48 protein-coding genes and 4 pseudogenes (2 of these 52 cut by a window edge) are annotated in these 57671 nt (G+C 74.1%); 28 read left to right on the top strand and 24 right to left on the bottom strand.

Annotated elements, in window-relative coordinates; all coding sequences use genetic code 11:
* The 3 genes in view from AB0O91_RS08015 to AB0O91_RS08005 are tightly spaced (at most 45 nt apart) and all read left to right on the top strand, a layout consistent with a single transcriptional unit that may run on beyond the window.
* Positions 1-1822: the end of an SDR family NAD(P)-dependent oxidoreductase gene (locus AB0O91_RS08015; protein ID WP_363429103.1), read on the top strand. 7112 nt of this gene lie to the left of the window's left edge; 1822 of the gene's 8934 nt are visible here — the last part of the coding sequence; the start codon falls outside the window, past its left edge; the stop codon is at positions 1820-1822.
* Positions 1812-5846 carry a beta-ketoacyl synthase N-terminal-like domain-containing protein gene (locus tag AB0O91_RS08010; RefSeq protein ID WP_363429101.1) on the top strand — a complete coding sequence of 1345 codons (4035 nt, stop codon included), beginning with the start codon at positions 1812-1814 and terminating at the stop codon, positions 5844-5846. Before AB0O91_RS08015 ends, AB0O91_RS08010 begins: the two co-directional genes overlap by 11 nt.
* Before the next feature lie 45 nt (positions 5847-5891).
* The gene (locus AB0O91_RS08005; protein WP_363429099.1) at positions 5892-6776 is read left to right on the top strand and encodes a TIGR03621 family F420-dependent LLM class oxidoreductase; all 885 of its coding nucleotides are present in this window, start codon (positions 5892-5894) and stop codon (positions 6774-6776) included.
* A gap of 65 nt (positions 6777-6841) precedes the next feature.
* Here AB0O91_RS08005 and AB0O91_RS08000 read toward each other — a convergent pair whose 3' ends face one another.
* Positions 6842-7780 carry a TetR family transcriptional regulator gene (locus AB0O91_RS08000; protein ID WP_363429097.1) on the bottom strand — a complete coding sequence of 313 codons (939 nt, stop codon included), beginning with the start codon at positions 7778-7780 and terminating at the stop codon, positions 6842-6844.
* A 147-nt stretch (positions 7781-7927) separates the two neighbouring features.
* Between AB0O91_RS08000 and AB0O91_RS07995 the strand changes: the two genes are divergently transcribed.
* Entirely contained in the window at positions 7928-9370 is a 1443-nt protein-coding gene (locus AB0O91_RS07995; protein WP_363429095.1) for an MFS transporter, read from the top strand.
* A 60-nt stretch (positions 9371-9430) separates the two neighbouring features.
* A complete protein-coding gene (locus AB0O91_RS07990; protein WP_363429093.1) occupies positions 9431-10561 on the top strand; it encodes an LLM class flavin-dependent oxidoreductase in 1131 nt (376 codons plus the stop codon).
* On the opposite strand, the gene AB0O91_RS07985 is transcribed toward AB0O91_RS07990, so the two are convergent.
* The 5 genes from AB0O91_RS07985 to AB0O91_RS07965 all read right to left on the bottom strand — a co-directional run bounded on the left by AB0O91_RS07985 (position 10510) and on the right by AB0O91_RS07965 (position 18789).
* Positions 10510-13362: an AAA family ATPase gene (locus AB0O91_RS07985; RefSeq protein WP_363429091.1), complete on the bottom strand. Its 2853-nt coding sequence runs from the start codon at positions 13360-13362 to the stop codon at positions 10510-10512. The two genes, AB0O91_RS07990 and AB0O91_RS07985, sit on opposite strands and share 52 nt — an antisense overlap.
* Before the next feature lie 130 nt (positions 13363-13492).
* Entirely contained in the window at positions 13493-15313 is a 1821-nt protein-coding gene (locus AB0O91_RS07980; protein WP_363429089.1) for an ABC transporter ATP-binding protein, read from the bottom strand.
* Entirely contained in the window at positions 15310-16155 is an 846-nt protein-coding gene (locus AB0O91_RS07975) for an ABC transporter permease (protein WP_363429087.1), read from the bottom strand. Before AB0O91_RS07975 ends, AB0O91_RS07980 begins: the two co-directional genes overlap by 4 nt.
* 4 nt (positions 16156-16159) lie before the next feature.
* A complete protein-coding gene (locus tag AB0O91_RS07970; RefSeq protein ID WP_363429085.1) occupies positions 16160-17143 on the bottom strand; it encodes an ABC transporter permease in 984 nt (327 codons plus the stop codon).
* The gene (locus tag AB0O91_RS07965; RefSeq protein ID WP_363429083.1) at positions 17140-18789 is read right to left on the bottom strand and encodes an ABC transporter substrate-binding protein; all 1650 of its coding nucleotides are present in this window, start codon (positions 18787-18789) and stop codon (positions 17140-17142) included. Before AB0O91_RS07965 ends, AB0O91_RS07970 begins: the two co-directional genes overlap by 4 nt.
* A 159-nt stretch (positions 18790-18948) precedes the next feature.
* Here AB0O91_RS07965 and AB0O91_RS07960 point away from each other — a divergent pair, with 159 nt between their 5' ends.
* Positions 18949-19797, top strand: a complete 849-nt coding sequence (locus AB0O91_RS07960; RefSeq protein WP_363429081.1) for a LysR family transcriptional regulator — start codon at positions 18949-18951, stop codon at positions 19795-19797.
* 62 nt (positions 19798-19859) lie between these two features.
* On the opposite strand, the gene AB0O91_RS07955 is transcribed toward AB0O91_RS07960, so the two are convergent.
* Entirely contained in the window at positions 19860-21062 is a 1203-nt protein-coding gene (locus AB0O91_RS07955; protein ID WP_363429079.1) for an acyl-CoA dehydrogenase family protein, read from the bottom strand.
* Positions 21063-21372: 310 nt separating this feature from the next.
* The gene (locus AB0O91_RS07950; RefSeq protein ID WP_363429077.1) at positions 21373-21519 is read right to left on the bottom strand and encodes a hypothetical protein; all 147 of its coding nucleotides are present in this window, start codon (positions 21517-21519) and stop codon (positions 21373-21375) included.
* Between the two features lie 281 nt (positions 21520-21800).
* Between AB0O91_RS07950 and AB0O91_RS07945 the strand changes: the two genes are divergently transcribed.
* Positions 21801-24368 (top strand): collagenase, encoded by a 2568-nt coding sequence (locus AB0O91_RS07945; RefSeq protein ID WP_363429075.1) that lies wholly within the window; start codon positions 21801-21803, stop codon positions 24366-24368.
* Positions 24369-24423: 55 nt separating this feature from the next.
* Here AB0O91_RS07945 and AB0O91_RS07940 read toward each other — a convergent pair whose 3' ends face one another.
* Entirely contained in the window at positions 24424-26403 is a 1980-nt protein-coding gene (locus AB0O91_RS07940) for a BTAD domain-containing putative transcriptional regulator (RefSeq protein WP_363429073.1), read from the bottom strand.
* A gap of 116 nt (positions 26404-26519) precedes the next feature.
* Here AB0O91_RS07940 and AB0O91_RS07935 point away from each other — a divergent pair, with 116 nt between their 5' ends.
* A complete protein-coding gene (locus AB0O91_RS07935; protein ID WP_363429071.1) occupies positions 26520-27401 on the top strand; it encodes an alpha/beta fold hydrolase in 882 nt (293 codons plus the stop codon).
* Between the two features lie 43 nt (positions 27402-27444).
* Here AB0O91_RS07935 and AB0O91_RS07930 read toward each other — a convergent pair whose 3' ends face one another.
* Complete coding sequence (locus tag AB0O91_RS07930; RefSeq protein ID WP_363429069.1) at positions 27445-28611, bottom strand: FAD-dependent monooxygenase; 1167 nt, start codon at positions 28609-28611, stop codon at positions 27445-27447.
* A 95-nt stretch (positions 28612-28706) separates the two neighbouring features.
* Between AB0O91_RS07930 and AB0O91_RS07925 the strand changes: the two genes are divergently transcribed.
* Positions 28707-29444, top strand: coding sequence for a TetR/AcrR family transcriptional regulator (locus AB0O91_RS07925; RefSeq protein WP_363429067.1), 738 nt, complete (start codon positions 28707-28709; stop codon positions 29442-29444).
* A gap of 78 nt (positions 29445-29522) precedes the next feature.
* On the opposite strand, the gene AB0O91_RS07920 is transcribed toward AB0O91_RS07925, so the two are convergent.
* Positions 29523-30218 carry a polysaccharide deacetylase family protein gene (locus tag AB0O91_RS07920; RefSeq protein WP_363429157.1) on the bottom strand — a complete coding sequence of 232 codons (696 nt, stop codon included), beginning with the start codon at positions 30216-30218 and terminating at the stop codon, positions 29523-29525.
* Positions 30219-30517: 299 nt separating this feature from the next.
* Between AB0O91_RS07920 and AB0O91_RS07915 the strand changes: the two genes are divergently transcribed.
* From AB0O91_RS07915 to AB0O91_RS07900, 4 genes are all read left to right on the top strand, one after another.
* Positions 30518-31198, top strand: a complete 681-nt coding sequence (locus AB0O91_RS07915) for a response regulator transcription factor (RefSeq protein ID WP_363429065.1) — start codon at positions 30518-30520, stop codon at positions 31196-31198.
* Positions 31195-32688: a HAMP domain-containing sensor histidine kinase gene (locus tag AB0O91_RS07910; RefSeq protein WP_363429063.1), complete on the top strand. Its 1494-nt coding sequence runs from the start codon at positions 31195-31197 to the stop codon at positions 32686-32688. Before AB0O91_RS07915 ends, AB0O91_RS07910 begins: the two co-directional genes overlap by 4 nt.
* Complete coding sequence (locus AB0O91_RS07905; RefSeq protein WP_363429061.1) at positions 32685-33161, top strand: GerMN domain-containing protein; 477 nt, start codon at positions 32685-32687, stop codon at positions 33159-33161. Before AB0O91_RS07910 ends, AB0O91_RS07905 begins: the two co-directional genes overlap by 4 nt.
* A 158-nt stretch (positions 33162-33319) precedes the next feature.
* Positions 33320-34327, top strand: a complete 1008-nt coding sequence (locus AB0O91_RS07900) for an NADP-dependent oxidoreductase (protein ID WP_363429059.1) — start codon at positions 33320-33322, stop codon at positions 34325-34327.
* Between the two features lie 75 nt (positions 34328-34402).
* Here the strand turns inward: AB0O91_RS07900 and AB0O91_RS07895 are convergent, their stop codons facing one another.
* Entirely contained in the window at positions 34403-35293 is an 891-nt protein-coding gene (locus tag AB0O91_RS07895; RefSeq protein ID WP_363429057.1) for a siderophore-interacting protein, read from the bottom strand.
* A gap of 80 nt (positions 35294-35373) precedes the next feature.
* Positions 35374-36423, bottom strand: a complete 1050-nt coding sequence (locus AB0O91_RS07890) for an ABC transporter substrate-binding protein (protein ID WP_363429055.1) — start codon at positions 36421-36423, stop codon at positions 35374-35376.
* A gap of 287 nt (positions 36424-36710) precedes the next feature.
* On the opposite strand from AB0O91_RS07890, the gene AB0O91_RS07885 reads away from it, so the two are divergent.
* Together AB0O91_RS07885 and AB0O91_RS07880 are read left to right on the top strand one after the other, a co-directional pair.
* A complete protein-coding gene (locus tag AB0O91_RS07885; RefSeq protein WP_363429155.1) occupies positions 36711-37688 on the top strand; it encodes an iron chelate uptake ABC transporter family permease subunit in 978 nt (325 codons plus the stop codon).
* Positions 37685-38728: an iron chelate uptake ABC transporter family permease subunit gene (locus AB0O91_RS07880; protein WP_363429053.1), complete on the top strand. Its 1044-nt coding sequence runs from the start codon at positions 37685-37687 to the stop codon at positions 38726-38728. Before AB0O91_RS07885 ends, AB0O91_RS07880 begins: the two co-directional genes overlap by 4 nt.
* A gap of 56 nt (positions 38729-38784) precedes the next feature.
* Here AB0O91_RS07880 and AB0O91_RS07875 read toward each other — a convergent pair whose 3' ends face one another.
* Positions 38785-39729, bottom strand: a complete 945-nt coding sequence (locus AB0O91_RS07875) for a DUF5996 family protein (RefSeq protein WP_363429051.1) — start codon at positions 39727-39729, stop codon at positions 38785-38787.
* A gap of 124 nt (positions 39730-39853) precedes the next feature.
* Positions 39854-40753, bottom strand: coding sequence for a LysR substrate-binding domain-containing protein (locus AB0O91_RS07870; RefSeq protein WP_363429049.1), 900 nt, complete (start codon positions 40751-40753; stop codon positions 39854-39856).
* Positions 40754-40877: 124 nt separating this feature from the next.
* Here AB0O91_RS07870 and AB0O91_RS07865 point away from each other — a divergent pair, with 124 nt between their 5' ends.
* Positions 40878-41966: a bile acid:sodium symporter family protein gene (locus tag AB0O91_RS07865; protein WP_363429047.1), complete on the top strand. Its 1089-nt coding sequence runs from the start codon at positions 40878-40880 to the stop codon at positions 41964-41966.
* An 83-nt stretch (positions 41967-42049) separates the two neighbouring features.
* On the opposite strand, the gene AB0O91_RS07860 is transcribed toward AB0O91_RS07865, so the two are convergent.
* Together AB0O91_RS07860 and AB0O91_RS07855 are read right to left on the bottom strand one after the other, a co-directional pair.
* Positions 42050-42676 carry a hypothetical protein gene (locus AB0O91_RS07860; RefSeq protein WP_363429045.1) on the bottom strand — a complete coding sequence of 209 codons (627 nt, stop codon included), beginning with the start codon at positions 42674-42676 and terminating at the stop codon, positions 42050-42052.
* A 466-nt stretch (positions 42677-43142) separates the two neighbouring features.
* Positions 43143-43472: a hypothetical protein gene (locus AB0O91_RS07855; RefSeq protein ID WP_363429043.1), complete on the bottom strand. Its 330-nt coding sequence runs from the start codon at positions 43470-43472 to the stop codon at positions 43143-43145.
* A 215-nt stretch (positions 43473-43687) separates the two neighbouring features.
* Between AB0O91_RS07855 and AB0O91_RS07850 the strand changes: the two genes are divergently transcribed.
* Positions 43688-44416, top strand: coding sequence for a hypothetical protein (locus tag AB0O91_RS07850; protein WP_363429041.1), 729 nt, complete (start codon positions 43688-43690; stop codon positions 44414-44416).
* A 30-nt stretch (positions 44417-44446) separates the two neighbouring features.
* On the opposite strand, the gene AB0O91_RS07845 is transcribed toward AB0O91_RS07850, so the two are convergent.
* The 3 genes and pseudogenes from AB0O91_RS07845 to AB0O91_RS07835 form a co-directional block, all read right to left on the bottom strand.
* A complete protein-coding gene (locus AB0O91_RS07845) occupies positions 44447-45274 on the bottom strand; it encodes a hypothetical protein (protein ID WP_363429039.1) in 828 nt (275 codons plus the stop codon).
* A gap of 141 nt (positions 45275-45415) precedes the next feature.
* Positions 45416-46174 carry a hypothetical protein gene (locus AB0O91_RS07840; RefSeq protein WP_363429162.1) on the bottom strand — a complete coding sequence of 253 codons (759 nt, stop codon included), beginning with the start codon at positions 46172-46174 and terminating at the stop codon, positions 45416-45418.
* Positions 46175-46393: 219 nt separating this feature from the next.
* Positions 46394-46630: pseudogene (locus tag AB0O91_RS07835) on the bottom strand (helix-turn-helix transcriptional regulator); the annotation flags it as partial.
* Positions 46631-46920: 290 nt separating this feature from the next.
* On the opposite strand from AB0O91_RS07835, the gene AB0O91_RS07830 reads away from it, so the two are divergent.
* From AB0O91_RS07830 to AB0O91_RS07805, 6 genes and pseudogenes are all read left to right on the top strand, one after another.
* The gene (locus tag AB0O91_RS07830) at positions 46921-48177 is read left to right on the top strand and encodes an Ig-like domain-containing protein (protein ID WP_363429037.1); all 1257 of its coding nucleotides are present in this window, start codon (positions 46921-46923) and stop codon (positions 48175-48177) included.
* Positions 48178-48697: 520 nt separating this feature from the next.
* Positions 48698-49084 carry a hypothetical protein gene (locus AB0O91_RS07825; protein ID WP_363429035.1) on the top strand — a complete coding sequence of 129 codons (387 nt, stop codon included), beginning with the start codon at positions 48698-48700 and terminating at the stop codon, positions 49082-49084.
* Complete coding sequence (locus tag AB0O91_RS07820; RefSeq protein ID WP_363429033.1) at positions 49084-50115, top strand: hypothetical protein; 1032 nt, start codon at positions 49084-49086, stop codon at positions 50113-50115. The genes AB0O91_RS07825 and AB0O91_RS07820 overlap by 1 nt, the downstream gene beginning before the upstream one ends.
* Positions 50116-50133: 18 nt before the next feature.
* Positions 50134-50817, top strand: a pseudogene (locus tag AB0O91_RS07815) (alpha/beta hydrolase); the annotation flags it as partial.
* A gap of 128 nt (positions 50818-50945) precedes the next feature.
* Positions 50946-51428 carry a hypothetical protein gene (locus AB0O91_RS07810; RefSeq protein WP_363429030.1) on the top strand — a complete coding sequence of 161 codons (483 nt, stop codon included), beginning with the start codon at positions 50946-50948 and terminating at the stop codon, positions 51426-51428.
* A 171-nt stretch (positions 51429-51599) separates the two neighbouring features.
* Positions 51600-52031: a hypothetical protein gene (locus tag AB0O91_RS07805; RefSeq protein ID WP_363429028.1), complete on the top strand. Its 432-nt coding sequence runs from the start codon at positions 51600-51602 to the stop codon at positions 52029-52031.
* A 330-nt stretch (positions 52032-52361) separates the two neighbouring features.
* On the opposite strand, the pseudogene AB0O91_RS07800 reads toward AB0O91_RS07805, so the two are convergent.
* A pseudogene (locus AB0O91_RS07800) lies at positions 52362-53165 on the bottom strand (amidase family protein); the annotation flags it as partial.
* A 117-nt stretch (positions 53166-53282) separates the two neighbouring features.
* Here AB0O91_RS07800 and AB0O91_RS07795 point away from each other — a divergent pair.
* The gene (locus tag AB0O91_RS07795) at positions 53283-54365 is read left to right on the top strand and encodes a site-specific integrase (RefSeq protein WP_363429026.1); all 1083 of its coding nucleotides are present in this window, start codon (positions 53283-53285) and stop codon (positions 54363-54365) included.
* Between the two features lie 20 nt (positions 54366-54385).
* Here the strand turns inward: AB0O91_RS07795 and AB0O91_RS07790 are convergent, their stop codons facing one another.
* Positions 54386-54985: a hypothetical protein gene (locus tag AB0O91_RS07790; protein WP_363429024.1), complete on the bottom strand. Its 600-nt coding sequence runs from the start codon at positions 54983-54985 to the stop codon at positions 54386-54388.
* Positions 54986-55102: 117 nt separating this feature from the next.
* Between AB0O91_RS07790 and AB0O91_RS07785 the strand changes: the two genes are divergently transcribed.
* The 4 genes and pseudogenes from AB0O91_RS07785 to AB0O91_RS07770 all read left to right on the top strand — a co-directional run.
* The gene (locus AB0O91_RS07785) at positions 55103-55372 is read left to right on the top strand and encodes a hypothetical protein (RefSeq protein WP_363429022.1); all 270 of its coding nucleotides are present in this window, start codon (positions 55103-55105) and stop codon (positions 55370-55372) included.
* Positions 55369-55959, top strand: coding sequence for a DUF4240 domain-containing protein (locus tag AB0O91_RS07780; protein ID WP_363429020.1), 591 nt, complete (start codon positions 55369-55371; stop codon positions 55957-55959). Before AB0O91_RS07785 ends, AB0O91_RS07780 begins: the two co-directional genes overlap by 4 nt.
* A 100-nt stretch (positions 55960-56059) precedes the next feature.
* Positions 56060-56620 carry a hypothetical protein gene (locus AB0O91_RS07775; protein ID WP_363429018.1) on the top strand — a complete coding sequence of 187 codons (561 nt, stop codon included), beginning with the start codon at positions 56060-56062 and terminating at the stop codon, positions 56618-56620.
* Positions 56621-56631: 11 nt separating this feature from the next.
* A pseudogene (locus AB0O91_RS07770) lies at positions 56632-56877 on the top strand (ATP-binding protein); the annotation flags it as partial.
* Positions 56878-56968: 91 nt separating this feature from the next.
* Here AB0O91_RS07770 and AB0O91_RS07765 read toward each other — a convergent pair.
* Both AB0O91_RS07765 and AB0O91_RS07760 read right to left on the bottom strand, forming a co-directional pair.
* Positions 56969-57547, bottom strand: a complete 579-nt coding sequence (locus AB0O91_RS07765) for a hypothetical protein (protein WP_363429016.1) — start codon at positions 57545-57547, stop codon at positions 56969-56971.
* Between the two features lie 85 nt (positions 57548-57632).
* Positions 57633-57671, bottom strand: partial view of a hypothetical protein gene (locus AB0O91_RS07760; RefSeq protein ID WP_363429014.1) — the 3' end only. It continues 321 nt past the right edge of the window; the window shows 39 of its 360 coding nt (coding positions 322-360); the start codon falls outside the window, past its right edge; it ends in the stop codon at positions 57633-57635.

Raw genomic sequence — 57671 nt, 5'->3', positions numbered from 1 at the left:
TGCCCTGCGCGCCCTGGCGGCCGGCGAGACCGCCGCCGAGCTGGTCCGGGGCCGGGCCGACGGCCCGCCCCGGACGGTGTTCGTGTTCCCCGGCCACGGCTCCCAGTGGGCCGGCATGGCCCGCGAACTGCTGGACACCGCACCGGTGTTCGCCGAGCGGATCGCGGAGTGCGGGCGCGCCCTCGCGCCGCACGTCGACTTCGACCTGACCGACGTGCTCCGCGAACGCCCCGGCGCGGCCCCGCTGGAGCGGGTCGAGGTCGCCCAACCCGCCCTGTGGGCCGTCCTGGTGGCGCTCGCCGCGCTCTGGGAGTCGTACGGGGTGCGGCCGGACGCGGTGGTCGGGCACAGTCAGGGCGAGGTCGCCGCGGCCACCGTCGCCGGGGCGCTCGGCCTGGACGACGCGGCGCTGATCGTCGCCACCCGCAGCCGGATCCTGGCCGGCCTGGTCGGCCAGGGCTCGATGGCCTCCGTCGCGCTGCCGGTCGCCGAGGCCGAACGGCGGCTCGCCGCCTGGCCGGACCGGCTCGCGGTGGCCACCGTCAACGGCCCGAACGCGGTGGTGGTGGCCGGCGAGGAGGACGCCCTGGACGAGCTGGTCGCCGCCTGCACCGCCGAGGGCGTCCGGGCCAAGCGGCTGCGGGCCGCCACCCTGGCCGGGCACTCCCCGGTGATCGACCAGGTGCGCGGCGAACTGCTGGCCGCCCTGGACCCGGTCCGGCCGGGGACCGCGCGGCTGCCGATCTGGTCCACCGTCACCGCCGGACCCGTCACCGGCACCGAGCTGGACGCCGGGTACTGGTACCGCAACCTGCGGCAGACCGTCCGCTTCGCCCCCGTCGTCCAGCAGCTCGCCGAGCCGGGCCGCACCCTGTTCATCGAGGTCAGCCCGCACCCCGTGCTCACCGGCGCCATCCAGGACACCCTGGACGCCACCGGGCTGGCCGGCACCGCCGTCGAGACGCTGCGCCGCGACCACGGCGGCCCGGACCGCTTCCTGCTCTCCGCGGGCGCCGCGCTCGCCCAGGGCGCGCCGGTCGACTTCACCGGGCTGCTGACCGGCGCCCGGTCGGTGCCCACCGCCCTGCCCACCTACCCCTTCCAACGCCGCCGCTACTGGCTGGACGTCGAACTCGGGCCGCTCACCTCGGCGGTGGCCGCCGGCCCGGACGAGGACGGCCCGACGGCGGACGACGACGACCCCGCCCGCCGGCTGGCCGCCCGACTGGCCGGGCTGGCCCCCGAGCAGCGGCAGGCCGAACTGCTCGACCTGGTCCGCCGCCAGGCGGCCGCCGCCCTGGGCCACGCCGACACCGAGGAGGTGCTTCCCGACCGGGCCTTCCGCGACCTCGGCTTCGAGTCGCTGACCGCCGTCGACCTGCGCACCCGGCTGGTCACGGCCACCGGGCTCGCTCTGCCCGTCACCCTGGTCTTCGACCGGCCCACCCCCGCCGCGATCGCGGCCCACCTGGCCGAGCGGCTCGCCGCGGCCGCCGCCGACGGGCCGGAACTCCCCCGCCTGCTCGCGCTGTTGGAGCACGCCCTGCCCGACGCCGGGCTCCCCGGTTCGGAGCTCGCCGGTTCGGAGCTGCCCGGCACCGAGGCCGACCGCCGCGAACTGGCCGCCCGGCTGGCCGCCCTGGCCGCCCGACTCGACCCGGATCCCCGGCCCGACGCGGCCGACGGTCAGCCCGCTCCCGTCCTCGACCGGGAGCTGGACCTGGCCGGTGCCAGCGACGAGGAACTGTTCGCCGAACTCGACCGGGCCCACCCCCGCGCGGGAACCGCCCCCACCGGAAGGAGCGGCCACGATGGCCGATGAGGAGAGGCTGCGGCAGTACCTGCGCCGCGCGCTCGCCGACGTGCGCGAGGCCCAACGGCGGCTGGACCAGGTCGAGTACGAGCGTGCCGAACCCGTCGCCGTGATCGGGATGGCCTGCCGCCTGCCGGGCGGCGCCGACTCCCCCGACCGGCTGTGGGAGCTGGTCACCGCCGGGCGCGACGCCGTCGGCGAGTGGCCCGGGAACCGCGGCTGGGACACCGACGCCCTCTACCACCCCGACCCCGCCGTCCCCGGCACCAGCTACGCCCGGCACGGCGGATTCCTCGCCGACGCCGCCGACTTCGACGCCGCCTTCTTCGGCGTCTCGCCGCGCGAGGCGCTGGCCACCGACCCCCAGCAGCGGGTACTGCTGGAGACCGCCTGGCACGCCCTGGAACACGCCCGGCTCGACCCGGACGACCTGCGCGGCAGCCGGACCGCCGTGTTCGCCGGGCTCACCGCGCAGGAGTACCACACCCGCCCCGGGGCGGCCCCGGCCGAGCTCGAAGGCCACCTGGGCATCGGCAACCTGGCCAGTGTCGCCTCCGGCCGGATCGCCTACACCTTCGGTTTCGAGGGCCCGGCCGTCACCGTCGACACCGCCTGCTCCTCCTCGCTGGTCGCCCTCCACCTGGCCGTGCGCTCGCTGCGGTCCGGCGAGAGCGACCTCGCGCTGGCGGGCGGCGCCACCGTGCTCTCCTCCCCCAGCGGGTTCGTCGAGTTCTCCCGTCAACGCGGCCTCTCCCCGGACGGCCGCTGCCGTTCCTACGCGGCGGCCGCCGACGGCACCGGCTGGGCCGAGGGGTCGGGCCTGCTGGTGCTGGAGCGGCTCTCGGACGCCCGCCGCCACCAACACCGGGTGCTGGCCGTGGTCCGCGGCACCGCCGTCAACCAGGACGGCGCCTCCAACGGGCTCACCGCCCCCAGCGGCCCGGCCCAGCAGCGGGTGATCCGCCAGGCCCTTGCGGACGCCCGGCTCACCCCCGACCTGGTCGACGCGGTCGAGGGGCACGGCACCGGCACCACCCTCGGCGACCCGATCGAGGCCCAGGCCCTCCAGGCCGTGTACGGCACCGGGCGCGATCCCGAACGGCCGCTCTGGCTCGGCTCCTTGAAGTCCAACCTCGGCCACACCGCGGCCGCGGCCGGCGTCGCGGGCGTGATCAAGATGGTGCAGGCGATCCGCCACCGCACCCTCCCGCGCACCCTGCACGTGGACCGGCCGACCCCTCATGTCGACTGGACCGACGGCGGCGTGCGACTGCTCACCGAGCCGCGCGACTGGCCGGACACCGGCCGACCGCGCACCGCCGGAATCTCCGCGTTCGGGGTGAGCGGGACGAACGCCCACGTGATCCTCGCGGAGGCCGAGGCCGAGGCCGGGGAAGCCGAGGCCGAGATCGGGAAGGCCGAGGCCGAGGAAGCCGTTCCCGGAGCCGGGTCCGCCGAGGCACCCCCGCTGCCCTGGGTGCTGAGCGCCCGGAGCGACCCGGCCCTGCGGGCCCGGGCCCGGCAGCTCGCCGCGGTACTGCGCGGGGCGGACGCACCCCCGGCCGCCGACGTCGCGTGGTCGCTGGCCGCCCTCCCCCGGCACCCGCTGCGCGCCGCCCTGGTCGCCCGCGACCGCGCGGAGGCCGCCGCCCGGCTGGAGGCACTCGCGAACGCCCCCGGCCCGGCCACCCCCGCCGACTCCGGCCGGACGGCCTTCCTCTTCACCGGCCAGGGCTCCCAACGCCCGGGCATGGGAGCCGGGTTGTACCGCCGCTACCCGGAGTTCGCCCGGGCCTTCGACGCCGTCACCGCCGAACTCGATCGGCACCTCCCGTTCTCCGTCGCCGACGCCGTCCTGCGCACCGACGACGCCGACCGGCTGCACCGCACCGAGTACGCCCAGCCCGCACTGTTCGCCCTCCAGACGGCGCTGCTGCGACTGCTGGACTCCTGGGGCGTACGCCCGGACCTGGTGGCCGGGCACTCGGTCGGCGCGCTCGCCGCCGCCCACGCCGCCGGGCTGCTCGAACTCCCGGACGCCGCCGCCCTGGTGGCCGCGCGCGGACGACTGATGCAGCAACTGCCGCCCGGCGGCGCGATGGCCGCCGTGGAGGCGACCGAGCAGGAGGCGGCCGCCGAACTCGCCCGGCACGGCGCCGCGGTGGGCCTGGCCGCGGTCAACGGACCGCGCGCCGTGGTGGTCTCCGGTGACGAGTCACCGGTGGCGGCCGTCGCCGAGGCCTTCCGGGCGCGCGGGCGCCGGGTCTCCCGGCTGTGGGTCAGCCACGCCTTCCACTCGCACCGGATGGACCCGGTCCTGGACGAGTTCCGCACCGTGGTCAAGGGGCTGGCGTTCCGGCAGCCGCGCACCGCCTTCGTCTCCGACCTCACCGGCCGGCTCGCCCCGGCCGCCGCACTCGCCGACCCGGACTACTGGGCCGAGCACGCCCGGCAGCCGGTGCGCTTCCTGGACACCGTCCGGACGCTGCGCGCCGAGGGCGCCACCCGCTTCCTGGAGCTCGGCCCCGACGGCGTCCTCACCGCCCTCACCAGCGACGCCCTCACCAGCGACGCCCTCGCCGACGAGGCGCTCACCGGCGACGCCCGCGCCGATGAGCAGCCGCGGCCGCGCCCGCGCCCGGCCACCCTGGCCGCCGCCCTGCGCCGGGACCACCCGGAACCGGAGACCCTGCTGACGGCCGTCGGCCGCCTGCACTCCGCCGGCGCGCCCGTCGACTGGTCCGGCCCGTTCGGCCGACGGCCCGGCCGGCGGGTCGATCTGCCCGGCTACCCCTTCCAGCGCACCCGCTTCTGGCTCGACGGCGCCGCGGCGGCCCCCCTCCCCGACCGCAGCGCCCCGGCCCCCCGTCCCGCCGCCCCGGCCGACTGGGTCGGGCGCCACGCCGCCCTCCCCGCCCCCGAGCAGCTCGACGCCCTGCTCGTCCTCGTCCGCGCCGAGGCGGCCGCCGTGCTCGGGCACGCCGACCCGGACGCGCTGGCCGCCGAGACGGCCTTCGTCGAGCACGGCTTCGACTCGCTCACCTCGGTGGAGCTCGGCGCCCGCCTCTCCGCCGCGACCGGGCTGCGGCTCTCCGGCGCGCTCACCATCCACCACCCCGACCCGCTCGCCCTCGCCGAGCACCTGCACCGGGAACTCCGGCAGCGCCGCGCCCCCGCCGGCACCGGCCCGGCCGAGCCCCTGGCCGCCGTCTACCTGGACCTGTGCCGGGCCGGACGGATCCCGGCCGCCACCCAGGTGCTGGTCTCCGCGTCCGAACTCCGCACCCCGTTCACCGCCGACGACCGCTCCGGGCACGCCGTCCCCCCGGTCGCGCTGGCCGCGGGCCCGGCACCGCTCGCCCTGGTCTGCTTCCCGGCCCTGACCGCGCTGTCCGGGCCGCACGAGTACGCCCGGTTCGGGCAGGCCCTGGACGGACGGCGGACGGCGCACGCCGTCCCGGCCCCCGGGTACCGACCCGGCAGCGCGCTGCCCGACTCGGTGCGGGCCTTCGTCCGGCTCCAGGCCGATGCCGTCCAGGAGCTCTACGGGGAGCGGGAGTTCGCCGTCCTGGGGCGTTCGCTCGGCGGGTGCGTGGCGCACGCCGTGACCGCCGAGCTGGAGCGGCGCGGGGTGCGACCGGCCGGGCTGGTCCTGGTGGACGCCTACCCGATGGACACCGCCGCGCTGCCGGGCATGGAGTGGTGGATGCCCGCGATGGTGAACGGGATGCTGGAGCGGCTCGGCACCCAGGACCTCGCCCTGACCGACACCGGGCTCACCGCGATGGGCGCCTACCTGCGCGCCTTCGGCCCCTGGCAGCCCGAACCGATCGCCGCCCGCACCCTGCTGCTGCGCGCCGGGCAGCCGCTGCCCGGCACCGGGCGCCGGCCCGGCGGCCCCGACTGGCGCGCCTTCTGGCGACTGCCGCACGAGAGCGCCGACATCCCCGGCGACCACTTCTCGGTGCTCGAGGACCACTCCGCCGGCACCGCGGACGCCGTCCACCACTGGCTCACCGAGCTGGACCGCTGACCGCCGACCAACTGCCCCACCGACAGACCCACGAGGAGAACCCCGATGATCCGACCGTTCCGCTTCGGCCTCGGCAAGCTCGCCGTCCCCGACGACGCCGAACAGTGGCAGGCCCTGTCCAAGGAGGTCGAGTCGCAGGGCTACGACGTCCTGCTGGTGCCCGACCACCTCGGCCGGACCGCGCCGTTCCCCCCGCTGGTGGCCACCGCGGCGGCGACCGGCCTGCGGGTCGGCACCCTGGTCCTCAACTCCGGCTTCTACCACCCGCCGCTGCTGGCCCGGGAGATCGCCACGGTCGACCGGCTGACCGGCGGCCGGGTCGAGGTCGGCCTGGGCACCGGCTACGTGCACGCCGAGTTCCAGGCGCTCGGCCTCGACCCGGGCACCCCCAAGGACCGGGTGGACGCCCTGGAGCGCACCGTGCTGGAGCTGCGCCGGCTGCTCGGGGACCCGGAGCACGTCCCCGCCGCCGTGCAGGCCCCGGTGCCGCTGCTGATCGCGGGCAACGGCAACCGGGTGCTGCGGCTGGCCGCCGAGCACGGCGACATCGTGGGCTTCATCGGGATGCGCTACGACCCCACCGCGTTCGGGGGGCTGCGGCTCATCCCGCGCGCCGAACTCGCCGACCGGGTCGCCTACTTCGACCGGGTGGTGGGCGAGCGGGCGGCGCAGGTGGAGAAGAACCTGCTGCTCCAGGCGGTGATCGTGACGGAGGACCGGGACGCCGCGATCCGGCACGTGGCCGCCACCCAGCTGCCGGTGCCGCTGACCGAACTGGAGCAGACGCCGCTGCTGCTGATCGGCACCGTGCCGCAGATCATCGACCAGGTGAAGGAGCTGCGGGACGCCTTCGGCTTCTCGTACTTCACGGTCATGGACGTCCACCAGGAGGCCTTCGCCCCGGTGGTCGAGGCGCTGGCCGGCACCTGATGACCAGAGCGACAACCTGGGTTGTCATCCAGGCGGGAGGACGGCCACCCGGCGAGAGTGACAATCTAGGTTGTCGCCAGCCCGTCGACGGGGACGTCCTCGGTGCGCGGCCAGCGCTTCCGGGCGGCCTGCCGGCTGATCCCCAGCAGCTGGCCGACCTCACCGAAGGACGCCCCGGCCGCCAACGCCTCCCGGGCCAGCCGGTCCACCTCCTCGACCGCCGCCAGCCGGGCCGACTCTGCGGCGGCCAGCCCGGCCAGCGCGGAGGCCGGACCACCGCCGGCCGCCTCCGCGACGCCCGCCCCGGCGGACCCGGCCACGCCGGGCAACCCGGCCGCCCCGGCCGCCCCGCCGTCCAGCAGCGGCCGCAGACACGGCCCGAGCAGCTCGACCAGCCGCTCGGCCGGGGCCCGGTCGACCTCGGGAACGCGCAACAGGTAGCGGGTGACCAGCAGGCCGAGCACCATCGAGCCCACCAGGGTCGCCCGCAGCTCCACGTCGTCGCCGGTCAGCGCGTCCGCCACCGGGCTGTTGCCCGGGTCGGCGACTGCGCAGCGCACCGCCTCGGCGGCCTGCGGGTGGGTGAGCATCGAGCGCAGCACCGGCATGCTGCGGTCCGGCCGGCCGTCGATGTCGGCCAGCACGTGCGTCAGCAGCCGCTCGCCGAGCCGGTCGGCGGGGCCGCCGAGCGCGCCGCCGAAGCTGAGGCCGATCTCCGAGACCGCCTCGAACAGCTGCTCCTTGGAGCCGAAGTGCTTCATCACCAGCGCCGGGTCCACCCCGGCCCGGTGGGCCACCGCACGCACCGTGGTCTGCTCGTAGCCGAGCTCGGAGAACAGCTCGCGGGCGGCCGCCAGGATCGCCTGCCGACTGCGGGTGCGCCGCTCGCCGCGCGGCCCGGTCCGGCCCTCCGGAGCGTCCGGAGCGTCCGGACCGTCCGCGCCGTCCAGGCCGTCCGTCGGAGCGGCCTCCGACCCGGTGCCACCGCTGCGGGACTCTGCCATGCCGCCTCCTCGCTCCGTTACGCCGCGACACATTCGTTCAACATTTGTTGACCCATTCGAGGCGCCTCCCTACCATGAAGCAGTCTACAAGCGTCGACCGCGGCCGTTCCCTCGACGCTGCCCTGCCCTACGCTCAAGGAGCCGGCCATGACGACCCACGACCAGCCATCCGTGGCCGGGCCACCCGCCCCGGACGACCCGCAGCAGGCTCCCGGCCGGGCCGGCGCCCTGGCCCTCGCGGTGATCGTCACCTGCCAGCTGATGGTGGCCGTCGACGGCAACATCGTGAACATCGCACTGCCCCGCATCCAGTCCGGGCTGGACTTCTCCCCGGACGGCCTGGCCTGGGTGTTCAGCGCCTACTCGCTGGCCTTCGGCGGGCTGCTGCTGCTCGGCGGACGGGCCAGCGACATCCTCGGCCGGCGGCGGATGTTCGTCTGGGGCCTGCTGGTGGTGGTCGCCGCCTCCCTGCTCGGCGGGCTCGCCCCGAACGCCGCGCTGCTGATCGCCGCCCGCGCCGCCCAGGGCGTCGGCTTCGCCTTCGCCGCGCCCGCCGCGCTCTCGCTGATCGCCGTCACCTTCCAGGAGGGACCGGAACGCAGCCGGGCACTCGGGGTCTTCTCCACCGTCGCCGGGCTCGGCATCACCATCGGGCTGATCCTCGGCGGGCTGCTCACCACGCTCTCCTGGCGGCTGGTGTTCTTCGTCAACGTGCCGATCGGCCTGGCCGCCGTCCTGCTGGCCACCCGTCACCTCACCGAGACCGAGCGGCACCCCGCCCGCCCCGACGTGGTCGGCGCCCTCACCTCCACGGCCGGCATGACCGCCCTGGTCTACGGCCTGATCAACGCCTCCTCGGCGGGCTGGAGTTCGGCCACCACGGTGACCTCCCTGGTGGTCGGGGTACTGCTGCTCGGCGCCTTCGTGGTCACCGAGACCAAGGTCGGCCAGCCGCTGATCTCACTGCGTCTGCTCGCCCAGCGCGCCCGCTCCGGCGCCTACGGGATCTTCCTGCTGCTGTTCGCGGCGATGGGCGGCACGTACTTCCTGCTCTCGCTCTACGTCCAGGACGGCCTGGGCCTGGCCCCGCTGACCGCCGGGCTGGCCTTCCTGCCGATGGCCGTGGCCCAGTTCGCCACCGCCCGCAGCGCCGCCAAGCTGATCCCGAAGTACGGCGCCAGGACGCTGATCGTCACCGGCGCGGCCCTGATGCTCGCCGACAGCCTGTGGCTCGCCGCCACCGGGCCGCACAGCGACTACCTGACCGGCCTGTTCGGCCCGCTGGTGCTGCTCGGCGCCGGTCTCGGCCTCGGCTTCGTCCCGCTCAACATGACCATCCTGGCCGGCCTCGCGCCCAAGGAGACCGGCGCGGCCTCCGGCCTGCTCCAGGCCGTCCAGCAGATCGGCCTCTCGCTCGGCGTGGCGGTGCTCGCCACCCTCTACGGCAGCTCGCTGCACGGCACCCGGCACCCCGACCGGGCCCAGCTCGCCGACGGCCTGTCCACCGCCGTGGTCGCCGCGGCCGCCTTCAGCGGCGTCGCCGTGCTGATCGGCCTCCTCGTCATCACCCGCCCCAGGGCCAAGGCCTGACGGGCCACCGTCTCCCACAGCCCCGCACCCAGCACCCAGCACCCCGGAAGGCACGCACCCGTGAGCACACCGCAGCACCTGCACCTCGCCGCCGCCCTGGACGGCGCCGGCTGGCACCCGGCCGCCCGCCACCAGCCGGAGGCCGACCCGAGGCCGTTCACCCTCGACCACTGGGCCGCCCAGGCCCGGCAGGCCGAGGCCGGGCTGCTCGACTTCATCACCGTCGAGGACCCGCTGTCCCGCGCCCCCGGCCCGGGCGAGGAACTGGACCGCCGGCTCGGCCACACCCTGCACCGCCTGGACGCCATCGCGCTGGCCGGCGCCCTCGCCGCCCGCACCCGCCACCTCGGCATCATCCCCACCGTCGTGGTCAACTCCGCCCAGCCCGCCCCGGTCGCCAAGGCGGTGGCCACCCTGGACCACCTCAGCGCGGGCCGCGCCGGGCTGCGCACCCAGCTCAGCCCCGCCAAGCCGATCCCGCTGGAAACGCTGTTCCTGCCCGAGGTGCAGGCGCAGATCCAGCAGAGCTTCGACCGGGCGGCCGAGCTGGTCCGGGTGGTCCGCGCGCTCTGGGACGGCGGCACCGACGAGCAGGCCCTGCGCGACCTCGCCCCCGGCCGTTTCGCCACCGCGGACGGCACCGACGGCGAGTGGCCGCTCCTCCCCGACCCGTCCACCGCCCCGCGCCCGCCGCAGGGCCACCCCGTGGTGTTCACGCTGGCCCACATCAGCGTCCCGTGGCGCTACGGCGCCCAGGTCACCGACGTGGTCTCGATCACCCCGCACGGCGTCGAGGACGTCCGCACCGCCGTCGCCGAGATCCGCGCCGAGCAGCAGGCGGTCGGCCGGGCCGGGCGGACCGTGCACGTCTTCGCCGACGTCCTGGTGCACCTGGACGCCGAACCGGGCGCCGCCAAGGCCCGGCGGGACCGCCTGGACGCCACCCTGGGCACCGAGCACACCTCGGACGCCCTGGTGTTCGCCGGCACACCCGCCGAACTCGCCGACCTGCTCCAGGAATGGCAGCAGGCCGGGCTCACCGGCTACCGGCTCCGCCCGGCCACCACCGCGCACGACCTCCCGGCGATCGGCACCGGTCTGGTGCCCGAGCTCCAGCGGCGCGGCGCCTACCGCACCGACTACGCCGAGGAGACGCTGCGCGCCCGGCTGGGTCTGGGCACCGCGCTCTGAGCGCCCGTCGGACGGGTCGCGGCACGCCACCCCGTGCCGTGCCGGTCCGCGGGGGCCCGCTCCGATCCCGGACGCTCCGGACCCGACCGCTCCGAGGCCGATCGCTCCGCCCCGGACCGCTCCACCCCCGACCGCTCCGGCCCCTGCCCCAGTGAACGCGCCAACTCGGAGCGCCCCTTGACCCGCAGCTTGCGGTAGGTGTGGGTCAGGTGCTGCTCGACCGTACTGACCGTGATGAACAACTGCTCGGCGATCTCCCGGTTGGAGTGGCCGGCCGCCGCCAACTGCGCCACCCGGCGCTCCGAGGCGCTCAGTCCCGGGTCGTCCTCCTCCTCGGCCAGCCCCCGCACCCGGGCCAGCAGCGGCTCGAGCCCCAGCTCCTCGGCACCCTCCCGGGCCCGCCGCAGCGCCTCCCGACCGGCCGGCCGCCGGCCCGCCACCAGCTGGGCCTCGGCCAACTCCGCGAGCGCCCAGGACAGTTCCAACCGGTCCCCGGCCTCCGCCAGCAACTCCACGGCCTGCTGGAGCAGTTCGACCCGGCGCGCCGGGTCGCACGCGGCCAGCGCCCGCAACGACAGCCCCCTGGTCCTCGGCCGGGCCGCCGCCGGGTGCGCCACCTGGGCCAGCGCCAGCCGATGGGCCTGCTCCGGGCGGCGCAGCGCCAGCAGCGCCCGGGCCGCGTCGGCGCGCCAGGGCACGAAGGAGGGCGCGTCCAGCCCCCACCCCTCCAGCAGCCGCCCGCAGCGGGTGAAGTCCTCCAGCGCCGCGTCCGGCGCGCCCGCCGCCAGCCGGTGGCGGCCGCGGGCGTGCAGGAACTGCGCCCCGTAGCGGGTCCGGGTCAGCCGCTCCGGCAGGGTGGGCAGCCCGGCCTCCGCCTCGGGCGCCGCGCCGAGCGCGGCCGAGGACAGCAGCAGTGCCGAGAGCGGCGAGCCCAGCCAGACGCCCCAGCCGCCCGAGGGCAGCAGCGCCAGCGCCCGCCGGGCGTACCGGGCCGCCTCCGCCGCCTCGCCCAGCCGCAGCTTGATCTCCGCCATGGTGGCGGTCAGCAGGGCCTGCCAGACCGGGATCCGGCGTCCGGCGGTCTCCCGCAGCAGGCCCGCGCACCACGGCGCCGCCAGGTCCGCCCGGTCCGCGTAGAGCAGCACGTAGAGCGCGGACTGCAGTGCCCCGTACCCGGCGTCCTCCAACGGCGTGGTGCGCAGCACCAGTTCGGCGGTCCGAAGGTCCTCCGGCGTGCCGCCGGTGCGCAGTACCCGGGGCAGGGCGAGCAGCGAGCGCTGCTGGGGCTCCCCGGCGGGCAGGCCGGGCGGCGGTTCGGGGTGGCCGGGTGGCACCAGGTGCGGGGCGATCGAGCGGACCTGTTCCAGGGCCCGGGTCAGTTCGTCGCGCAGCGGGCCGGCGGCCGGTTCCGGGCCGGTGAGGGTGCGGGTGATCTCGGCCTCGGTGCCGTGCCAGTTCAGCATCCGCAGCAGGCCGATCCGCTCGCCGGCGGCCAGTTCGTCCAGGCGGTCGGCGAGCGGGCGGACCAGCCGGTACGCGGCCTGCGGGTCGGAGCGGAAGCGCACGAGCCCGCGCAGCAGCGCGACCTCGGCGTCGCCGGCCCGGCCGGCCAGCGCCAGGCAGCGCTCGGCGAAGGCGTCGTCGTCGCGGCGCAGCGCCGCCCGGGCGGCGTCCAGCAGCACCGGGCGGGCCCACGGCTCGCTGCCGTCGCGGGCCGCCAGCAGGTGCGCGGCGACCGACTCCGGGGTGCCGCCCGACTCGTAGACCAGCCGGGCGGCGCGCAGTTGGCGGGCGGCGCGGTCGGGTTCGGGCAGGCCGTCGAGGACGGCCCGGGCGACGGCGGCGCCGCGCAGTCGGTCGTCCACCACCAGGCCGCCCGCGGTCAGGGCGGTCAGCACCTCGCGGGCCGGTCCGCCGAGCAGGTGCGGCAGCAGGTCGGTGGAGCCGGACTCGGCCAGGACGGCGAGGGCCCAGGCCGGTTCGGCCGCCGCGGTCCCGGCCCGGTGCAGGCAGGCCCGGACGGCCAGCGCGAACGCCGGTCCGGGCACCGGCTCGACCGCCGGGCCGGTGGCGGCGCAGTCCTCGGCGAGGGCGCGCAGCAGCAGCGGGTTGCCGCCGGTCAGCCGGTACCAGACGGGGAGTCGGGCCGGGGGCGCGCCGAGCAGGGCGGTGAGCAGCCGTCCGGTGCCGTGCTCGCTGAGCCGGTCGACCCGCAGCCGGGTGAGGTGCGGCAGGCGCAGCAGGGCGGTCGACCAGTCGCGGTCGGTGCCGGAGCCGGTCGGCGGGTCGGGCTCGGTGACGACCAGCAGCACGGGGGCGGTCGGGGTCCGGGCCGCCAGGTGGATCAGGGTCTGCCGGGAGGCCGGGTCGGCGTGCTGGAGGTCGTCCACGGCGAGCAGCAGCGGGGTCCGGGTGGCCAGGGTGTGCAGCAGCAGCCACAGTTCCTGGTCGATCCGGGAGGGCACCTGCCCGGTGCCCGGTGGGTCCTCCCGGCAGGGCTCGGCGGTGTCGGGGCCGCCGAGCAGGGCCTGTGCCGCCGTCCGGACCGCGGCGGGCAGGCCGGGGTGGCGCAGCAGCTGGTGCAGCACGCCGAAGTGCACGGTGCGCTCCGAGCAGCGGGCGGTCGCGGTGAGCACCACCGCGCCGCGGGCGCCGGCCGCCGCTTCGAAGGCGCGGAGCAGTTCGGTCCGGCCGCAGGCGGCGGGGCCGGAGACGGCGAGCGTGCCGCCGCTGCCGTCGAGGCATGCGTCCAGCAGGTGGGCGAAGCGGTCCAGTTGGGTGTCGCGTTCGACAGGATTCACGTCTGCTCCCCGTTGTGCCCGGCCGGGGCGGGTCGGGTTCCCCCGCCCGCCCCGGTGGTGTTCCGTTCCGTTCCGCACTGTTCCGCCCGGTTCCGTCCTGTCCGTCCTGTCCGTCGCTGCCGCGTTCCCCTCAGCCCACCCGGCTCCCGCCCGAAGCGGCCGCCAGCAGGCTTCTGGTGTAGGGGTGTTCGGGGCGGTCGAAGACCTCGTCCACGGTGCCGGTCTCGACCAGCTCGCCGTCCTTCAGCACGATCAGCCGGTCGCTCAGGTGGTGCACCACGCCCAGGTCGTGGGAGACGAACAGCAGCGCCAGGCCCAGGTCCCGCCGGAGCGAGGCCAGCAGGTCCAGCACCTGGGCCTGGACCGAGACGTCCAGGGCCGACACCGGCTCGTCGCAGACCAGCAGCCGGGGCCGGGTGGCCAGCGCCCGGGCGATCGCCACCCGCTGGCGCTGTCCGCCGGACAGCTGGGCCGGGCGGCTGCGCAGGGTGGCGGCGGGCAGGCCGACCTGGTCGAGCAGTTCGACCGCCCGGGTGTCCCGGGCCGCGCCGCGCGGCACTCCTCCGGCGGCCAGCGCCTCGCCGACGATCCGGCGCACGTCGTGCCGGGGGTCGAAGGAGCTCAGCGGGTCCTGCGGGACGTGTTGCAGCAGCCCTCGGCGCGGTCGGCGCAGCCGTTCCGGCAGTCCGCTCCACGGCTCGCCGGTGAAGCGCACCGCACCGGCGTCGGGCTCCAGCAGGCCGAGCACGATCCGGGCCAGCGTGGTCTTGCCGGAGCCGGACTCGCCGACCAGGCCGAGCGTCTCGCCGGCCGTCACGGTGAAGGAGACGTCCCGCACCACCCGGTGCGCGGTGCCGTCCGGGCCCCGGTAGGTCTTGGCGACGTCGTCCACCTCCAGCAGCACCGGCCGGTCCGCTCCGGACCCCGGTACGGCCGCGGGCGGCCGGGGTTCGGCCGACGACCGCGGGATCGGCAGCGGCAGCGGGATCGGCCGGCCCGGGTGCCAGCAGCGGGCGGTGTGCCCGGCCGCCGGGTCCGGGGCGGTCGGCAGCTCCCGGCGGCAGCGGTCGTCGGCCGGGGCGCAGCGGGCCGCGTACGGGCAGCCGTCCGGCCCGGCGGCCGGGCGGGGCGGCCGGGGCACCGAGAGCGGTCGGCCCTTGCCGGCCCGGCCGGGGACGGCGGCCAGCAGCGCCTTGGTGTAGGGGTGCTGCGGGTCGGCGAGGACCTGCCCGGCCGGCCCCTGTTCGACCACGACGCCCGCGTAGAGCACCGCCACCCGCTGGGCGAGCCGCTCGACCACCGAGAGGTCGTGGCTGATCAGCAGCAGCGCGGTGCCCCGGTCGACCAGGTCGCCGAGCAGGTCCAGCACCTGGGCCTGGACGGTGGCGTCCAGCGCGGTGGTCGGTTCGTCGGCGAGCAGCAGTTCGGGGCCGGCGGCCAGTGCCGAGGCGATCAGCGCGCGCTGGCGCAGGCCCCCGGACAGCTGGTGGGGGTACTGTCCGGCCCGGCGCTCCGGCTCCGGTACGCCGACGTCGGCGAGCAGCCGCGGGACGCGTTCCCGGGCCCGGGCCCGGTCGGCCGTCCGGTGGACCCGCAGCGCCTCGCCGATCTCCGCGCCGACGGTGCGCAGCGGGTCGAGCGAGACCAGCGCGTCCTGGAGCACCAGGCCGATCCGGCGCCCGCGCACCTGCTGCCACCGCCGTTCGGTGAGGGCGGTGAGGTCCAGGCCGTCGAACTCCAGCCGCCGGGCCCGGATCCGGGCGTGGCGTCCGGTCAGGCCGACCAGGGTCCGCGCGGTGACGCTCTTGCCGGAGCCGGACTCGCCGACCAGGGCCAGGCACTCGCCGCGCCGCAGGGTGAGCGAGACGTCGCGCACGACGTCCTGGCCGGTCCCGAACGCCACCCGGAGGCCGTCGACGGCGAGGAGCGGGGCGGGCGGGGTTCCGGTCACGGCGTCCTCCGGGTGAAGCGCTGTTGGAGGTGGCGGCCGACCACGGTGACGGCCGCCACGGTGAGGGTGACGGCCGCGCCGGGGAACACCCCGAGCCACCAGGCGGTCGCCAGGAAGCCGCGGCCCTCGGAGAGCATCGCCCCCCACTCGGGCGAGGGCGGGCGCGGTCCGAGGCCGAGGAAGCTGAGGCCGGAGGCGGCGATCAGCGCGGTGCCGAAGCCGACGGTGGCCAGGGTCAGCAGCGGGGCCAGCGAGTTGGGCAGCACGTGGCGCAGGATCAGCGTCCGGCGCGGCAGCCCGAGGGTGACGGCGGCCTCCACGAAGCCGGAGCGGCGCACCAGCAGCGCCTCGGCGCGCACCAGCCGTCCGTAGCCGGGCACCAGGGCGATCCCGATGGCGAGCACCAGGTTGCCGGTGCCGGTGCCCAGGACGGCGATCACCAGCAGGGCGAGCAGGGTCGCGGGCAGGGCGAGCAGCACGTCGGCGGCGCGCATCAGCAGCCGGTCGGCGAGCCGGCCGCCGAGGGCGGCGGCCAGGCCGAGCGCCGCGCCGCCGGCCACCGCGAGCACGGTGGAGCCGAAGCCCAGCGCCAGGGCCGGGCCGGCGCCGTGCACCAGCCGGGCGTACACGTCCCGGCCGAGCTGGTCGGTGCCCAACAGGTGGGCGGGGCCGGGGGTTTGCAGGGCGTTCACGGGGTCGGTGGCGGTCGGTGACTGTCCGGTGAGCAGGTCGGGGAGCAGCCCGGCCAGCACGATCAGGAGCAGCACCGCGCCGGCGGCGAGCACGGCCGGCGGGGGCAGCGGGACGGCCCGGCGGGCCGCGGGGGCATGGAGGAGGGCCACCGGATCACCTGTTCCCGAGTCGGGGGTCGAGGACGGTGGAGAGCAGGTCGACCGCCGTCGAGATCACCACGAAGACCAGTGCGGACAGCAGCACGACGCCGATCACCACCGGCACGTCCCGGCTGTTGACCGCGGACAGCACCAGGGAGCCGACCCCGGGCCGGCCGAACACCGACTCCACCAGGACCGTCCCGCCGAGCAGCGAGCCGGTCAGCCAGCCGGCCAGGGTCAGCAGCGGCACCGCCGCGTGCCGCAGCGCGTGCCGCACCACGACCCCGGCACGGCTCAGTCCGCGGGCGCGCGCCGTCACCGCGAAGGGCCGGGCGAGCGCCGCCTCCAGCCCCTCGCGCAGCACCTGGGCCAGGGTTCCGGCGAGCGGCAGCGCGAGGGTGACGGCGGGCAGCACCAGCGCGGCCACGCCGTCGGCGCCGGCGACCGGGAACAGCCGCAGCCGGAAGGAGAACACCGTCAGCAGCACCAGGCCCAGCCAGTAGGAGGGGGTGGAGACGGCCACCAGCTCCCAGGCGCCGGTGAGGGCCTTCAGTGCGGGGCGCCGCCCGGCCGTCGCGACCGCCGAGACGGTCGCGACCAGCAGCGCCAGGAGGACTGCTGCCAGGGCGAGTTGGGCGGTCGGGCCGAGCTGTTCGGCGATCAGGTCGGACACCGGGCGCTGCAACTGGTAGGACTGCCCGAGGTCGCCCCGGAGCAGTCCGCCCAGGTAGTGGAGGTACTGCTCCGGCACCGGCCGGTCGAAGCCGAGGTCGTGCCGGATCGTCTCGCGCACCTCGGGCGGGGTGGTGGTGGCCGGGCCGAGCAGCGTGGCGACCGGGTCGCCCGGGATCAGCTGGAGCGCGGCGAAGGCCAGGGTCGCGGCGCCGAACATCACCGCCGCCGCGCCGGCCAGCCGACGCAGTCCGGCCCTCAGCAGGGCGGGGAGCCACGGCGGCACGGCCGGGTGCGGCGCCGGTGTCGCCCGGTCCGTCGTCACGCGGTCCGCCAGGCGTCGTAGAAGTCCAGCCAGGTGTCGGGGTCGAAGCCGAGCCCGCCGACCTTCGCCGAGACTCCGGTCAGCGCGACCGGGGTGTACACCGGGACGACCACGGCCTGGTCGATCGCCCGCTGCTGCACCTTCGCGTAGAGCTGGGCGCGTTCGGCCGGGTCGAGGGTCGCCCGACCCGCGTCGGTGAGCTGGTCGAGCTGCGGGTCGGGCAGGAAGGTCGGGTTGATGCCGCCCTTGGCGGGCGCGCTGGCCGAGTTGAGGAACTGCCAGAGCACGTCCGGCTCGAACCGGGCCCAGGAGAGGTCGACGATGTTCGCCTTTCCGCCGTACACCAGGGTCGAGTAGGCGCCGACGTCCAGCGACTGGCGGACCACCTCCACCCCGATCTTCTTCAGGTCGGCCTGGATCGCCTGGCCGAGGATGTCCCGGCCCTGCTGGGTGGCGTTGGCCGACAGCTGCGGCCACTGCACGCTGAGCCGGCGGCCGTTCGCCGTCCGGTAGCCGTCGGCGTCGCGGCCGGTCCAGCCCGCCTCGTCCAGCAGCCGGTCGGCCAGCGCCCGGTCGTACGGCCAGGCGTGCTCCAGCGTCCGGTCGTAGCCGGGGGTGACCGAGGAGATCGGGCTCCAGGCGCGCGGGAACTGCCCGAACTGGACGGTCCTCACGTCGAGGTCGAGGTCGATGCCGCGCTGGATCGCCTGGCGCACCCGCTGGTCGTCCAGCGGGGCCAGCGAGCCGTTCAGCCACAGGTTGTAGTTGCCGCCCGGCTGTTCCCGGGTGAGCAGTTTCAGCGCCGGGTCGGCCTTCACCGCGGCCGCGTTCTGCGGGGGCACCGCCTTGGCCACCTGCACCTGGCCGCTGGTGAGCGCGCCGACCCGCACCGAGGCGTCCGGGAGGAACCGCACCACGACCTTGTCCAGGTGCGCCGGGCCGGTGTGGGTCGCCGTCCCGGGGCCCCAGCGGTAGTCGGGGTTGCGCTCGAACACCGCCTGTTGGCCCTTGCTGTAGCTGACGAAGCGGAACGGCCCGCTGCCGACGTCCACCGGCCCGCCCTGCCCGAGCTTCGCCGCGTCCGAGGCCAGCGCCTTGGGCGAGTAGAGGCCGAGGTAGCTGGTGCTGGCCGCCTGGAGGAACGGCGCCGACGGCCGGTCGAACCCGACCTTCACGGTGTACGGGTCCAGCACGGTGGTGCCGGTGTACGAACCCAGCAGGTTCGCCGCGTACTGGGACTTGGTCTCCTTGGCCACGATGCGGTCGAAATTCGCCTTCACCGCCGTGCCGTCGAACGGAGTGCCGTCCTGGAACTTCACGTCGGTGCGGAGGTGGAAGGTGAAGCTGCGCAGATCGGGGGCCGACTCCCAGGACGTCGCCAGCCAGGGGTGGAACGTCCCGTCGGCGTCCTCGGAGACCAGCGAGTCCAGGACCTGCCGCTGCAGTTCGGCGGTGAGGTCCTGGGTGGACACCTGTGGGTCCCAGGACACCGGCTCGGTGTCGACCGCGTAGGTCAGGGTGCCGCCCGGGACGGGTGCGGCCCCGGCCGCGGCCCCGCCGCCCCCGCCGGAGCAGCCGGCCAGCAGCAGCGGGGCGACCAGGGCGGACACCAGGACCCGGGCCACCACGGGTCTGAATATGTGCATGAGTTCCTTTTTCCCGAAAGCTGTTTCTGTTTCCGTGTGTTGCGTTTTCATGTCGTCGCCGAGAAATCCCCGGTGAGGCCTTTCGGCACCCTGCGCTCAACGAATTCGGGGCCGGTCGGACCCCCCCTCGGCGAGTTCGCCCGCTGTTAGGGTCGAAGGGTGACGAGAACACTGGACATCGCCGCGCTGCGGAGCGTGGTCGCCATCGCCGAGAACGGCGGATTCCACCGCGCCGCAGCGGCGTTGAAGATCTCCCAGTCCGCCGTCAGCCAGCACGTGCGACGGCTGGAACGGATCATCGGCCGGCCGCTGGTGGAGCGTCAGGGCCGCGGCATCCGGTTCACCGGCGACGGCGAGGCCGCCCTCGCCGAGGCCCGCCGGGTGCTCGCGGCGCACGACGAGGCGCTGTCCCGGCTCGGGCTCGTCGAGACCGTCCGCCCCGGTTTCCTGATCGGCTCCACCGAACTCCTCGCCGAGGGCCTGCTGCCGGCGATCGGCCGCTCGGTGCTCGCCGACTGCCCCGGCCACACCGTCCGCTTCCGGCTGGACCGCAGCGGCGCGCTGCACGAGGCCGTCGACCGGGGCACCGTGGACGCCGCCGTGTTGCTCGGCGACCCGGACCACCCGCGCAGCGTCCGGGCGGGCGGGGTGCGGCTGTCCTGGCTCGCCGCCCCGGACTGGCGGCCGCCGGAGGGGGGCGCGCCGGTGCCGCTGGTCGCGGTCGACGGGCCCTGTGTGCTGCGCGAGCGGGCGTTCGCCGCGCTCGGCGGCGCGGGCCGCGGTGCCACGGTGACCGTCGAGGCGGCCCAGTTCACCGGGGTGCTCAGCGCGGTGCGCGCCGGGCTGGGCATCGCCCTGCTGGCCGACCACGGCCCGCTGCCGACCGGCCTGGTGCGCCTCCGCGACCTGCCGCCGGTGCCCCCGGAGCGCCTCCACCTGCGCTACCGTCCGGGCGCGCCCGCGGTGTTGACCCGGGCGCTGCGCTCGGCACTGGACTCGCTGGGCTGAGGCCGCGCCGCCCCGGCGCCCGCCGGGGGCGGCACCGGGGGCCGGGTCCGCGGGCCGGGCGGTCATCCCAGCTGCCGCAGGTAGTCGTTGAGTCCGGCCGTCCCGATGCCCACCAGCGCCGCGTCCTCCTGCGGGGCGTGCACCCCCGCGGCCTGGACGTCCCGGAAGATCCGCTCCAGCGGGTTGTCCTGGGACAGCGCCGAGCTGCCCAGCAGCCGCACCGCCGCCTCCACCGCCTGGGTCAGGTTGCGGATCACCGCGACCTTCGCCGCCAGCGCCTCGTTCGCCGCCACCACCTCGCCGCGGTCCAGCCGGCCCGCCACGCCGAACACCAGTTGCTCGGCGGTGGACAGCAGCACCTCGATCTCCCCGGCCACGTGCCGGAACCGCTCACCGGCGGCGATCGGACGGCCCAGGTGGGCGGGCACCTTGGTGACGCCGGTGTGGTGCACGAAGTCCTGGGCGGCCCGCGCCGCGCCCAGGTACAGCGCGGCCGAGATCAGCAGGACGGAGTTGGCGTGCTCCTGGTCGGCCGCCGGGTCCGCGCCCCGGGCCGGCTGCCCCAGGTCGCCGAAGCGGATCAGGTCCTCCGCCGCGACCCGGACGTCGGTGAACACCACCTCGTGGCTGACCGTGGCCCGCATGCCCAGCTGACGCCAGGTCGGCAGGATCTCGATGCCGGGGGTGCCGCCCGGCACCACGAACACGGCCGGCTGCGGCACCGGCTCGTCGGTCGTCGCCCACAGCAGGAAGTAGCTCAGCCCCTCCGCACCGGTCACGAACCGCTTCCGGCCGGTGATCGCCCAACCGTCCGCGGTCCGCCGGGCCACCGTGCCGCCGCCGCGGCCGGTGTCGGGCTCCGCCCGGGCGTGGTTCAGCAGGGTGGGGCGCTCCGCCGACTCGGCGAGGATCCGCCGGTACAGCGCCTCGGGCCACGGCCGGCCGCTCTCCAGCGCGTGCGGCACCAGCGTCATGCAGGCGATCAGGGCCACCGAGGTGTCCCCGCGGCCCAGGGCCAGCAGGATCCGCGCGAGGTCGGTGAAGCTGACACCGGGGCCGCCCCACCTGCGGTCCACCGTCGCGGTCAACAGCCCGGCGTCGTGCAGGAGTCGGATCGCCTCGTGCGGGAACTCCCCGGTCCGGTCGTACCGGGCGGCGGTGTTCGCCAGGGCGGCGGTGATCTCGTCCAGGCGGTCCAGTCGGGGGTGCGGCAGCTGGAGCCCGCGCTCGGCGGGTGCGACGTCGGGGCTGAGGTGGCTGGTCATGGTGGTTCCTCGGGGTCGTGGCAGGCCGACTCGTCAGCTGGGCAGCGGTGTTGACGGACCGTCGGGCCGTGCGGGGGATCGGCCCCGGGCGGGTTCCGGCGCGACGGGCCGGCGCCGCGGTCCGCGGTCGGCCCGCTCGGCGGCGGGCGCGGTCGGGACGCTGACGGGCGGTGACATGGGCAGGAGTGGAGAGGCGTCCGGGCACCGGGCCGGTTCGCGGCGGGTGCTCCGCCCCACGGGTCGGCGGGCCGGGGGCGGCGGGCCGGGGGTCAGCCCCGCGGGCCGACCGGGGAACGCCGCGGGCGTCGGCTCAGCGACAGCCGGCCGAGCAGAGCAGGCCGAAGTCGACGATGCGACGGCTGGTCAGCAGCGGCATCGGCGCGGGGCGGAGTCGCGGGCAGGCGAGCGGGCGGGCCGACTCCCGGCCACCCCAGTTCGCACTCCCGTTCCCCACCATGGGGTCGAGCATGCAGGGTTGGACCATCGCCCGTCCACACCCGACTTGCGATCGGTACCGACCGCGAACGCTTATCGATGGGGCGTTCTTTGCCCGCTGTTGACCCACGTCCGTGAACCGTCCGGAACGGGCCCTTCCGCCCCCGACCACACCCTTGCGATGACATATAACCTGTGACATTGTTCTGACCCTGATTCCGGTGACAGGTCCCACGTCAACTCCCCCTCCGCCTCGTGACCGACGCCGCGTCACCTCCCCCACCTCAGGACAAGGACACCGCAGTGCGTCTGCGCCAATCCCTTCCGCTCCTGGTGGCCGCCGCCCTCGCCGGCCCGGCCGCCCTGCTCCCGACCCCCGCGCTCGCCGCCTCCCCGGCGACCGCCGCGGCCCCGGCCACCACGGCCCACGCGCCCACAACGCCAAGGCCGTTCGGCGCCGAGATCGCCGCCCCCGCCTCGGAGGAGCTGGGCCGCACCGCCGCACCGCTCCCGCCGGAGCTGCTCGGCCAGGCGCTCCAGCCCGCCGGCACGGCCGTCCAGACCGGTCCGCAGTCGCGCGCCCAGCACCCCGCCGCCACCCCGTCGGCCAAGCGGGCGCTGACCGCCCTGGCCCCCGCCGCGGCCGGCTGCCTGCCCGCCGACTTCGCCGCCCGCAGCGGCGCCGACCTGGTCTCCTTCGTCCAGGGCTCGACCACCGACTGCGTCAGCACGCTGTTCAACGTCACCGGCACCGACGCGGCCGGCGTCTTCAAGCAGTCGCAGATGCTCGCCGTCGCCGAGGCCTTCAAGGCCCAGGCCGCGCACTACACCGGCGACAACTCCGCGAACCTGCTCCAGCTGGTGCTCTTCCTGCGGGCCGGCTACTACGTCCAGTCCAACAACGCGGGCACCGTCGGGCCCTACGACGCCTCCCTCACCGCCGCCGTCAAGGCGGGCCTGGACGCCTTCTTCGCCGGCGCGCACTGGCACGACGTCAGCGACGCCAACGGCACCGTGCTCAACGAGGTGCTGGTCCTCACCGACAGCGCCGACCTCCAGAGCCGGTACCTGACGGTCTACCGGCAGGTCCTGGACGGTTACGACAACGGCTACAACGCCTTCCCCAAGATGGTGAAGGCCGTCAACGCCGTGCTGTACGCGCCGCTGTGGCGGGCCAACTGGAACCCGGCCTACGTCAGCGCGATCGCCGCCGACCCGGCCGTGATCACCTCACTGGCGAACTTCGCCCAGCACCACAAGGACCTGCTCGGCACCGCCAACCAGTTCCTCGACGTCAACGCCGGCAACGACCTCGCCCGCACCGCCGGCGACGGCGGCGCCGTCGCGGCCTTCACCCGGCCGCTGGTCAAGCAGGTCCTCGACGGCACCCCGGTCACCGGCAGCACCGGCCCGCTGTACGTCTACACCGCGTACAACGCCAACCAGTACGACAACGCGAGCTGCTCCTACTACGGCACCTGCGACCTGCCCGGCAAGCTCACCGCCGCCGTCCTGCCCAACACCCTGGTCTGCGACAACCGCACCATACGCACCGAGGACCTCACCCCCGCGGAGCTGGCGACCGTCTGCGCGAGCCTGCGCGGCGAGGACACCTTCTTCCACGCCATGGTCAAGGACAACGGCCCGATCCCCGGCCAGTACGGCAAGACCATCACCCTCGCCGTGTTCGCCAACCGGGACGACTACCTGACGTACTCCTGGGCGATCTACAACAACTCCACCGACAACGGCGGCCAGACCGTCATGGACGTCACCGACCCCGCCAACAAGCCCGTGTCGGTGATGTACAAGAAGTCCTACGACGACGGCTTCCCCGCCAACGTGTGGAACCTCAACCACGAGTACACCCACTACCTCGACAACATCTACGACATGAAGGGCAACTTCGGCACCGAGATCTCCGTCCCCGACATCTGGTGGATCGAGGGCGTCGCCGAGTACGAGTCCTACACCTACCGCGGCACCACCGACACCCAGGCGATGGCCGAGGCCGCCACCCACCGCTACAAGCTGAGCACCGTCTTCCAGAACACCTACGACAACTCGGACACGGTGCGCACCTACCCGTGGGGCTACCTCGCCGTCCGCTACATGCTGGAGAAGCACCCCGCCGACGTCCAGAACATGCTCGGCCACTTCCGCACCGGCGACTACCAGGGCGGCTACGCGGTCTACAACGGCCTCGGCACCTCCTACGACGCCGACTTCGACAGCTGGCTGAACGCCTGCGCCGCCGGCGCCTGCTACGCCGACGGCCCCACCGCGCTCTTCGGCCAGTCCGTCGACGGCGCCACCGTCACCCTCACCGACCAGTCGGTGGAGACCAACTCCCAGGCCAAGCTGGCCTCCTGGCACTGGACCTTCGGTGACGGCAGCAGCTCCGACCAGCAGAACCCGGTGCACAGCTACGCCAACCCCGGCACCTACACCGTCGCCCTGACCGTCACCGACAGCGCCGGCCGGACCGCCAGCACCCCGACCTCGGTGGTCATCACCACCGGCGGCGGCAGCACCACCCCGCCGACCTGCACCGACCCGCGCACCGACGCCCTCGGGCAGAACTGCTCCCGGCCGAACCAGGCCCGCACCGCCGGCAACCTCGACTACTTCTACGTCTACCTCCCGGCCGGCACCAGCACCCTGAAGGTCTCCACCTCCGGCGGCACCGGCAACGCCGCGCTCTACTACAACGCCGACACCTGGGCCTCCCCCAGCGCCTTCACCGCCTCCTCCACCAAGCCCGGCACCGCGCAGACCCTCACCGTCACCAACCCCACGGCCGGCTACCGGTACATCAGCCTGTACGCCGTCACCGACTTCACCGGAGTGACCGTCAGCACCCAGTTCTGACAACGGAGTTGACCAAGGCGGCGCGTCTCCTCCGGAGGAGGCGCGCCGCCCGCCGTCAGCCCGCCAGGGCGTCCAGGTACCGGTCGACCGGCCCGAAGCTGAGCAGACCGCTGCCGGCCCCGGCCAGTTCCCCGGCGGCGGGCAGCAGCCCGGCCCGCACCCCGGCCATCGCCTCCCGGTCCCCCGCCCCGACCGCGAGGACGGCCTCCAGGCAGCAGCGCGCCTCGTACAGCAGATCGGCGGGCGAGGGCGGCAGCGCCCGCAGCGCGGCCCGGACGGCACCGGTGTCCCCGACGGCGAGCAGCGCGAACGGCTCCACCCAGGGCCGGTACGGGCCCCAGTCCTGGTCGAGGTCCACCGCGGGGCACCACTCCCCGTCCGCGATCCGCAGCGCCAGCAGGGCGAGCGGCAACAGCCCCGCCTCCAGGCCGGGCATGCCCGCACCGGGCAGCGCCGCGGCCGCGGCGCGACAGGCCGTCTCCGCCTCGGCGCGGCGGCCGCCCGCGGCCGACCGCAGCGCCCGGTACCAGGCGGTGAACACCCCCACCAGCGGCAGTTCATGACGGTCCGACAGTTCGCGGGCGGCCGCCGCGTGCCGGTCCCCCGCCCCGAAGTCCCCCCGGGCGCAGGCGGACTGGATCCGGATCAGGTGGCCCAGCACCTCGTGCACGACCAGCCCGTGCCGGGCGGACAACGCCACCAGCTCCGCACCGATCGCGTCCCGTTCGCCCGCCAGCCCGGCCCGGGTGCAGGACTGCATGAAGCGGCCGTTCAGCGCGAAGGCGAGCAGCGCCGGGTCGTTCAGCCGCCGGGCGATCGCCTCCGCCTCGCGCGCGGCCCGCGGGGCCCGGGGCTCCCGGGTGCCGCGCGACTCCAGCGCCACGGTGGCCAGCAGCCGGCACCGGGCCGCGGTGTCCCCGGCGGGCAGCGCCGCCAGGGTGCGTTCGGCGGCCGCGACCACCCCGGCGGCGAGCCCCGGATCGTCGCTGCGGGTCCAGATCGCGGGCACGTCGAAGGCGCCGATGACCCGGGCGGTCAGCTCCGGATCGCCGTACTCCTCCGCACCCGCGATGACCGCCGACCGCTGCGCGCGGGCCGCGTCCAGCCCGGCGCCGCCGCTCACCGCCAGGCCGCGCATCAGGCCGACGGTGCTCTCCAGCCGGGCCCGCGCGCCCAGCGCCACCGTCCGGTCGTACGCGCTCGCCACCCGGTGCCACAGCCGGGCCGCCGAGGCGTCGGCGCCGCCGTCCGGCACCGGACCCCGGGCCGGGACGTCCGCCTCCAGTGCCGGGTCCTGGGCCAGGACGTCCGCCTCCAGCCGGCGCAGCGCGGGGCCCGGGTCCAGGCCGAGGCCGTCCGCGAGCACCGCCCGGGCCTCGCGCAGCGCGGCCAGCGCCTCGCCCTGACGGCCCGTGCGGTACAGGGCGAGGGCCAGCAGCCGCCAGGCCTCCTCGCGCCAGGGCTGGTCCGCCAGGTGGGCCCGCAGGTCGGGGACGGCCTGCGCGGCGCGGCCGAGCGCCAGCAGCGCCCCGGCCCGCTGCTCGACCGCGCGCAGCCGCAGTTCGGTGAGCCGGGTCCGCTCGGCCCGGGTCCAGTCCTCCTCCGCGTGGTCGGCGTACGCGGGGCCGCGCCACAGCGCCAGGGCCGCGTCCAGCCGGGCCAGGGCCCGTTCGGCGGACAGCCCGGCCGCCTCGTCGACCGCCGTCTCGAACCGCCAGGCGTCCACCGCCTGCGGCTCCGGGCGCAGCACGTACCCGGGCCCCTCGGTGGCCAGCAGCCGGGCGGGGGCGCGCGGCGGCCGCTCGGGTTCCAGCACCCGGCGCAGGTCGGCGACGAAGGTGCGCAGCGCCCCGAGGGCGGCGGGCGGCGGGTCGGCCCACAGGTCGTCGACCAGCCGGGTGACCGGGACGACCCGGCGGCGGGCGACGATCAGCCGGGCCAGCACGGCCCGGTGCCGGGGCCCCCGGAGCCCGAGGGCGGTGCCGTCCCGCTCCGCGCCCAGCGCGCCGAGCACCCCGAACCCGACCTGCGCCACCGTGCCCCTTTCCCGACCACTCCGATTCGTTCCCGCAGGTCAGGCTAGCGCGCTGATCGAATGCTGATCCGGGCCCGGCAGGCTCGTCCCGACCGCCCCGAGCGAGAGGTTCCACCATGACCGTCACCGTCCCCGGCTTCGCGTACCACCGGGTGCCCGTCGCCGACGGGGTCGCCCTGCACACCGCCGTCGGCGGCCAGGGCAGCCCGGTCGTGCTGTTGCACGGCTTTCCGCAGACCCATCTGATGTGGCGGCACGTCGCCGCCGACCTGGCCGCCGAGCACACCGTGATCTGCCCCGACCTGCGCGGCTACGGGGCCAGCGACAAGCCCGCCGAGACCGCCGACGGCCTCGCCTACGCCAAGCGCACCATGGCCGCCGACATCGTCGCCCTCGCCGCCGCGCTCGGCCACGAGCGCTTCGCGCTGGCCGGGCACGACCGGGGCGCGCTGGTCGCGTTCCGCACCGCCCTGGACCACCCCGACCGGGTCACCCACCTGGCCTCGCTGGACGTCCTGCCGACCCTCGACATGTGGGAGGTGATGCACGGGGTCCAGGCGGCCGTCGGCTTCCACCTCTACCTGATGGCCCAGCCGCCGGGGTTGCCCGAGCAGCTGATCACCGCCTCGGCGGACGCGTTCTTCGGCCACTTCCTGGACCTCTGGGCCCGGGACGGCGCCGCGATCCCGGCCGAGGTCCGGAGCACCTACCTGGCCGCCTGCCGCGCGGCCGTCCCGTCCATCGTGGCCGACTACCGCGCCTCGGCCGGGATCGACGTCGCGCACGACACCGCCGACCGGGCCGCCGGACGCGTCCTGGGCATGCCCGTCACGGTGCTCCAGCAGGACTGGGGCGCCGCCCTCGGCTTCGACGCCGCCGTGCTGTGGCGGGCCTGGGCCCCCGACCTGGTGCACCGCACCGTCGACTGCGGCCACTTCATGGCCGAGGAGGCGCCCGCGCTGGTCGCCGACGCGCTCCGCGCGCTGCTGGCGCGCTGAGCCGGGCGCCGGCCCGAGGCGGCCGGTCGGCCTCGCTGCGGCCTCAGGCCGGCTTCGCGCCGGGGGCGAAGGCGGGCAGCCGCTCCAGGCTGCTGCGCACGGCCTCGGCGCCGTAGGCGAACATCCGCCGCTCGTAGTCCTCGACCGCGTCGCGCTGGTCCCGGCGGCCGTCGGCCACCTCGATCAGTCGGCGGCGCAGCAGGTCGGCGTCGCGCAGCGCGGTGTTGGCGCCGTTGCCGCCGGTCGGGGAGGTGGCGTGGATGGCGTCGCCGAGCAGCGTGACCGGGCCGGGCGCCCAGCGCTCGCCGGGCCGGACGACCCGGATGGACAGCAGGGTGCTGTTGTCCGGGTCGGCCTGCTCGATCAGGGCGCGCAGCTCCGGGTGCCAGCCGTCCATCCGGGACAGCACCGCCTCCGGTGCGCTCAGGTCGCCCGACGCCTCGTCCGGCGAGGTGCCCGACGGGGCATCCGGCGGGAGGATCATCGCCCAGCGCACGTAGTCGCCGAGGTCGGGCAGGGTGACCTCGGGGGCGAGTCGCTCGGCGGCCAGCCGGGGCGGGGTGCGGAAGCGCATGGCGCCGAGCAGCAGGCTGACGCCGCCGTCGGTGATCTTCGAGCCGTAGGCCTTGGCGAGCCCGGCGAACTCGTCGGTCAGCGGGGTGCGGCCGATGACGAACCGGACGCCGGTGTCGGTCGGGGTGGTCCGCGGCGACAGCACCCCGCGGACCGCGGAGCCGACGCCGTCGGCGCCGACCAGCAGGTCCGCGTCGGCGTACAGGTCGGCGGCGGCCGGGTCGCGGCGGGCGAACCGGGCCCGGACGGTGCCGTCGGCCGACAGCTGGTAGCCGGTCAGTGCGGCGTCGGTGTGGACGGTGAGGCCGGTCAGCAGCAGGTGCCGCAGCACCTGCCGGTCGACCACGATGCCGGTCCGGCCCGCGCCGAGCCGGCCGATCTCGTTCAGCCGGGGGTCCAGCACGAGCTGCTCGGCGGAGGCGGGCATGACGATCTCGTCGAGCAGCGGGTGCCAGTGCGTCGGCAGGCAGTCGCGCACCGCCTGGAAGCCGACCGGGTCCAGCACGAGCCGGTAGCCCTGGAACCGGGCGGCGATCCCCGGGTCGCGTTCGAACACCTCGGCCTCGACACCGGTGCCCCGCAGACCCTGCGCGAGGGCCAGGCCGCCCAGACCGGCCCCGACCACGGAAACTCGCATCACGTACCTCCGAATGTCGACACGAACTTAGTTCGTCCCTGACGAACACCGTTCTACTCAACGAACTTAGATCGTGTCAAGGTAGGGTGACCGGCATGCCCGTCGATCCCCGCCGACACCGCGCGGCCCGCCACGCCAAGCCCTCCGCGCAGCCCGCGGCGGAGGCCGCCGCGCCCGCGCCGCGCAAGAAGCCCATCACCGTCGAGCGGATCACCGACGCCGCCCTGGAGGTGGTCGCCACCGAGGGGTACGACGCGCTGACCATCCGCCGGGTCGCCGCCGTGCTCGGCACCGGCCCGTCCTCGCTGTACGCGCACATCGTCAACAAGGACGACCTGGACGACCTGCTGATCGGCAGGCTCTACGCCGGGGTCGTGCTCCCCGCCCCTGACCCGGCCGCCTGGCGCGCGCAGCTGCTCGACGTGTACGCCCAGATCCGCGACCTCTACCTGGCGTACCCCGGGGTCTCGCGCGCCGCGCTGGCCGCGGTGCCCACCAACCTGGAGACCCTGCGGGTCGGCGAAGGCATCCTGGCGATCCTGCTCGCGGGCGGCATCGACCCGCGGACGGCCGGCTGGGCCCGCGACGCGCTCTCGCTCTACGTCGGCGCCTACGCACTGGAGCAGTCGCTGGTCCGCCGGCGGCGCGCGGAGCAGGACGAGGAGTGGGTGCTCAGCCGCGAGGAGGTGGTGGAGCGCTTCGCCGCCCTGCCGGCCGAACGGTTCCCGCACACCCGGCGCCACGCCGCCGAGCTGGCCTCCGGCACCGGCCCCGACCGCTTCGCCTTCGCCCTCGGCCTGCTCGTGGACGGCCTGCGGCCCGCGGCCGACTGACCGGGCCGGGGCCCGTCCGCGCCCGGACCGGCCGTGCCCGGAGGCCGTCCGCGCCCGAGGCCGTTCCCGCCCGGACGGTCACCGCTCGGGGAAGCTGAAGGCGTAGCCGTTCTCGGTCAGCCACGGCAACAGCTGCTCCAGCGCCGCGAGGGTCTGGGCGCGGTTGCCGCCGCCGTCGTGCAGCAGCACGGTCGGGCCGATCCGCAGCTGGGCCTTCGCGGTCTCCACGATCTTCTCGACCCCGGGGCGTTCGAAGTCCCGGGTGTCGACGTTCCAGCCGCGCGGGCGCATGCCGTGGGCGGCGGCGATCTGCCGGCTCTCGGGGGTGAACGCCCCACCGGGCGCCCGGTAGTACGGGACCGGCGCGCCGTCGGTGGCCTCCTGGATCATCCGCTGCCCGTCGACGATCTCCTTCTCCTGGTAGGCCACGTCCTTGTGGTCCATCGCGGTGTCATGGCTGACCGAGTGGTCGCACAGCCGGTGCCCGGCGGCGACCACCTTGCGGGCCAGCTCGGGGTGGGCCCGGGCGTTGGGCCCGAGCATGCAGAAGACGGCCTTGGCGCCGTTGCGGGCCAGGACGTCCAGGACCTTCGGGGTCCACTGCGGGTCCGGGCCGTCGTCGATGGTCAGGTTGACGGTCCGGCCCGGGTCCTCGGACGTGCGGGAGATGCCCATGTCGACCAGCGGCGCGGGCAGCGCCGGGTCCGGGGCCGCCACCGCCCCGCTGCCGGCGGTCGGCGCGACCGCCCGGTTCACCGCCTGGCCCACGCCCAGCAGGGTCAGCGCCGCCGCGCCGAGGGCGGCGAGCCCCAGGGCCGCGCCGCGTCGGCCGGACGGGCGGCGCAGCAGCTCCGCCCGCGGGTACCAGCTGCGCGGGGTCTCGTCGGTCGGGGTCGGCTCGGGGTGCTGGCGCACGGCGGTGCTCCTCGGTTCCTCGGGGGTGTCTCGGTGCCCACCACCCTCGGCCGCCCCTTTGCGCACCCCGTGAGCTGCGGATGAGCATTTCGCAACAACCCCGACCGGACCCGCGCCGCAGGCACGTTTCCGCAGGTCACCCCCGGATACTGGCTGACATGCCACGGGTACTGCTGATCGAGGACGACGACTCCGTACGGGAGGCGCTGGCGCTGGGCCTGCGCCGCCAGGGCCATCAGGTGCGCACCGCGGCCTCCGGCGAGGAGGGCCTGGAGCGGGCCCGGCAGGAGCCGCCGGAGCTGGTCGTGCTGGACCTGATGCTGCCGGGCATCGACGGCTTCGAGGTCTGCCGGCGGCTGCGGCGGGCCGGGCCCACCCCGGTGATCATGCTGACCGCGCTCGGGGAGGACGTGGACACCGTGCTCGGCCTGGAGGCCGGGGCCGACGACTACGTGGTCAAACCCGCGCAGTCCCGCGTCCTGGACGCCCGGATCCGCGCGGTGCTGCGCCGCAGTTCCGGCCTCGCCCCGGGACCGGAGCGCGAGGCGCACGGGGACCTGGTGCTGGACCGGGCCGCGCTGACCGTCACCAAGCACGGCGTCCCGCTCCCGCTCCCGCCCAGCGAGCTGCGGCTGCTGCTGGAACTCGCCGCCGCCCCGGGCCGGGTCTTCAGCCGGGAGCAACTCCTCGAATCCGTCTGGGGGTTCGGGCGCCAGGAGGACATCCGCCTGGTCGACGCCGGGGTCAACCGGCTGCGCGCCAGGATCGAGGACACCCCCTCCGCGCCGCGCTACGTCCAGACGGTGCGCGGCTTCGGCTACCGGTTCGGCCCGCTGTGACCGCCGCCGACGGCGCTCCGCCCGAGCACCCCCGCCCGCCCCGGCTGCTGCGGCTGCGCCGCGCGGCGGCCGGCCTGCGCCCGCGGCTGCTGGTCGCGTTCGTCGCCGTGGCCGCGCTGAGTGCGCTGGCCACCGCGGCACTCACCTACCGGGCCGCCACCAACTCGACGCTCGACCTCACCCAGGACACCGCCCTGGACGAGCTGCGCCGACGCGTCGACGTCCTCGCCCCCGACCTGCCGTTCCCGCCCACCCAGGGCGAACTCGACCGGCTGGCCGGGGAGTTGTCCGGCACCGGCGGGTTCCGGGACTGGCGGGTGCTGGCCGCGTACGGCATCACCCACTCCGAGTGGACCCAGCCCTTCGCCGTCCCGCCGACCCTGGAACGCGTGGTTGGCGCCGGCCGCGCCGCCTTCCAGCGGTTCGGCGCCGACGACCACCCGTGGCTCGCCGTCGGCGTCCCGGTCGGCTACGCCGCCACCCTGCCCGCCGGCCCGACCGGGCCCTCCGGACTCACCGTCTACGCCGCCCTGCCGCTCGACCGCGAACAGAGCGCCGCCGACGCCCTGCTCGCCGCGGCCGCCGGAGCCGGGGCGTTCGCCGCCGTCCTGGCCGCCGGGCTCGCGCTGCTCGCCGCCCGCCAGGTGCTGCGCCCGGTCCGGGCCCTGGGCGACGCCGCCCACGCCCTCGCCCAGGGCCGGCTGGACACCCGGCTCACCGTCACCGGACACGACGAACTCGCCCAGCTGTCCAAGACCTTCAACCACACCGCCCGCACCCTCCACGGCACCATCGAGGAGTTGCGCGCCGTCGAGTCCCAGGGCCGGCGCTTCGCCGCCGACGTCTCGCACGAACTGCGCACCCCGCTGGCCGCGATGCTCGCCGTCACCGACATCCTCGACGAGGACGCCGAACAGCTCCCCGCCGACACCGCCGCCGCCCTGCGCATGATCAGCAACGAGACCGTACGGCTGACCCGGCTGGTCAACGACCTGATCGAGATCTCCCGCCTGGACGCCGGGGCCGCCCCGCTGCGCACCGAGCGGATCGACGCCGCCACCGCCGTCCGCGACACCCTCGACCTGCGCGGCTGGCTCGACCGGATCACCCTCGACCTGCCCGCCGCCCTGCCCTCGGAGCTCGACCCGCGCCGCTTCGACGTGATCGTCGCCAACCTGGCCGGCAACGCCCTGCGGCACGGCCGCCCGCCCGTCCGGCTGGCCCTCCGGGGCTCGGACGAGGACCTCGTGCTCACCGTCACCGACACCGGGCCGGGCATCCCGCCCGCCGCGCTCCCCCACCTCTTCGACCGCTTCTACAAGGCCGACAAGGCCCGCGCCCGCTCCGAGGGCAGCGGCCTCGGCCTCGCCATCGCCCAGGAGAACGCCCGGCTGCACGGCGGCGTCATCCAGGCCGCCAACACCCCCGGCGGCGGTGCGGTGTTCACCCTGGTGCTGCCCCGCGGCCTCGACACCGAGGAGACCGAGTGACCCCCCGCCGCCTGACCGCCGTGGCCGCCCTGCTGCTCACCGCCTGCGGCTGCTCCATCTCCACCACCGGGGCCGTGAAGAGCGGACAGGCCGCCACCGGCATCCAGCCGGGGACCAGGCTCTACTTCCTCGACCAGCACGGCATCCACCTGACCATCCGCCCCGGCAGCCAACGCGAGGACCTCCAGCAGACCCTGGACACCCTGGCCACCGGCCCCGACCCCGCCGAACGGCGCTCCGGCCTCTACAGCGACCTTCCGCCCGGCGGCCGCATCCAGGCCACCACCACCCCGGGCACCGTCACCCTCACCCTCTCCTGGCCCGCCGCCTCGCTCTCCGCCCCCGCCGTCCAACAACTCGTCTGCACCGCCGAGGACGCCCCCGCCCCCGGCCCCGCCCCCAGGATCGCCCTCCTCAGCAGCGACGCCCCCGCCCCCATCCACCAGGAGTGCGACCTCCACCGCGGCGGCTGACACCGTCGGGCGCCGTCCCCGCCGTCCCCGCCGCACCCCGGCACCTGGCCGCACTCCACCGGCATGGATTCGGGCATTCCCTGGTCATATGACTAAGCGCTTGCTTAGACTCGGACGCCTGTCCGCGTCCCCCGCGAAGCGCACCCCCAGGAGTTGCCGTGACCGGAGTCAACCGCCAGATCCGCCTCGCCCGTCGGCCGGTCGGCGAGGTCCGACCCGAGGACTGGACCCACACGGAGGAGCCCGTGCCGGTGCCCGGCGAGGGGGAGTTCCTCGGCCGGACCCGGTACGTGTCGCTGGACCCGGCGATGCGCGGGTGGCTGGACGACCGGCCGTCGTACCTGCCGCCGGTGGGGCTGGGCGAGGTGATGCGGGCCGGGTCGGTGGTCGAGGTGCTGGCCTCGGACCACCCGGAGTTCCGGGTCGGCGACCTCGTGGTGGGGGCCTTCGGGGTCCAGGAGTACGCGGTGTCGGACGGCAAGGGGGCGTTCAGGATCGATCCCGCGCTCGCCGCGCCGTCCACCTACCTGGGGGCGCTCGGGATGCCCGGGATGACCGCCTACTTCGGGCTGTTGGAGGTCGGCGCGCTCAAGGAGGGCGAGACCGTGGTGGTCTCCGGCGCCGCCGGGGCGGTCGGCACGATGGTCGGCCAGATCGCCCGGCTGAAGGGCTGCCGGGTGGTCGGCATCGCCGGCGGGCCGGAGAAGTGCGCCGTGCTGACCGGGGAGTTGGGCTTCGACGCGGCGATCGACTACCGCACCGAGGACGTCCGCAAGGCGCTCCGCGCCCACGCCCCGGACGGCATCGACGTCTACTTCGACAACGTCGGCGGCCCGGTCCTGGACGCCGCGCTGACCCGCCTCGCGATGCACGCCCGGGTGGTGCTCTGCGGTGCGATCAGCCAGTACAACACCGAGGGCGCCGTCCAGGGCCCGTCCAACTACCTTGCGCTGCTGGTGCGTCGGGCCCGCATGGAGGGCTTCGTGGTCTTCGACTACGCCCGCCGCTACCCGGAGGCCGCCGCCGAGCTGGCGGGCTGGATCGGCGACGGCCGGATCAAGGTCAAGGAGCACCTGGTCGAGGGCACCGTCGCCGACTTCCCGGCCACCCTCGGCATGCTGTTCCGCGGCGAGAACACCGGCAAGCTGGTGCTCCGCCTCACCTGAGCGGACGTCGGCCCGAGACGGGGCGGCCCCGGGCGGGTCGGCCCCGGGCCGACCGCACCGGCCCGGGCACCCCGGTCAGTCCTCCGTGTCGCCGCCCGGGCCGTCCTCCGCCCGCTGGTCCTCGCTGCGCCCGGTCCGCCAGTAGCCCATGAAGCAGACCGCACGCCGGTCCATCCCCCGCTCGCCGACCAGGTGGCGGCGCAACTCCCGGACGGCGGCGGCCTCCCCGGCGATCCACGCGTACGGCCGCCCGGCCGGCAGGCCGGCGGCGCGCACCGCCGCGGTCAGGCCGGGCGCGCCGGAGCGGCGGTGCAGCCAGACGGTCTCGACGCCGGTGCGCCCGGCCGGGAGGTACGCCTCCTCGGCCGGCCCGTCCACCTCGGCGAAGATCCGCACCGGCAGGCCCGGGGGCAGTTCCGCCAGGATGGCGGCGATGGCGGGCAGCGCCGACTCGTCCCCGGCCAGCAGCACCCAACCGGCGTCGGCGGGCAGCCGGAACTCGACCCCGCCGGCCTCGTCCACCGCGGGCCCGCAGACCACCACCCGGTCGCCCGGGGCCGCCCCGGCGGCCCATCGGGAGCCCGGCCCGCCGTCCCCGCCCTCGTGCACGGCGATGTCGATGTCGATCTCGTCGGGATCGCGGCGCTGGGCGCGGACGGTGTAGGTCCGCAGGACCGGGCGCACCCGCGGGTCCATCTCCCGCCAGCTGTGGTACCAGCCGAAGTCCCCGTCACCGGGCGGGATCAGCGGCTCGGGCTGGCCCGCGAGCGGCAACAGCAGCTTGATCCGCTGGTCGAGCCCGCCGTTGACGAATCCGGCGAGGCTCTCGCCGGCGAGCGTGATCCGGACCAGGTGCGGGGTGAGGACCGCGGTGCGGGCGACCCGCAGGGGGAAGAGCGCGAAGCGGGCGGGGGCGGTGACGGTGGACAGGACCGGCTCCTTCCGGTGGGCGGGGGCGGGCGGCACCGTGCGGCGCCACCCGGCCCCCTTGCTGCTAAGGCAAGGCTAACCTAATGCTTGACGATCGACCAGATCACGCCGGACCGTCAGTCGAGCCTCCTGGTCGACCTGATCGCCTCCGCCAGCCGCTCCAGCAGCGGCGCCGCACCGGCGTAGGAGAAGCGCGGCACCGCGCTCCAGGGCGTGATCCGCCCCGCCCGCACGGCGGGCAGCTGGGCCCACGTCGGCTTGCCCGTCAGGTCCTTGGGCTGGAGCGACGTGCCCCGCTCGTCGAGCAGCAGCAGATCGGCCCGGTACTTGCCGGCGTTCTCCCAGCTGAGGCCCTCGAAGTAGTCGCCGCCGTCGGTCTTCTCCGGCACCACGAGGTCGACGCCGAGCTGCGCGAAGTACATCAGGTCGGCGGAGACCTTCGGGTTGGACACGTAGAACAGGTTGGGGCTGGCCGAGCAGGCCAGCACCCGGACCCCGCCGGACGCCTTGGCCGCCTGCCGGACGCTCTCGGCGGCGGCCTCGAAGCGCGCCTTGGCCGCGGTGACCTTCTCCGCGTTCAGGTCCGCGCCCAACGAGGCGGCCAGCGCGGCGTAGCGCTCGATCGGCTGGGTCATCGGCACCCGGGCCACCGACACCGCCGCGACGTTCGGGTTGATCGCGAGGATCTTGTCCTTGCTCTCCTCCGGGACGTACCAGAGGGCGCCCGGGTCGTACATGTGGGTGACCAGCAGGTCGGGCCGCAGCGCCGCGTACCTCTCGACGTCGAACTCGCCGTAGGCGTTGCCGATCACGGCGACCCTGCTCACGTCGAGGTCACCGGCCTGCGGGTCGGGCCGGCCGTCCGCACCCTTGGTCTCGCCGAAGACGCCGACGATCCGCTCCCCCAGGCCGAAGTCGGCCAGGGCCGCGGCCGTCCCGGTGAAGGCGACGATGCGCCCGGGCGCGGCGGGCGCCGAGAGCTGCTTCGGCCGGTCGTCGGTGAACGACCAGGGGCCGCCGCTCCCGCCGCCGGCCGCCGTGCCACCACCCTTCGCACCGCCCTTCGCACCGCCGCCGCAAGCGGTCAGGGCCGCGCCGAGCGCGGTGGCACCACCGACGGCGAGCAGACCACGACGGGTGGGCCGACCGAGGTTTCCGGGACGCATCACAACAGTTCACCTTCGGGGAGGGGTGGGCGCGGGACCGCGAGCGCAGCGCTCGGCGAGCACCGATCAACATCGAACTAAGCATAGGCTAACCTAACTCCCGCCCCTGTTCAGCTACCCCTTCCGCCCCATCCCGTCCCCTCCCGCACCGTCAGACCCGGAGCCCACCACCCGTGCCCCTCACCCGACCAGAACCGCTCGGCGACCGGACGGGCCCACCCGGCCCGCACCCGCCCGACCCCGACGCACCCGGCCCCGACGCGCCCCCACCCCGCCGCCGGACCACGCTGCGGGCCGGCGGACTGCTCGCCGCCGTCCTGCTGCTGCTCGCGGTCGCCGCGCTGAGCATCGCCGTCGGCGCCAAGCCGCTCTCCCCCGGCCAGGTCTGGCACGGCCTGCTCGACCACGACTCCGCCGACTACGCCGTGGTCCACCGGATGCGTCTGCCCCGCACCCTGCTCGGACTGCTGGTCGGCTGCGGCCTCGGCCTCTCCGGCGCCGTCATGCAGGCCCTGACCCGCAACCCGCTCGCGGATCCCGGCCTGCTGGGCATCAACGCGGGCGCCTCGGCGGCCGTGGTCACCGCCTCCGCCCTGCTCGGTGTGGCCACCTTCGGCGGGTACGTCTGGTTCGCGCTCGCCGGTGCGGCCGTGGTCTCCGTCGCCGTGTACGCGGTCGGCGGCGGGCGGTCCGCCACGCCCGCCCGGCTCGCGCTGGCCGGCTCCGCGCTCAACGCCACGCTCTACTCGTACGTCAGCGCGGTGATGCTGCTGAACACCACGGCGCTGGACCGGATGCGGTTCTGGACGGTCGGTTCGCTGGCCGACGCCCAGCCCGCGACCGTCCGCGCGCTGCTGCCGTTCGTCGCGGTGGGCGTGCTGCTGGCGCTCGCGCTGGCCGGGCCGCTCAACGCCCTGGCCCTCGGCGACGACACCGCCAGCGCCCTCGGCGCCCGCCCCGCACGCGTACGGGCCGGGGCCATCACGGCCGTCACCCTGCTCTGCGGGGCCGCGACCGCCGCCTGCGGACCGATCGTCTTCGTCGGCCTGCTCGTCCCCCACCTGGTACGCGTCGTCACCGGCCCCGACCTGCGCTGGCTGCTGCCCTACTGCGCCGTGCTCGCCCCGGTCCTGCTGCTCGGCGCCGACGTGCTGGGACGGATCGTCGCCCGGCCGGGCGAACTGCTCGTCGGCGTGGTGACCGCCGTGCTCGGCGGCCCGTTCTTCCTCCTCATCGCCCGCCGCGGGAAGGTGGCCCGGACATGACCCCGATCATGAGCCCGATCCGTTCCGGCGGCACCGCCCGGCCCCGGCGCCGCTCACGGCGCGCCCTGCTCGCCGGCGCCGGCTGCGCCCTGCTGGCCGCCGTGGTGACCGTGCTCAGCCTCGGCAGCGGAAGCTACTCGCTCGGGCCCGGCGAGGTGCTGCGCGCGCTCACCGGCGGGGGCACCCCCGCCGAGGACTTCATCGTCAACCAACTGCGGCTGCCCCGGGTGGTCACCGCCCTGCTGGTCGGCGCGGCCCTGGCGCTGGCCGGTGCGCTCTTCCAGTCCGTCGTCCGCAACCCGCTGGGCAGCCCCGACGTCCTCGGGTTCACCCAGGGCGCCGCCGTCGGCGCCCTGCTCGTGGTGGTGGCGGGCGGCGGCAGCCTGGCCCTGGCCGGCGGAGCAGTGGCCGGGGGCGTCGTCACCGGGGCGGCCGTCTGCGCGCTCGCCTGGCGCGGCGGCCTGCACGGCGGCCGGCTGGTGCTGGTCGGCATCGGCGCCGCCGCCGTCCTCACCGGGATCAGCGGCTACCTGATCACCCGGGCCCGGCTCACGGAAGCGGCCCGGGCCCTGCTCTGGCTGACCGGCAGCCTGGACGGACGCGGCTGGGGCGACGCCCTGCCGCTGGCCGTCGCCCTCGCCGTCCTGCTCCCGGTGCTCCTGTGCGGCTGCGCCCGGCCGCTGCGCATGCTCGAACTGGGCGACGACCCCGCCCAGGCGCTGGGTGTCCGGGTCGGACCGCTGCGGCTGCTGCTGATCGGCAGCGCCGTCCTGCTGTCCTCGCTCGCGGCGGCCGCCGCCGGGCCGGTCTCCTTCGTCGCCCTCACTGCACCCCAGCTCGCCAAGCGGCTGACCCGTTCCCCCGGGCCCAACCTGACCGTCTCGACGCTGGTCGGCGCCACCCTGCTGGTCACCGCCGACTGGCTCGCCCAACACCTCTTCGGGACACGCCAGTTGCCGGTCGGCGTGGTCACCGGCGTGCTCGGCGGCGGCTACCTGGTCCGGCTGCTGGCGGTCGAACGCCGGGCCGGCCGGATCTGACCGCGGCGGCGGGCGGCGCACCGACGGCCGCGCGCGCGGGTGCGCGGGTGCCGCCGTCAGCCCTCGCCCCGGGCCGTCACCGGGTCGGTGACGCCCCCGGGCGAGGCCGCGCCGCGGACGTCCCAGCCGGCCAGCCCGGCCGCCGCCCCGTAGACGGACTCGTAGAAGTCCAGGACCGCACCGCGCGGGTCCTCGCCGCCGCGGACGTCGTCGTACTCCAGGACGGCCAGGTGGCTGCCGTTGCGCTCGATCCAGCGGGCGGCCCCGGGGCGCAGCGGGCGGTCGGCCAGGCCCGCGGGCTCGGGCGCCGCGTAGGCGTAGAAGGCCGGCCGGGGGAAGGTGTCGTCGCCGAACCAGAAGCCGGCACTGATCACCTCGCGGGAGTAGGCCTCGCGGGTGACCGGGTCGACGGTCGGGGGCTGGTCGATCTCCCGGCCGGAGAAGCGGGTGACGGCGAGGTCGAAGGTGTGCCAGAAGTGGTGCACCGGGCTGGTCTTCCCGCAGAACCCGGCGGCGAACTCCTCCAGCACGACGGCGACTTGGCCGAGCACCTGCCAGTAGCGGTTGACCCAGTACGGATCGTAGGCGGCGTGTTCGGTGTCCTCGGCGAAGGGCCGGTCGGCGTCGGGCAGGTCGAACGGGCGCGGGTTCCGCAGCGACACCGGCACGCCGACCGCGGCGAGGGCGTCGAGCGTCCGCCGGTGGAACGACGCCACGGACTGGCCGGTGAGCGGGAAGGAGGCCCGGCGGCCGTCCGAGGAGCAGACCTCCAGCCGGTGGTCGACGAAGTCGAAGTCCACGCAGAAGGTGCCGGCGCCGTCGGCCGTGGCCATCGGGCGGGTGGTGATGCCCCGCCCGGTGAGGTGGTAGGGGACGTTCCACCAGTGGTTGCGGCGCACGCTGTGCGCCAGCCGGACCTTGCCGACGATCTGGGCGAACCGGTGCACCGACTCCTTGGAGTCCTGCCAGCGGTCCAGCGGGATCGGGGGGAACAGCTCCATGGCCGTCACGCTAGGGCACCGGGCACACCCCCGCATCCGCGCCCGGACCGTGGCCGCTTCCGTGGCCACGGCTCGTCGATCCGGCCCGGGTCAGGGCTGTGCCTCGCTCCGGGGCTGCATCCGCTCAGGGCTGCGCCCGCCCCGGGGCGCGCTGCAACCGGAACGCATCGGCCAGGACGGCCTCGGCCAGCACCCGGGCCGGACCGCGGGCGCCGGTGCGTCCCGTGGTGAGGGCGAAGTCGATGGCTCCCAGGTCCGGCAGGCCCGGCAGACCCGGCTGGCCCGGCTGGTCGGGCAGCGGCCGCAGGCCGGACGGGATGAGGCTGCGGGCGTGCGGCACCATCCCGAGTCCGGCCAGCGCGGCGGCCCGGACGCCGGACAGGCTGGTGCTGGTGCAGGCGATCCGCCAGGGCCGGCCGTCCCGCTCGCAGGCCTCCAGGGCGCGCGCCCGGGTGAAGCTGGGCGGCGGGTAGACGATGAGCGGCAGCGGCTCCGCCGGGTCGTCCAGCCGGAAGTCCTCCGCCGCGACCCACACCAGCCGGTCCTGCCGGACCAGTCGGCCCTGGGATTCGCCGCCCGGCGGGCGCTTGCCGAGCACCAGGTCGAGCCGCCCGTCGGCCAACTGCTCGTAGAGCACGGCGCTGAGCCCGACGGTGAGTTCGAGGTCGACCTGCGGGTTGCGTCGTCGGAAGCCCCGCAGGATCTGGGGCAGCTCGGTGTCGACGAAGTCCTCCGAGGCGCCGAACCGCACCCGCCCGCTGACCTGCGTCCGCGCGAAGTACCCGAGCGCCTGCTCGTGCGCCTCCAGGATCGTCCGGGCGAACCCGAGCATCGCCTCGCCCTCCCCGGTGAGCCGCACGGAGTGGGTGTCGCGCAGCAGGAGCTGCCGGCCGGCCGCCGCCTCCAGGCGCCGCACGTGCTGGCTGACCGTCGACTGCCGCACTCCCAGCCGCTCGGCGGCCCGAGTGAAGCCGCCGGTCCTGGCCACCGCGAGGAAGGACCTCAACTGCACGGGATCAAACATCCGGCCACTCTATCTGCTGATATCACGAATCATGATGACAGTGAGTGCGGCCAGCGGGATTCCCTATCACCGGGCTCAACGGCAGGCTGGCACCATCCCAGCCGAACCACCACAGCGGAGAACCATGCCCCGGCCGACCACCCCCCCCCCCCCCCGCCGAATAGGACGCCCCGGCGCCCGGCGGCCGCTCCGGCAACGCCTCCGCCTCCCCGTCGACCCGTTCATCGCCTCCCTGCTCGGCACCGTGCTGCTCGCCGCCCTGCTCCCCGCCCGCGGCGCCGCCGCACCGCTCGTCTCGGACGCGGCCACCGCCGGCGTCGCCGTGCTGTTCTTCCTCTACGGCGCCCGGCTCTCCGCCTGGGAGGCCTGGGAGGGGCTCAAGCACTGGCGACTGCACGGCACCGTGCTCACGGTGACCTTCGTCCTCTTCCCGCTCCTCGGGGTCGCCGCCCGTCTGCTGGTACCGACGGTCCTGACCCCGCAGCTCTACCAGGGCCTGCTGTTCCTCACCCTGCTGCCCTCCACCGTGCAGTCCTCGATCGCCTTCACCTCCATCGCCCGCGGCAACACCGCCGCCGCCGTCTGCAGCGCGACCTTCTCCAGCCTCTTCGGCATCCTCCTGACCCCGCTGCTCGCCGCCGTGCTGCTGCACACCCAGGGCGGCATCTCGGCGGACACCGTGCTGGAGATCGCCGAACAGCTCCTCCTGCCCTTCGCCGCCGGCCAGTTGCTGCGCCGCTGGATCACCGGCTGGACCGCCCGCCACCGCGGCGTGCTCACCCTGGTCGACCGCGGCTCCATCCTGCTGGTCGTCTACAGCGCCTTCGGCGCCGCCGTCGTCGGCGGGATGTGGGGCACCCTCTCGCTGCTCCGGCTCGCCGCCCTGCTGCTGGTCGAGTCGGTGCTGCTGGCCGTGGTCCTGACGCTCACCCTGCTGGTCGGCCGCCGGCTCGGGTTCGTCCGGGAGGATGTGATCGCCATCGTCTTCTGCGGCTCCAAGAAGAGCCTGGCCAGCGGCGTCCCGATGGCCGCCGTCCTCTTCCCCGGCCCGGCGGCCGGGTTGATGGTCCTGCCACTGATGCTCTTCCACCAGCTGCAACTGATGGTGTGCGCCGTCCTCGCCCGCCGCTGGGGCGCCGCACCCCGCCCCACCGGCCCCGCCGGCCCCACCGCACCGACCCCACCCGTACCGGCCCTCCAGCACACCGGCTGACCCCACCGCGCCCGTGGTCCCCGCACAGGGTGATCGGGAACCAGGGCCCGTACGGACGCACTGTCCGTACGGGCCCGGGTCGACTACCGGTGGGCTGCCGAAGAGGACGTGCCGGGTTCGACGACCTGGATCGCGTCGGCGGTGCCGACGGTCACCACGACGTCCCGGCCGGACTTCCGGAACCCGAGCGAATCACCGGCGACCTTCCGCACCTGCGTCGCCCCGTCGACCCCTTCGATCCTGAGCGCGATCCCCTTCTCGGAGCAGCCGACGGTCGCCGTCGCGAACGGCGCCGCCGGGCTCGTCGCCACCGTGTACGGGCCGGTCAGCGCGGACCCCGGGAACTGCTCGTGATCGTCCGAGAAACCGGTTCCGAGCGCCGGCCGTTGTGCCCCGAACGAGATCGGCGCCGGGCCGGTCGGGCCTGCGGGTGTGACCGGAAGGAACGCTGTCAGGCAGATGTTGTCCCTGACGGCGAGGACCACGTCGGTGTCCGAGATCCGGGCGACACCGAGCACCTTGGCCGGTGCCGTTCCGGGCACGATGTCGATGCCGTTCTGGACGGCCGCTTCCACGGGGGCGGCGGCGAGTCCGTTCAACGGCCAGGGAGGAGGTGTCCCGTCCTTCCGGGGTTCGCCGTCGCCGGTGCACGCCGACGCTGCGGCGGCGAGGACGGCCACGGTGATCGTGAGCCTGACGGATCGACGCATGTGTGCTGAACTCTCCCCACGCACGGCCCTCGTGCCCACCCGGACTCCACCCCCGGAGCGGATGGATGGGCGAGCGGTTCCGGCCCCGCCGTGGGGCCTCGCCGCTCAACACGTAGTCAATCCGCGTTCCTGACGACCGATCAAGAGGCTTCGAGGGACGCTGTGGGAACCCGGAGCGTCATTTCCGGCCGGCACCCCCCGTTCAGCGGGGTCGCCCTTCCCCGCGCGAGTTCACGCTACGGCCCAGGGCTCCCTTCCGGAGCGGGCCGGACGGTCATCGAGCTGCGGCGCCCTGTTTCGGACAGGTCCTGAGTCGCACTCCGGCCGATCGGCCGGATGATCCACCTGCCTGTCCAGGGGCACTGGCACCGGGCACCTGGCCGACGGACCAGAACGACACGGGCGAGGGCCGACCATGATCCGGGGCGCGGTGCTGCCGGCGCCGCCGAGCGGGCCCCGGGGGGGCTTACTCGGGCAGGCCTCCGAGAGTGACGACCGAGTAGGTCTCTCCCGGCCCCGGCGGGCGAGTCCAGGAACGGGTGGTGAAGGTGTGCAACCGGCCCTCGGTGATCGCGAACCGGGGCAGACCCACACCGAACTCCGCCGCGATCGCCGCCAGTGCGCGGCGCCCGCCGGCACGGTCGGACGTACCGTCTCCCGGTGTGGCAGGAGCAGCGAACAGCGCGGCCGGGTCGAGCCCGGGCGGTATCGGACCGCCGCTGCTGCGGACCTCGGAGCCACCGACGGTGAAGGCGTACTGCTCGACGCCCTGTTCGGCGACGGAGAGGTGGAACACGCCGCGCTCCGGCTCGCACGAGGGGCCCAGTCGGTGGCGACGTGCAGCACTGGGGCGCCGACCGCCCCGAGCAAATCCGTTGGCGCCGAGAGCCTTCAAGCGACAAGACTGCGCTGGTGAACACTCTGCCGCCGTTGCCCGGCCCGCTCCCTCGGCCCGTACCGGCCCCAGCGCCGGACCCACGTACCCGAGACGTCGTTAGCGACTATGCGGGCATGGACGCCTTGGTGGCAGACCTGGTTCTGCCCGGTAACGCATCGATGTACGTCATGAGCGCGATGGAAACGTCCCGCGAACTCATCCGACACTCCTACTACCGGTACGAGTTCGCCACCGTTGCCGTCACGCATTCCCTGTTCGCCCTGGAGCACGTCCTCACCGAGCGTCTGGCCGTCAACGAACCGGTCAAGGACCTCATCGAGCGGGCCACCGATGCAGGGCTCCTCCCGGTCGAACTCGCTGCCGAGCTTGACCACTGCCGACTCCTGCGCGACAAGCTCGCTCAGGGCACTGTGACCAGTGCCGCCCTCGGCCCGGCCAGGGCCGTCGCCATGGTGCGTGCCGTCTTTGATGCTGTTTCCCTGCTCCTTCGCCCGCCACGGGCGGCAGAGGTGGCAGCCGTCGACATGAACGGAATGCAGCTGAAAGACCAGCTCGCCCGGCTGTGGAAGGACCATCGGCGCGCACCGTACCCGGACAGCTTCCGCGGTATTGCCGTCGAGGGCGTGGAGCTTATCCTCCTGGACGCCGATGTCGCCGGCCTCGTCCAGCGAGAGCTGAACGGCGGGCTCGACGACAGTGGCGTAGCCATCCTCTGGGCTTGCATCGCCGACCTCGACAAGGTCGTGAACCTGATCAACTCGGAGTACTGCGCCTCATACTTCGCGAGACTCCGGACGATGGCCAAGCTCACAGCAACCCGCCACGTCCCCACCGCGACCTGACACGGTACCCATTCCCAGGACGCCGCCGGGCTACTGCCCCGAACGCGGCTCCTTCGTCTGTATGACGGCGAGTCGGACCTCGCCGAAGTAGGCGAGGTCCCAGGCCGCAACGCGGGTGGTGCCGGGCAGATCGGGCCCTCCGGAGGAGATGCCGGGTCGGTCCCACGGCCGGTCCAGGTAGGGCGACCAGAGGTGCGCCCGAAGGCGGGGATCGCCGACCGGGGCGAGCATGCGGTCCCGCTCGGCCGCCGCTTCAGGCGAGAGCTCCCGCGCGCTGTCGAACAGGTCCGGCGGCAGCCCCAGGGTCGCCGCTTCGTCGGGACCGGGCCGCAGCCCGTCGGGGCCCTGCTTCCCCCGGATCGCGGTCAGCAGCGCGTCCCGGAGCGTTCCGTCGGTGACGACGCGGAAGGACACCTGGACGGTGAACGCGCCGTCCTCGACACCGGACGCGATGTCGGGCAGACCCAGGCCGTGCTCGGTGAGCACGGCGGCCAACTCGTCGCCGGTGACCGTGCGGCACGCCTCGGCGACCAGGTTGGAGTCGGGCCTTGCGCCGAACGCCCGGGAGAGAGCCGATTCCTGGGTGAAGTCGAAGGCGAAGACGGACCGGGCGAGGTCCAGGCTCCAGTCGAGGGCCAGGCAGATCCGCAGCACCGCGGGCCGATCGCTGTCACCGCCCGGCGCCCACGTCCGCCGCAGCGAGTCGGAGTCGTCGAGGGTCCCCCACACCCAGTCCTCGTCAACCGCCGTGTTGAGGTAGTACAGGGTGTACGCGGCTTCGGGATCGAAGCTGTCCACCGGCCTGCCGAGCAGCACGGAGAACGCCGCCGTCAGATCCTGCTCCCATGAATCGGTCATCGTGTCACCCTAGTTGGGCAGCACCCACCAGCGCTCACCAGAACTCACCAGTGCTCACCAACGCTCACCAGGTCACGCGTTCACGGCCGCGCAGGCGACGCGGTGGAGCCCGGCGACGCTGACGGCGTGCCCGCGCGCGGCTCACTCCTGGACGGGAGCCGGCTCCCAGGCGTTCCCGCCGTTCGGGACCCTGTACAGCGGCCGGTTCCTGACCGCGCTGGTGCGGAAGGGCGCGCCGGTGCCGGGGCCGACGGTCAGCGTGCCCTTGCGGTCACCGCTGGACCACTCCAGTTCCAGGTACCAGTCGACGTCGTGGGAGATGGTCTCGGCACTGACCTCGATGACCTCCGGGTCCCGCTCGCTCACCTTGAGCGGCAGGCCGGTACTGCCCCCGCTCACGACCAGGCGGGGGCGGGCCGCGTCCAGGTCGAGGTCGTAGGAGTGGAGGTCGACGCCGCCGCCGCAGCCCTCGCCCATGGCATAGGCGTTCCAGGTCAGCGGGGCCCCGGTCCGCACGACGCGGACGTTGAGAGCGGTCAGCACCACGGTCTCGCTGCCGGTGCCCTGCACGGCCAACTCGACCGAACCGTAGTGGCCGGGGACCGCGCCGACCTGGGAGACCCAGGCGGCGACGTCCGCCGGCGCGGGCGGCCGGGGCACCTGCGACGGCGGGCGGTCGACCAGGTACTGCTCGCACCCGTCCGCCCGACCGGGCCAACGGACCGTGACGGCGATCGGGGTGCTCTCACGCCGGTCGGCAGCGCCGGCCGGGGCGGGAACGGACGTCGGGTCACCGCCCGGACGGGGTTTGACACCTGTGGTCACCGCCCCGATGGCGGCGAACACCGCGACGGTCGCGGCAACGGCGAGCACGCCCTGGCGCACGCGCCGCCACGTCAACACGGCCGAGGTACGCACGGGGTCGGCCGTCCCGTCCTCCGCGACGCCTCCCGCAGCCGGCCGCGCCTCCGGTCCGGTTATCAGCCCAACTCCCGGTTCCGACCCCCTGAGGGGCTCCGGTGCCGCAGCCGTAGCCGCAGCCACGGGCTCCCGACCGGACGCCTGCCGGTTCCCCCGCGCCGCCTGGGCGGCGACCCACCACCGGTAGAGCTCGGTGTGTTCCTCCGCCGTCGCCCGGCACAGCCGCGCGAATCCCTCCAGCGGGGCGAATTCCACCGGCATCACATCGCCGTTGCAGTAACGGTGCAGGGCCGACGTGCTCACGTGCAGCCGCTTCGCCAGCGCACCGTAACTGAGCCCCGACCGGCTCTTCAACTCCTGGAGCAGCCGCGCGACCTCGTCCGCCCCGCTCGACTCCCCGATCCCCTCCGGCACTGCACTTCCCCCCGCTCGCATCCCCGTCATCGCACCCCGACCCCGACCGTCACCGGCGAACGGATCACCGGGACTCGGGCCGACGTGACCTCCGGCAGACAAGTACGCGGGAGATCACCGCACGGTTCCCTCAAGGGCACCGACCGCATCCGCCACGCCCTCCCAGCACCCTGCCGGCGCGTCCCAGGCAGGTTACGTCGTCCCAGCTCAAACAGGGTAGAGGCGTCCCAGCGTCCCTGATCACCGGCCCACCGTTGCGGCCGGGACGAACCGGCTCACAAGCTGACGGCGAACATCGAGAGGGAGCAACTGTGAGCACTGTTCGGGCGGCCTCGGCCGCGATACGCACCAACGACCGTCTGCACCGGGGTGCGGTGGCACTGGCGATGGGCGGGCTGCTGCTGATGTCCGCGGCCTGCGGCGACGGTCAGGACAAGGCCGCCGGTACCACCACCCCCACCGGCGCCAGCACCGCCACCGACGCGCCCGGCGGGGCCGCCGCCGCGGCGACGCCGAGGACGTCGGCCGCAGTGCTGGACGTGCAGCCGAAGGACGGGGCCCAGGCAGTCGCACCGACCGCGCTCCAGGTGTCCGTCTCCCACGGCAAGCTCACCGCCGTCGACGTGACCGACAAGGACGGCAAGCCCGTCCGGGGCTCGATCACCGCGGACGGCACCGGCTGGAAGCCCGCCGCCGCACTCGCCCCCGGCACGGCGTACACGGTGAACGCCCAGGCGAAGGACGCCGACGGTCTGGTCTCCGCGGTCACCAGCGCCTTCACCACCGCCGCCCCCGGCAAGCAGGTGTCCACCAACGACAACATCGCCGACGGGCAGACCTACGGCGTGGGCATGATCGTCGAGGTGGACTTCAGCAGCAGGGTCGTGAACAAGGAGGCCGTCGCCAAGGCCATCACCGTCGAGACGGACAACGGCACCGAGGTGAAGGGCCACTGGTTCGGCGACAACCGGATCGACTTCCGCCCGGCGGAGTACTGGAAGCCGAACACCAAGGTCACCATCCACTACCGGCTGAAGAACGTCGAGGTCGCCCCCGGCATCTGGGGCGACGTCGACAAGGACGAACCGTTCACCATCGGCCGCTCCCAGGTCACCACCGCGGACGCCGCCACGCACCAGATCACGATCGTGCGGGAGGGCAGGTCCACCACCGTGCCGGCCACCCTCGGCGACGACCAACACCCCTCCTGGGGCGGAACCATGGTCATCATGTCCAAGGAGAACGTCACCCACATGAACTCCCAGACCGTCGGCCTGGGCAACGAGTACAACATCCCCGACGTCCCCCACGCGATGCGGCTGACGCGGACCGGCACCTACCTCCACGGGAACTACTGGTACAAGGGGGACCCGTTCGGCAAGGCCAACACCAGCCACGGCTGCGTCGCGCTCAAGGACGTGGAGGGCGGCCGCGACACCTCCCCCGCAGGGTCCTTCTTCAACAGCTCGCTGATCGGCGACATCGTCACGGTCGTGAACACCAAGGAGAAGACCGTCGCCCCCGACAACGGCCTCGGCGGCTGGAACCTCCCCTGGGCCAAGTGGTAGCACCCGCCGTCGCGGCCGGGCCGCCCGTTGCCGCCGGACCGGCCGGAGCAACCAGGGGAGTTCACCGGGACCTGGAGAGAGCAATCCGGGCGGGACGACGGCGACCTGGGTGCGGGAGCAGTCGGACGGACCGCGGCCCGACGAGGTTCCCCACGGGCCGCGGTGACGCGGTTCCCCGCCCATCGGACCTCGGCTGCTTGCGAGTCCGACTCCTGAGTGGTCACAAAGTCCCGCTCGACCGGTTCGGTCGAGCGGGACTTCTGCCTTGACCGGGCCTGTTCGAGGTGGGCCCGCGGGCTGTCGGTCCCTGCCGCAGCTTCTCGTCGGGATCGAGGACGGTGGCGGCCAGTCCAGGAGATGCGACCCATCCCGGACAGCCTCATGGATGGCCCGCGTCTGCTACGTTCACCGTGCGCGAATGAGCGGTCACGCGTGCGAGTCGTACGCACGCAGCGTCCCTCGCGGACCGAGGCGGTTCGTGAGCGTGGCGTACGCCGGCCGGCAGGGGGGACGGACATCCATGAACGCGTATGCAGGTTCGGACAGGCGCTACGCCGCCCCGTCGGCTCCGCCGTCGGCCGGGCCGGTCTTCGGGGTCGACCCGGCGGACCTGGACACGGCGGCCAAGGCCGCGAAGGACACCGGCGAGGCGATGCCGAACGAGCTCAAGGCCATCCACGAGCCCTCGGACACGGTGGTCTCCGCCATGTCCGGCTGGCGGGTAGGAGCGTCGCTGAAGAACTGCACGGCTGCCTGGGAGGAGTGCCTGAAGAACCTGGCCACGGAGGTCGACACGGTCAGCATCAAGCTGAACCGGACGGCGAGCGACTATCGCAACGCTGACAAGAACAGCGCCGTCGGCCTCGCCCCGTACAGCGCGGGCGCCTCCCCGCAGACGGGGAGCTGATGGTCACCCTCGCCCAGCTGCGCGACACCGACCTGTCCGGCCTCGTGCCGGCGGCCACCGCGTACGACACCCTCTCCGTCAACTTCAACAAGCACGTCCAGACGATGCATCACGAGGTCGTTCGGCACCTCTACAGCGCGAGTTGGGTCGGCAACGCCGCCGGTGCCGCCAATGCCTCCCTGCAACACACCGGTGAGCGCCTGGACGCGGCGCACACGGAGATGTCAGCGGTTTCCGGGCTGCTGCGCGAGGCCTACGACGGATTGCTGCTGGCCCAGCTCAAGCTGAAGGAGGCGCTGCAGGACGCAAGGGACCTGGGACTGACCGTCGCCGACGACGGGACGGTGACCTGGCCCGCGCCGTCGAAGGCCGAGCAGAACGACCCGGGGTACAACATCCCCGAACGTGCGAAGGCGCTCGCGAACCGGATATCCGGCGCCGTCACCGACGCCGACGGCGTCGACCAGAAGATCGCCGGCCTCCTGGACGCCCTGACCGAACGCGCTCGGACCGGCACCGGGCTGCAGAGCGACAAGGCCGCAGCGGATCTGAAGGCCGTCACCCAGCAGGGTGTCGACCTGATGACAGCGGGGTTCCCTCCCGCAGGCACCCCTGCGACGGAGGTCAACGCATGGTGGCAGAGCCTTCCCCCTGACGAACAGCAGCACTTCGTCCAGGCCTACCCGGACCTGCTCGGCATGCGCGACGGCATCCCGGCGGTGGCCCGCAACCAGGCCAACCAGCTCCAGCTGGCCCACCTGATCGACGTCTACTCGCACAAACCCAGCCTGACGGACGACGAGAAGCAGAAGCTGGACGGCTTCCGTGCGATCGATACCAAGCTGAAGGGATACGGGGACCAGAAGCCGCCGATCTTCCTGCTCGGCGTCAGCGAGGAGGGGCAGGGCCGCGGCATCCTGTCCTACGGCAACCCGGACACGGCGAAGAACGTCAGTGCGTACGTCCCGGGGCTGGGCACCAAGCTCTCCGACGTTGCCCACAAGGACGGCGACCGCGCCCGCAACGTATAGCAGGCAACGCAGAACGCCGACCCCACCGCCTCGGTCGCTTCCGTGGTCTGGCTCGGCTACGACCCGCCGCCGGGTCTGGACAAGCTCCTCGACGGCGACACCCGGACGTTGGACGTGATGGACACCGACCGCGCCGTCAAGGGCGGCGCGGCGTACGACAAGTTCCTGGCGGGCCTGCGCGCCACGCACGACGGTTCGCCCGCGCACCTGGTCGCCCTGGGCCACAGCTACGGCTCCACCACGGTGGGCATGGGCGCGCAGAATCCCGGTGGCACCGGAGCCGACGACATCATCCTCGTCGGCTCACCCGGTACCGGCGCGCAGCGGGCCTCACAACTGAACGTCGACCCCGGTCACGTATGGGTCGGCGATGCGGAGAGCGACCCGGTGAGTCACCTGCCGTCCGCGCCCCGTGCGGCCATGGGCAGCCTCTACCCCGTCATGGGGCCCCTCTCCGACGACCTCTACACGGCGATCGGCGGCCGGCCCGACCAGCTCTGGTTCGGCCAGGACCCGGCCGGCAAGGAGTTCGGCGGCAACCGCTTCGCCGTCCCGTTCGGACTGCCCCAGGAGTCCCACTCCAACTACATGGAGCAGCCGGACCTGAAGGCCGGCCCGAACGACAACGCGATCTCGTCCAACAACATCGGCCAGATCGTGGCCGGCAAGTACAACCACGTCACCAGGCAGGACCCGCGATGATCGCCCTTTCGAGCAACCCGCTGCCACGTCGCCTGGCTGCGGTCACCGCGCCTGTGGCGCTCGCACTCGCCCTGACGGCCTGCGGCGCCGTCGGCAATGTCGTCAGTCCCTCTCCGTCCACGTCCTTGGTGCCTCCGGAGCAGGCCCTGCAACGCCTCAACGCGCTCCTCGACGACTCGCTCGCCCGGGTCCAACCCCGCCCGCAGTACTGGGATGCCTGGCCCCACTCGACCGAGCAGAGCGGCGGCATCGACGACCACTCCCTCGGTTACGCCACCGCCACCCGCGACCGTTACCTCATGACCAAGATCGCCCCGGCCAAGTACCCCACCCTGCTCGGCATGATCGAACAGGGCTGGAAGGCCAAGGGCTACACCGTCGCCACCCCGGCCGGCTCCACCCTGCCTGCCCTGACCGCCCGGACCCCGGACGGCAACAGTGTCAGCATCACCATCTACGAGCTCGGCAACATCGACATCAGCGCGGCGGTCTCCCGCATTCCCGTCATCCGCGACCGTGATCCATTCGGCACCCCGACGGCTGACCCGGTCATGGCCAACGGCAACCTCGACATCATCCCCCGGTACGACGACCCGTTCTGGTCGCACTGAACGGGCAGCCGCTCTGCAGACCACCCCACTCGGGCCTGCCGTCCGGTGGGTCCGAGCGGGCCCGGTGGACCGCCGGTCGTCCTCTCCGGGACCCTGGTCCCCTCACATTCCCAAAGGCTGCGCATGACCCCCGAACAGGCTGTCCAGGCACTCGATACGCTCCTCGATGACATGACGGCCGCGATCCGCCCCCGTCTGCGCCACTGGGACGGCCGGCCGCGCTCCGTCGAGCAGACCGCCGGCCCGGACGACCGGTCCCTGGGCTACGCCGTCGCCACCCGTGACCGCTATGTCATGACCAGGGTCGCCCCGGTCAAACACGGGGCCCTGCTGGGCATCACCGAACGCGGGTGGCACGCTCGTGGGTACACGATCACCCATACCGACCCCGGGCGACCCGCCATGTTCGCCACCACCGGTGCCGGGCACAGTGTGTGCGTGCTCTTCGGTGCCGCCGGCAACATCACCTTCCAGGCCGCCGTCGGCCCGATCCCCGTCATCCGCGACCGTGATCCGTTCGGCACCTACCCACCCGAGCCGACCCTGGCCAACGGCAACCTCGACATCATCCCCCGGTACGACGACCCGTTCTGGTCGCACTGACAGCCCATGACGATCCGAGTGCCGGGCGCTCGGTCTCCGTCATCCGTGATCGCGGCTCCCGGTCGACCGCGGAGCATCGGTGACGCACCCTGGGACCGGGCGGCCCGCGGAGCCCTTGCCCTCACCCCATGTGCCGGAGAGCGCGTTCGCCCTGGCGACGCGCCTCTGAGGTGCTGCGCTCGCCTTGGACGGGAGCGGAACGGCCGGCGAGGCCCGGGAAACGATCTCCAGCCATCCGGGAGGCGATCTTCACCGCCGGTCCGGGGCACCCCGCCGCGGGCGGCCGAGCCCCGCCGGGCAGGGCCCAGCCGCCCGGTCACGGCCGCCCGGTCACGGCCGCGGGTCGATCGGGGTGAGGGTGCCCAGGCGGTCCTCGATGTGCTGGGCGGCGGCCAGGCAGAGGTCCTCGCGGTAGGAACGCCCGACCAGTTGGACGCCGGTGGGGAGGCCGTCCGCCGCACGTCCGGTGGGGACGGCGACCGCCGGGACGCCGACGAAGCTGGTGACCGAGCAGAGCCGCATGCCCGAAGCGACCCGGTCACGGCCGGCCTGGTCGCGGGACTCCAGGCCGGGTTCGACCGGCGGTTCGGTGAAGACCGGCCCGAGCAGCAGCGGGTACTCGTCGAGGAACTCCGCCCAGGAGCGGCGGATGTTCATCCACCTGCCCATGAGCGCGATCAGCCCGGCGGCGTCGAGCGGCGGTGCGGTGCGCATGGTCAGCTCGATGAAGCGGTCGCCGCCCTCCCCCAGCAACTGCCGTACGGCGGGCCAGTTGGGGGCGAACTCGGTGTTGGTGAGCCGGTGGTAGGCGTCCAGGGCCTCGTCGAGGCGTGGGACGTCCGGGACCTCGCACACCTCGTACCCGGCGTCCCGCAGGGCCCCGGCGGCCGCCTCGACGGCACGACGGACCGTGGGGTGGACCCCGTGGCCGCCCGGGTCGGCGACCACCGCGACCCTCGGCGGGCCGTCCAGCGGGTAGCCGTACAGCGGGGCGGGGACGGCCCGCGGGTCCCGGACGTCGGGGCCGGCCAGGGTCTCGTAGGCGAGCCGGAGGTCGGCCACCGTACGGGCCAACGGGCCGTCCGTGACGAGGAGTTGGGAGGCCGGGCCGGGGTCGTCCGGGCCCAGCATCCGCTGGCCGACACCGTCGACCGTAGGCGACGCGACGCGGCCGAACTACTGGCTGCCGCCGAGCACACCCGGCCCGGGGATCTGATCCCCGACACCGCCGGCTCCTTGCGCAGAGCCGTCGTGCCCAAGGCCGCTGGGCACCTGACCTGGGCCGAGGAGACCTCGACCGGGCGGCGGCGGAACCTCACCTACGAGGAGAGCGAAGCCTTCTGGGCCTTCGCCGCGATCGAGGTCCTGCGCCTGACCGGCATCCGCAACGAGGAGCTCCTTGAGCTGACCCACCACAGCATCACCGAATACCGGCTGCCCAGCACCGGCGAAGTCGTGCCACTGCTGCAGGTCGCCCCGTCCAAGACCGACAGCGAACGGCTCCTGCTGGTCAGCCCGGAACTGGCGGACGTCCTTTCCACCATCATCCGCCGCCTGCGAGGAAGCAGCCGCGCGATCCCGCTGGTGACCTCCTACGACGTCCACGAGCGGGTCTGGAACCCGCTGATGCCGCTGCTGTTCCAGCGCGATATCGGCACCGAACACCGCGCTTTCACCCCGACCGCGCTCCGCAAGCTTCTGATCAACGCGCTGACCGCCACGGGCCTGACCGATGCCGGCGGCGAACCGTTCGTCTTCTCTCCACACGACTTCCGCAGGATCTTCGTGACCGACGCCATCATGAACGGCCTGCCTCCGCACATCGCCCAAGTGATTTGTGGGCATAGGAGTCTTGACACGACGATGGGCTACAAGGCGATCTACCCGGCCGAGACCATCGAGGCCCATCGCGCCTTCATCGCCCGTCGCAGGGCCACCCGACCCAGTGATGAGTATCGGACCCCCACCGAGGAGGAATGGGACGCTTTCCTTGCGCACTTCGAGAAGCGCAAGGTCTCCATCGGCACCTGCGCTCGTGCCTTTTCAAGCCCTTGTGTTCATGAACACGCTTGTGTTCGCTGCTCGCTCCTTCGGCCGGACCCGGCCCATCGCGGCCGGTTGGAGGAGATCCGCGACAACCTCGTTGCCCGCATCGCCGAGGCCGAGCGCGAAGATGGGCTCGGCGAGGTCGAAGGACTCCGCGTCAGTCTCGCGGGCGCCGAGGACAAACTCGCCCAGCTCGACCGGCGAAGCCGGACCAGCACCACTGTTGATCTCGCTATCCCTCACCTGGCCAGACCTCTGACCGGCGGCCAGGGAGGGAAGCCGTTGTGATCACGTTCGGAGAAGTGGCATCACATGCCACTGGGACGCGTGGACAACCAGTCGGGATACGCAGCTTTGAGAGCGTCCCTGACCGCGGTGCTGGGCGCGAATACATCCCCGCCACCGTCATAAGGGTGATAAAGCCAGCGAAGATCAAGCGGGGCCAGAGTTACCCCTGCAATCACCTCGTCGGCCACGAGCTGCAGAAGCGGATCAAGAGCCTGCCTGCGGCGCGGACGACGGCTGATGTATTCGTGCTGGTAGAGGATGTCATCAGGGAAGTCGTCGTAATGAACCCAACTGCCCCAGTGCTGGGCATCCGGGTCGACCCTCTGGAGATCCGCCATGCGCGTGACAGGCTCACGGTCCCCGTTCCACTCTCGGGTCACCACATAGAGCTCGTCGTCGTTCGGCCCCAGCTCAGCCAACAGCGTGTGATGCCGTTCGAGGAGGATGTCGTACTCGGCCTCGTCGTCCGGATATCGCTTCGATCCGGGGAGACTGTGAAAGCGTACCCATCGGTCGGGATAGGCAGGCGGCATCGGAAGGTGGTCCCGCACTGCAGGCCACTGCCGTTCCCATAGGACGGAGAGTGCTTCGAGGTCGCGCCTGGGGGTGCTTCTGTTCATCGCTCCATGATCACGCATTGATGCTTCGGCCGACTTGCACTGCCACCGTCAACGAGCCGTAGTGAGCAACTCGGAGAGAACAGACACAAGTTCAGAGAAGCCTGCCTGCGGTGCTCGATGCGCTGGCCCGACCCAGCCCAACGGGACCGGATCGTCGACATCCGCGACAACGTCATCGCCCGCATCGCTGAGGCTGAACGCGAGGGCTGGCTCGGCGAGGTCGAAGGGCTGCAGACCATCCTGGCGGGAGCGAACGACAAGCTCGCCCAGATCGACCGCAGGGCCCCACAAGCCGTTGACCTCCCGATGCCCACCGTCCCACCTCCCCATCCGCCCGACCGGCGCCAGAACCAGTTGTCAGCACCAGGTGAGAGGGTGCGGCCATGAACATGGACGATTTCTGGACCGTCATCGAGGCAGCCCGCACCGATGCAGCCTCAGCCGCTGAAGAAGATCCAGGCCAGGCGTTCGCATCGGCCCTCGTCGAGCGGCTCGCGGCCACGTCGAAGCAGACGATCCTCGAATACCAGCAGTGCTTCGACCAGCTCCACGGGGCGATCTACCGCTGGGACATGTGGGCCGCCGGCTATCTGATCGGCGGAGGCTGTTCCGACGACGCCTTCACGGACTTCCGCGCTGGACTCATCGCCCAGGGCCGGGATTGGTATGACCGCGGCGCCTCCGCACCTGATGCTCTGGCCCAGCATCCGGACGTCATCGCTGCGGCCGCCGAAGGCAGCGATGAGGCTCTGTTCAACGAGACCGTCAACTACGCAGCCTCCTACGCCTACGAGCGCATCAACGGCGACAAGGACGACTGCACCTTCTACGACGACTACGACCAGTTCTGCGGACCCAGCACCAACCACGAGCCCGCCGATATGGGCGAAAGCTTCGATTTCGACGACGCCTCAGAAATGCACGCGCGCCTTCCCCGACTGGCCCGACTCTTCCCCACCGAGAGCCACAGCTGAGCGCACCGACCCTCTCGCCACCAAGTTCAGAGAACAGATCAGCGTTCGCACGAACCGCTACTCAGTGCCGGTGCGGTTGATCGGCCGCACCGTCCGCGTGATGCTGCACGCCTCCGAGGTGGTCGTCCATGACGGACGGGAGGAGGTCGCCCGGCACGAGCGGCTGATCGCCAAGGGCGGCACCCGCCTCGACCTGGACCACTATCTGGAGGTGTTGGTCCGCAAACCTGGCGCCCTGCCGGGGGCGACCGCGCTCGAACAGGCCCGCTCCGCGGGCAGGTTTACCCCGGTTCACGACGCCTGGTGGGCGGCGGCCCGCAAGGCCCACGGCGAGCGCGATGGCACCCGCGCGCTGATCGAGGTCCTGCTGCTGAGCCGCCACCTGCCCCACGAGCACCTCGTTGCAGGCCTCGCCGTCGCCCTGAAGGCCGGCGCGCTGACTGCAGATGCCGTCGCGTTGGAGGCCCGCAAGGCCGCTGACGCCGACACCGCAGCGGTCTCTGCCGAGCCGGAGCCGCTGGCGACGGGCCGGACGAGCGTGACGTCGCTGACCGCTCGGCGCCTGGCCCACCTGCCGCCCGACACCCGGCCGCTGCCCTCGGTGGCCCACTACGACCAGCTGCTGCGACACCGGCGGCCGGACCGCCCGACCACCACCTGAAGGAGAGCGCCGTGACCTTCCCCCGCCAGCGAGGACTCACCGAGCAGGCCGCCAACGCCGCCGTCGACCAGGCCTGCCGGATGCTGCGGCTGCCCACCATCCGCGCCCAGTTCCCCGAGCTTGCCGAGACCGCCTCGCGCGAGCAGATGTCCTACCTCGGGTTCCTCGCCGAGCTGCTGATGTCCGAGTGCGACGACCGCGCCCGGCGCCGCTCCGAGCGCCGGATCAAGGCCGCCGGGTTCCCCCGCGACAAGTCGCCGCAGTTATCCGGGGTTCGCGGCAGCGGTGACCCTGTTTATGCAGGCCGCAGCGGTCCTGACGGCGTCCGTAGCGTGGACGCCGGTCTGTTCAGGCGTCGAGGCCGGGCCTTGTCCAGAGCGTGATGTCGCTGCTTGTGGCGACGGCGAGCGTGCGCCCGGAGGGGGAGAAGCCGGCGGCTCTCAGTTCGGAGTAGCGAGAGTGGAAGATGTGCCACCAGTTCTCACCGGCTGGGCCACGACAGAGTCCGCCATCGGCCGAGAGGAGAACGCGGTGATGCGGCCAATCTGGGCTGACGACCTCAACGGTCCACCCGTCCTCGGTGGTGGAGTGGAGCCCGCCGCCGAACAGGCCGGCGATCCGAACCTCGGTCCCGGCGAGCGGTCCGAGTCCAGGGCAGGACAGGTTGGGGCCAGTTGGTGTGCTGTGATCGAGGTCGGGGTCGTGGTCGCGGGCGAGCCGCTGCCCCGTGGAAGCGTCGAAGACTCCGTGACCGCTACTGGAGACGACCATCAGGAGGTCGTTTCCGCTGGCGGGGTCGACCCCGAAGCCGACTCCGAGTAGCCCGCCGATGGCCTGTGCGGGGACGGGCTGCCAGGGGTGGGGTGCTGGGATGACGGGGGCAGCGACGAAACGATCCCTCAGCTGCTGCTGGTATTCGGAGAGCATCGTGTCCTCAGGATGGATGTCCCCGGTTCAGCCGGGGCAGCTTACTGGTGGTCAGAATCAGCTCGTCGTGGACCGTGGGCAGCGGTCATTCGTCGATGCGTTGAAGGATGTGAGCGAAGTCGCC

Source organism: Kitasatospora sp. NPDC089797, from assembly GCF_040684795.1.
Lineage (GTDB): Bacteria > Actinomycetota > Actinomycetes > Streptomycetales > Streptomycetaceae > Kitasatospora.
This window is presented reverse-complemented; position numbering and strand designations above follow the sequence as displayed.

Coding starts and splice junctions, on each gene's coding strand:
- AB0O91_RS08005 (WP_363429099.1), top strand. CDS start 5,892: ATGATCCGACCGTTCCGCTTCGGCCTCGGCAAGCTCGCCGTCCCCGAC.
- AB0O91_RS07780 (WP_363429020.1), top strand. CDS start 55,369: ATGAACATGGACGATTTCTGGACCGTCATCGAGGCAGCCCGCACCGAT.
- AB0O91_RS07955 (WP_363429079.1), bottom strand. CDS start 21,062: ATGACCAGCCACCTCAGCCCCGACGTCGCACCCGCCGAGCGCGGGCTC.
- AB0O91_RS07765 (WP_363429016.1), bottom strand. CDS start 57,547: ATGCTCTCCGAATACCAGCAGCAGCTGAGGGATCGTTTCGTCGCTGCC.
- AB0O91_RS07860 (WP_363429045.1), bottom strand. CDS start 42,676: ATGCGTCGATCCGTCAGGCTCACGATCACCGTGGCCGTCCTCGCCGCC.
- AB0O91_RS07925 (WP_363429067.1), top strand. CDS start 28,707: ATGCCCGTCGATCCCCGCCGACACCGCGCGGCCCGCCACGCCAAGCCC.
- AB0O91_RS07825 (WP_363429035.1), top strand. CDS start 48,698: ATGAACGCGTATGCAGGTTCGGACAGGCGCTACGCCGCCCCGTCGGCT.
- AB0O91_RS07935 (WP_363429071.1), top strand. CDS start 26,520: ATGACCGTCACCGTCCCCGGCTTCGCGTACCACCGGGTGCCCGTCGCC.
- AB0O91_RS07805 (WP_363429028.1), top strand. CDS start 51,600: ATGACGGCCGCGATCCGCCCCCGTCTGCGCCACTGGGACGGCCGGCCG.
- AB0O91_RS08000 (WP_363429097.1), bottom strand. CDS start 7,780: ATGGCAGAGTCCCGCAGCGGTGGCACCGGGTCGGAGGCCGCTCCGACG.
- AB0O91_RS07775 (WP_363429018.1), top strand. CDS start 56,060: ATGCTGCACGCCTCCGAGGTGGTCGTCCATGACGGACGGGAGGAGGTC.
- AB0O91_RS07865 (WP_363429047.1), top strand. CDS start 40,878: ATGCCCCGGCCGACCACCCCCCCCCCCCCCCGCCGAATAGGACGCCCC.
- AB0O91_RS07915 (WP_363429065.1), top strand. CDS start 30,518: ATGCCACGGGTACTGCTGATCGAGGACGACGACTCCGTACGGGAGGCG.
- AB0O91_RS08010 (WP_363429101.1), top strand. CDS start 1,812: ATGGCCGATGAGGAGAGGCTGCGGCAGTACCTGCGCCGCGCGCTCGCC.
- AB0O91_RS07950 (WP_363429077.1), bottom strand. CDS start 21,519: ATGGTGGGGAACGGGAGTGCGAACTGGGGTGGCCGGGAGTCGGCCCGC.
- AB0O91_RS07965 (WP_363429083.1), bottom strand. CDS start 18,789: ATGCACATATTCAGACCCGTGGTGGCCCGGGTCCTGGTGTCCGCCCTG.
- AB0O91_RS07870 (WP_363429049.1), bottom strand. CDS start 40,753: ATGTTTGATCCCGTGCAGTTGAGGTCCTTCCTCGCGGTGGCCAGGACC.
- AB0O91_RS07875 (WP_363429051.1), bottom strand. CDS start 39,729: ATGGAGCTGTTCCCCCCGATCCCGCTGGACCGCTGGCAGGACTCCAAG.
- AB0O91_RS07790 (WP_363429024.1), bottom strand. CDS start 54,985: ATGAACAGAAGCACCCCCAGGCGCGACCTCGAAGCACTCTCCGTCCTA.
- AB0O91_RS07820 (WP_363429033.1), top strand. CDS start 49,084: ATGGTCACCCTCGCCCAGCTGCGCGACACCGACCTGTCCGGCCTCGTG.
- AB0O91_RS07785 (WP_363429022.1), top strand. CDS start 55,103: ATGCGCTGGCCCGACCCAGCCCAACGGGACCGGATCGTCGACATCCGC.
- AB0O91_RS07845 (WP_363429039.1), bottom strand. CDS start 45,274: ATGACCGATTCATGGGAGCAGGATCTGACGGCGGCGTTCTCCGTGCTG.
- AB0O91_RS07850 (WP_363429041.1), top strand. CDS start 43,688: ATGGACGCCTTGGTGGCAGACCTGGTTCTGCCCGGTAACGCATCGATG.
- AB0O91_RS07995 (WP_363429095.1), top strand. CDS start 7,928: ATGACGACCCACGACCAGCCATCCGTGGCCGGGCCACCCGCCCCGGAC.
- AB0O91_RS07890 (WP_363429055.1), bottom strand. CDS start 36,423: ATGCGTCCCGGAAACCTCGGTCGGCCCACCCGTCGTGGTCTGCTCGCC.
- AB0O91_RS07880 (WP_363429053.1), top strand. CDS start 37,685: ATGACCCCGATCATGAGCCCGATCCGTTCCGGCGGCACCGCCCGGCCC.
- AB0O91_RS07930 (WP_363429069.1), bottom strand. CDS start 28,611: ATGCGAGTTTCCGTGGTCGGGGCCGGTCTGGGCGGCCTGGCCCTCGCG.